The following is a 56,351-nucleotide window of genomic DNA, read 5'->3' as shown; positions in this document are numbered from 1 at the left end:
CGGTGGCGCCGCCGCGGCGACGCGGTGGTACCTCGAGGGGGACGAGACGATGGCAGCCCAGCAGCAGTCCGCCGCGGCGTCGTGCACCGGCGCGAACGCCCCGACCTTCCAGGTGCCGACTCCGTGACCGACCAGTGCTACGCCTCGGGCATCAACCCGTACGCCATCCCCGGCGACGACCTCGACCCTGACGGCGTCATCGCCGCCGCGGACGCGCTCGCGGGCCAGGGTGCGTCCGTGCGCGACCACGGCGCCGACGCCGTGAACAAGTGGCGCGGGCTGTCCGGGCACTACGAGGCGCCCGAGGCGAGCACGCTGTTCGTCGTCATGGACCCGGTCGAGGCCAAGTCGCGTCAGTTCGGCGACGACGTCGAGAAGGTCGCGGCGGCGCTCAAGACGTACGCGGAGGCCATCCGGCCCATCAAGGCGTCGCTCGCGGCGGTCAAGCGCGACGCCTACGCGTTCCGCAGCAAGATCGCGTCCAACGCCGAGTGGGAGTACGACCAGGACCTGGTCGACGAGAACACCGGGCTCGTGTCGCGCGTCAACGCGGAGCAGGTCAAGCTCTGGGAGGCCGAGCGGACCTGCGCCAACGCGATCCGTGCGCTCTACGGCGCCGAGCCGTGGCACGCGATGACGGGCGAGGACGACCCCCTCGGCTACGGTCTCGACGCCCTGCCGACCGACGCGGCCATGCCGTGGGGGTCGGAGGTCGAGCGCAAGGACCACTGCCCCAAGTCCGCGGCCGTGCAGGTCAAGCGGTTCGTGTGGGACGGCGTCGTCGTCGACGGCCTGTGGGGCACCGTCGTGGGCCTCGGGCAGCTCGTCGGCATCAAGGACTGGTCCTGGTCCTGGGACACGATGAAGAACACCTGGATCGGCATGGGCGGCCTCATCGGCTACGCCGACGGCGAGTGGTCCTGGGGCAACGCGGGCGACGCGTGGCTCGGGCTCGGCAAGGGCCTCATCGCGTGGGACACCTGGGAGGACGACCCCGGGCGCGCCGCTGGCGGCGCGATCTTCAACGTCGCCACGATCTTCATCCCCGCCGGCGCGGCCGTCTCCGGCTCGAAGGGCGCGGCCACGGCCGCCGGTGCCGCGGGCAAGGCCGCACGCGTCTCGTCGTGGCTCGGCAAGGGCGCGCGCGTCCTCGAGTTCGTCGACCCCATCTCGCTGGGCCTCAAGGGCGTCGGCGCGCTGCCCAAGCTGGGCGACCTGCTGACCAACATGAAGATGGTCGACGACCTCGGCAAGGCGATCGACATCGACGTCACCGACGTCGGCACCACGCTCGACGACGTCCCGACCAACCTCGGCGACGACCTCGGCTCGAACATCCCGGTGCGCGACCCGGACCGCGTCGACCTGGGCGACACCACGGGGGCCGACGTGCCCGAGCCCGTCAAGGTCCCCGAGCACCAGCTCGTCGGGACCGACGGCAACCCCGTCCGCGACACGCCGGGCGGCACCGGCTCGGGTGCCGACGACCTGCTCGACGGCGGGACCACACGTCCCCCGGGCAGCACCACGGGCGGCACCGACGCGCCCACCGGCGGCTCGCACGACCCGGCGACGCCGGGCGGCTCGGGCACCGGGACCGGCGGCGCCGGCCACGGCGGCTCGGGCTCCGGCACGGGCCACGGCGGCTCGGGCTCCGGTGGCTCCGGCTCGCCGGTCGACCCGCCGACGAACCCCGTCGACCCGCCGAAGACGCCTGTGGACCCGCCGACGGGTGGCACGCCGGGACACGTCGACCCGCCGACGAACCCCGTCGACCCGCCCACGACGCCGGTCGACCCGCCCACGGGCAGCACGCCGCACGACCCGGCCACGGGTGGCGCACCACACGCTCCGTCGACGCCCGTCGACCCGGCGACCGGCGGTGCTCCGCACGACCCGGCGACCCCCGTCGACCCGGCGACCGGCGGCGGCTCGACGCCGCCACCCGCGTCGGGTCCGACCGGCCCGGGCAGCTCGCCGCACGGTCCCGAGCTCAAGTTCACGGACGTCCTCGACGACGTCCTGTACGACCACGGGCTCAACCGGACCGCGTTCCGCGAGCTCATGCAGACGCGCGTCGAGGACCTCACGCGCACGCAGGTCGACACGCTGCTCGACATCCGCTCGCGCATGCCCGCGGTGTACGAGGACACGCTGCTCCAGAAGGTCATCACGCCGAACCAGGCGCTCGGCGTCCTGGGTGCCGACGCGGGCCGGTTCTTCGACCCGGACCACCTGGCGCACATCGACTCGCTCGGCGCGGCACCGCTCGACAACCTCGGTGGCTTCGTGTCGCGCTTGCTGGACGTCGACGGTGCGACGACCGCGCAGCTCTACCACCAGCTCGGGCTCAACTACCCGGGCAGCCCGTTCACGCTGCCGGACCCGGCGCCGTACTCGCTCGCGAACGACTCCGCGTTCACGGTGCGGTACATGGCGGGCGACGGCATCGCGCCCGGCGGCAGCGCTGCGATGCCGTCCTACGTCTACCCGGGTATCCCTGAGGGTCCGCTCCAGGCGATGGCGTCCATGCCGGACTCGCTCTACCAGATCACCGACGACGTGGCCCGTCGCGAGGCGATGTTCGACTGGGTCAGGACGCACCACCCGAGCGCCGCCTACGACGCGTCGAACGCGTTCGACGTGGACCCGGCGACCGGGACGGCCCGCGTCGGCGGTGACCGCAACCCGTTCCGCGGGAGCGGCTGGAGCGGTGCGTCGACGGCGTACAGCCCCGAGCTGGCGTACGGCCCGAACAAGATCTCGATCCCGAAGGGCGCCGAGATGTGGCGGACCGACGCGACGGGTGCCCAGGAGCTCGTCGCCGTGTACGACGGGGCCTCGTGGAACATCGTGCCGTGAGGGCCGGGCTGTACGCCGAGCTCGACGGCGTGACCTACCCGGCCGAGGGCTCGGACACGCTCCCGGTCAACCTGCTGGCGCCGGCCGACCAGCCGCCGCCCGCGGGGTTCTCGGAGGACCGCCGCGGGCGGTGGATCAAGCGCGTCGAGGACCCGTCCGAGATCGACCGGCTCTACCGCGTCCGCACGACCGCACGCTGGTCGCAGTGGACCGTCGACGTGGACCGCGTCGAGGGTGACATGGCGTGGTGGTCGTACTACGGCGACGGCCTCCCGCTCGACGACCGCAGGATCCACCGCAACGGCTGGAGCGAGTGGCAGGGCCACGTCCCCGTCGCCGAGCTCGAGGACCCCGTCGAGGTCGTCCACGAGCTGCTGGGGTGACGTCGGCTCGCCACCCCCACCGGTCGTAGCATCTCCAGCGCGGCGAGGGTGGAGGTGGGTGCGATGAGCGCGCGTGACGGCGGCCGGGTCGCGGTCCTGGCGAGCGGCCACGCGGAGCTCGACGGCGTCGTGTACTCGACGACCAGCCTCCGGGACTCCTGGTCGGCGACCGTGCCGGTCGACGAGCTGAGCGACGTCGTGTCGACGACCGAGGACCTGCCGGTGACGTGGCCCGCGCGGCCGGAGGGTCTGGCCTGGTGACCGGTGACGTGCGGGTCGGGTACTACGTCGTGGTCGAGGGCGCCCAGTTCGCGTGCGAGGCGCCCTTCTCGGCGCAGGTCCGTGCGCTGTCGACCCGGTTCGACGACGACCCCGAGCGGACGGCCACGCGCTACGACCGGCTCGCGGTGGACCGGGTGTTCCACGTCGAGGCGTGGGGCCGGTGGCGGGGGGCGGACGCGACGCTGCAGACCGTCCGGACGGACGGCGTGGTCGTCGCCGGCGTGGGCCCGGCGCCCGAGGGCGACGGGGTGCGCCACCTGTCCGGCGGCCAGTGGCAGGCCGTGGTCGACCCGGCTGAGCTCGACGACGTGCGCGAACGCGAACGGGACGTCCTGCGGTGCCGCCCGGGCTGGGTGGCCGGGACCGGGCCGGACGCGACGCGCGTCGGGACGTACGCGCTGATCGGCGACGAGGTGCTGCCGTGCGGGGAGCCGCTCGAAGGGCTGCTGCCCGTCGGCTACGGGCTCACGGGTGACCCCGGTGACGGGCCGGCGACGGGGCTGAGCGGCGACCGGCTCGTCGCGCTCGCGGACGTGCGCGCGATGGAGACGGTCACGACGACCGCGTCGTGGCAGGGCCGGCGGGTCGGCGTCGCGGTCGTCGAGCGGGACACCGCGCTCGTGTCGCTCGACGACGGGTCGACGGAGGTCGTGGCGCTCGACGAGCTGACCCTCGTCGCCGAGGAGGTGCGGCCGGCGCGCGTCCCGACGGCCCCGGTCCGCGCGGCTCCGTCGTCGGGACGGTCGCCCCGGCTGCCTCCGGGCTCCCGGCCCGCCGAGCTGGCCGCCTGGGTGAGCGACGGCGGTCCCGCGCACCGCGAGCTCCGCGACCTCGTGGCGGCGGTCTACGCGAGCGCGGACGCCGACGGTGTCGCGGCCCTGGTCCGGGCACTGCCGCGCCTGCGCGTGGCGGACCCGGCCGCGGATGCGGCGTGCGGGTACCGGAGGCTCGACTGGACCCTGCGCGTCGCGACCGCCACGTGGGTCGCCGCGGCCGGGCTGCGCGAGCTGGCGGCGTCGATCGCCGATGCCGCGCCGGTGGTCGACGACGAGACCGCGGTCGCGCTGCTGGAGCCGGTGAAGCGCGCGCTGGCGGCGATGCAGGGACGGGTCGTGGAGACCACGAACGGTCCCGCCGACGAGTGGCAGGAGGTCGAGTGGCGGGCCGCGCGCAAGGGTGGGCGCGCCGACGCGCTCGTCGCCGTGTCGAAGACCGTCTGCCTCGTGCGCGCCGTCGGGCGTGGTGACGGGCGCCTGGCGGGCGCGGTGGCGTCGGTGTGCGTCCGGGCGTCGGAGGTGCGAGCCGCGGCGGCCCGGGTCGTCGCCCGCCGCGGCGTCGATCCCGGTCTCGACCTCGCGCGGTACCCCCTCGGTGACGCGTTCCGCCGGTCGGCGCTGGACCTCGTGCGGGCCGCGACGCGCCCGGGCGCCTGAGCCGGCGGTCACGCCCCCGGGCGGGTGGCCCTGTGGAGGGCGCGCGGGCCGGAGGCCACCGGTGGGACATACTCGCCGGAGCGTTCTGAAGCCGAGTCGAAGGAGCAGCCCCTCGTGACCCTCATGCAGAAGGCCGTCACGCCGCAGATGAGTGCGGCGTACCTCGAGTCCGGGTACGACCGGGTCGCGGGGTTCGTCGTGCGGGCGGCGGACGTGGCGTGGGCGACGACGCCGGCGGCGGTCTTCGAGGCGCACGGTCTCGGCTTCCCGGGTGCGCCGTTCTCGCCCGACATCGAGCACGTCGATGTGCTGCGGTTCCCGGCCGGCCCGACGATGCGGTTCCTCAACGCGACGGGCGGCACGGACCAGCGGACCCGCCAGCTCACGGGCGGGCCGTTCGTCGACCGTCCGCCGTTCACGGGCCTGGGGTTCGTCGCCGTGACGGACCACGTCGTACCGCTGTCGTGGCTCGAGCACACGCGCGTGCCCGCCGGCTCGGAGCTCGTGCGGATCGGGCGCGACGGCTCGTCGACCGTGATCGGGCGGTACGTGGACGTCGGCCACGGGTGGACGTCGGACGTCGTCACCGTCGGGTCGCCCCGCGACCCGCGGATCTCGCGGTTCGTCGGGCACCTGGTCGAGTGGAACGGCGGGCACCTGTCCGCCGACGTGCTCGACGACCGGGCCGTGCTCGCGCTCGACGGCCAGCCGCGTGCCGAGCTCGGGTTCACGCAGACCGCGATCGGCCGCTGGCGGCGCGAGGTGCCGCTCTCCGAGCTCGGGGAGCGGTTCGAGCTGCACGTGAGCGGGCGGTGGAACGGGCTGGAGGTGCGGCTCGTCGACCAGTGGCCTGCCGAGAACGGCGGCACGGTGTCGCGCGCGTTCTACACGGGGCACGACGCGGACCTCGCCGAGGGGCTGCGGCTCGTGAAGGTCGACGCCGCCGCGTACGAGGTCGTCGTCCCGACCGAGAACGTGGTCGACGTCGTCGCCACGCAGCTCATCCCGCAGGCCTGGTCCTGACCATCGCGTCCGGCGTCGTCGCACATCGATGACCGAGTCACGCAACGCTCCTGACCTGGGCCGACAGGGTGGCGGTCGGCGGGCGGGGCGCTCCGCTGGTCGCTGGACCGCGCGAAACGTGCCAGGATCGGCGCTCGCAGAGCGGTTGCGGCACCTGGCTGTGACCCAGGTCCGACCGAGGGGGTGACGCGGGCCGTGGGCGACCCCCTCGTGGCCTGGTGCGGCGTCTGCGCGGCATCGCTTCCCGCCGGTGCGGCGACGTGCCCCCGGTGCGGTTCGGCGGTCCTGCGCGGACGTCGGGAGCCGCTCGCGGTGCTGGAGGGCGCGCGTCGCGCCCCGGCCGCCTCGGTCGTCGTCGGCCTCGTGATCGACGTCCTCCTCGTGCTCGCCGCGCTCGTTCCCGCCGTCGTCGGTGCGGTCGGCTCCTCGCCCGCGGGCCGGGCGCTGGTCGCGCTCGGTGTCGTGCTCGCGGCGGCCGTCGTCGTGGTGCTGCTCGTGGTGCTGGGGCGGACCGGGCGGACGCCGGGTCTCGCTGCGCTCGGTCTGCGACTCGTGGACGGCGCGTCCGGGATGGCTCCGGGGCGTGGGACGGGCGTCGGGACGTGGGCGCGCGACGGTGTCGTGCTCGACGTGCGTGGCGGCGTCGACACCGCGCGCCGGGCGAGCGTGGGCACGCGTGAGGCGATCGGTCGCCTGCGCGCCACGAGCGGTGTGAGCGGCGAGGCGACCGGCGCGCACGCCGGGGCGACCTCGCGTGCGGCGGCGGGCGCTCGCGGTGCCGGGGTCGCGGCGTCCCCCGGCGGGACGGGCTCGGCCGGCACGCGCGACGGCGTCGTGCCGCGCGCTGCCGACGCCCGGTACGGAACGGCCGCCGGGTACGGCACTGCCGCGGGCGAGGGCGTCGCGCCGGGCTCGGGCGACGCATGGTCCGGCGCTCCCGCCGCTCACGGCACGACGTCCGCCGGTGCTGTGACGACCGGTGCGGCGAACCCCTGGGCGTCGACCGGAGGTCCCGTGCCGGCCGGCACCGGCGAGACGGGCGGCCAGGCTGCTCCCGCCGCCGGCGGTCGGCGGGCCGCGCGGCTGGCAGCCGCGTCCGGCGAGCATTCGTCGCCGACTCCGCGCGTCGCGCCCCCGCCGTCGGGCGCGTTCCCGACCGTGTCGACCGGCACGCCCGGTCGCGGTGCCCCGACAGCAGGCGGTGCTGCGGCGGGTGTCGCCCTCCCGCCCGTGCGTCCGCTCGACGACGCCGCCGCCGGGTCCGCGGCTGCCGGGTCCGCCGCGGGCTGGACTCCGTCGCGCGTGCACGAAGGTGCGGTCACGGGCCAGCACGCCGCAGCCGGCCAGCACGCCACCGCCGGTGAGGCCCGTGCCGCGGGCACCTCCGGCTCGACGGCGCCCCTCTCGGGAGCCGTGCCGGTGGTCGGTGCCGGTGGCGCGACGGGGCGGCCGACGGGTGGCGCGCACGGGATCGTGCTCGTCGCGGACGACGGCGAGCGGCTGATCGTCACCGGGCTGACGCTGATCGGCCGCAACCCCGAGCCGCGACCCGGCGAGGTCGTGGCCGGGCTGATCCCGATGATCGACATGACCCGGTCGGTGTCGAAGACGCACGCGTCGGTCCGCTGGGACGGTGCGACGCTGTGGGTCGCCGACCGCGGGTCCACGAACGGCACGGCGCTGGTGCGCCCGGGCGCGCAGCCGCTGCGGCTCGGCACGGCGTCGGAGGAAGAGGCCCCGGTGGGCTCCCAGCTGCGGCTCGGGGAGCGCGTGTTCCGCGTGGAGGCGACGGCATGACGGTTCCGCACCCGGCGCTGGACGCGCGCGCGGGCGAGGTCCTGGTGACGGAGACGCGCGCCGAGGTCGCGTACCTCAGCGAGACGCGCGCCGACCTGCTGGTGCGTGCGCGCGCCGACGGGCGGCGGGTCGCGCTCGTGAGCGACGAGGTGACGCGGCTGTCGTACCCGATGCGCGAGGCGCTGCGGGACTCGGGCGGCGCGTGGGTCGTCCGCGGGATCGACGGCACGCTGCGCGACGGGTCGGACGGGCGACGGCTGTCGTCGGTCGGCGAGATCGCGACGCGCGGGCCGATCACGGCCGCCGAGGACGTCGCCGTGCGGTTCCTGCGCCCGGTCGCACCGCAGTCGGTGCAGCTCGTCGTGTCGCAGGCCGTGCGGCACCGCGCGACGGTCGACACGCAGCTCGGCGGGACGGCCGAGCTGTTCGCGGAGGACCTGATGGGGGCGGCGCCGAGCGGCTGGGGCGCGCACGAGCCGGCGGTCGTCGCGTGGGACCGCGCGCGGCTGACCGAGCTCGCCCGGAACCGGATGCCGGAGGAGACGACGGTCGTCGTCGCGGGCACGCCCGAGCGGCCGCTGGTCGGCACGATCCGCACGGCCCGCACCGAGCACGGCCTGGAGGAGACGACGCAGCTCGTCGTCGGCGTCGGCGCACCGGGGAGCCCGCAGGCGCGCGCCGCGATCGACGCGCTCCCGGGCACGTTCGACCGGCTCGCGACCCGCAGCATGCCGCTGTTCGGCCTCGTGATGGGCCGGCAGGGCCGCCGCGACCTCACGTTCCCGTCGGTCCTCGAGGCGCCGCCCGTGCCGCTCGCGATGCTCGTCGGCCCGCCCGGCGTCCGTGACCTCGGCCTGCCGGTCGACGAGCTCGTCCGGACGCTCGGCGCGCGTGTGGTCGGCCGCCCGCGCGTCCCGGGCCTGTACTTCCCGCTCGGCACGCTCGAGCGCGACGGCTGGCAGGCCTTCGACGAGGTCCTGCGCGCGATCGGTCACGACCGGGTCCGCGAGGCGCTCGGTGCGCCGCGCGGACCGTGGGAGGGGGTGCTCGATGGCCCGCGACCCTGACGCCGTCCTCCTGGAGTCCGTGCGCGTCCACCGTGCCCGGCTGCGTGCCGCGTTCCTGCACGGCGACCTGCGCGACCGGCGGACCACCAACGACAACGTGCGGCGGTTCGTCGGGAGCGTCGTCGTGGCGGCCCTCGCGTGCGCGGGCTGCGCCGGGTACTCGTTCGTCCAGGCGAACAGCGGGTCGTTGCGCGGTGGAACGTCGAGCCCGCAGACGACGATCGGGGCGACACCGTGAGCACCTTCACCCGGTTGACGCTGGTCGGCGCGGAGCGCCGCGCCGAGGTCGTCGTGCCGTCCGACGAGGGCGTCGCCGCGATGCTCCCCCAGCTCCTCGAGCTGCTCGGGGAGTCACCGCGGCTCGCGCCGCAGGCCGTCGCGCTGGTCCGGGTCACGGGCGACCAGGTCGACCTCGCGCTCGACCCGGCGTCGCAGGGGCTGCTGGACGGCGAGGTGCTGCGGGTCGTCCGCGCCGCAGCGGCTCCGCCGCCCGCGGAGGTCGCCGACGTGACCGACGCCGCCGCGGAGGAGCTGCGCGCGCGGACCGACCGGTGGTCGCCGTCGTCGCGGCGCGTGCTGGCGGCGGTCGTCGTCGGGCTCGCGACCGCGGCCACGATCGTCGCGGTGCCGCTCGTCGAGCAGCCGTTCGCGGGTGCCGCGGGCGTCGGGGTCCTCGCGCTGGTGCTGGCGGCGATCGCCGCCGGGCTGGGCCGCGCGGGCCGTCGGTACGCCGGTCTGGTCCTCACCGCGGCGGTCGTGGGCGCGGGGGTGCCGTTCGCGGCGCTGCTCCTCGCGACCGGTGACGTCCCGCTCGCGGAGGCCGCGACCGCGGGCTCGTTGCTCGCGTGGGTCGCGCTCGGCGCGGGCGCCGGGATCGGGCGGTCCGACCGCGGCGCTGCCGTCGGGGCCGTCGCGGGCATCGTCCTGACGACCCTGCAGCTCGTGCTCGGCGCGCTGCTGCCGGAGGTGCGCGCCGACGCCGTCGTGGCCGTCGTGGCCGTGATCGCGTGCGGGCTGCTGCCGTGGTGGGCGATGACGGCGTCGGGACTCACCGGCCTGGACGACGCCGCGCTCGACGGGACACCCCCGCGCCGGCCCGCCGTGCGGCTCGCGCTCGGGGACGCGTACGCGGGGCTGACGTGGAGCACGGTCGCGGTCGCCGTCGCGGCGGCGACGTCCTGCGCGGGCCTGATCGCCTCACGCGACACCGGCGCGACCGTCCTCGCCGTCCTCGCGCTCGTCGTGCTCGCGCTCCGCACGCGCAGCCTCCCGCTGCGGCCCCAGGTCGCGCTGCTGTGGGCGGCGGTCGTCGTGCCGCTGCTCGTCGGCGTGCTCGGCCCGTGGGGCGACGGCGAGCCCGTGGCGGCGGCCGGTGGGGCGCTCGCGCTCGCCGTGGTCGGCGCCGCGGTCGCCGGGTTCGACGCGTCGGGACAGCAGCGCGCCCGCTGGCGGCGGATCGGCGACCTCGCCGAGCTGCTCGGCGTGCTCGCGATGCTGCCCACGCTGCTCGGGGTGCTCGGCCTCTACGCCGACCTGCTCGGGACGTTCTGATGGCCGGTGCACGGCTGCGGGAGGTCGCCCGGCTGACCTTCGCGGGGTCGACGGGCCTCGCCCGCACGCTCGAGGAGGCCGACCAAGGCCTGCGTCGCGCGGTGTCGACCAGCCGGCGCATCGCCGTCGTTCAGGCCGACGGCGGCGCCGGGGCGACGACGACGCTCGCGGGTGCCGCGACCGCGCTCGCTCAGCGCCGGCCGGCCGCCGTGCTCACGGTCGACGCCGCCGCCGGTGCCGCCGCTCTCGTGTCCCGCACCCGCGTGCCCCAGCCGTTGCCCTGGACGGTCGCGCGGGACGCGACCGCAGGTCTCGCGCGCGGCGCCGACGCGCGTGCCGCGCTGCCCGTCGGCCGGGGCGGGCTCCGGGTCCTCGGGGACGGGACCGCGTCGTCGCCGTGGCCGCCCGGTCCGCGAGCGTGGCGCGAGGCCGTCGACCCGGTCGGGCGGTTCTTCGACGTCGTCCTCACGGACTGGGGCGTGCGCTCGGCGACGGACCTGTCCGTCGTGGCCGGGGACCACCACGTCGTCACCGTCGTCGCGCGCGCCGACCGCGGACCGGCCGAGCGTGGTGCCGTCCTCGCGGCGCGCCTCGTGACCGGCGCCCACGACGGCGTCAGGCCGGGTGAGCGGGGCGGAACCGCGGCTGCGGACGGCGGTGGCGCGGCCGCCGGCGGTGTGGCCGCCGGTGGTGCTCCGCAGCGACTGCACGCCGGCGTCGAGTCCGCGGACGTCTCTGCCGACCGGTGGCGGGCGCCGGCCGTCGTGCTGGTGCTCGTCGACGTCGGCGGCACCGGTGGCCGGACGGACGCGGTCGCACGGGACGCGCTCGACGGGCTGCCGGTCAGCGTCGTCGCGGTGCCGCACGACGCGATGCTCGGTCGCGGCGCTCTCACGGCCGGCACCGCCGTGAAGGCCGCGTGGTCGGGGCTCGCGGCGCACCTGCTGGCCCGCGCGTGCGACCCGTCGTCCGCTCTCGCCGACGGGCAGGTCGCATGACGCGCGTCCTCGTCCACCGGCCCGCGCGCATGGTCCGGCCGCTCGAGCAGCCGCCGGACGTGCCGGTCGCCGCGCCGCCGCAGACGAACGACGCGACCGGCGGTGCGGGCCTGCAGTCGCTGCTGCCGGTGGTCGGCGCGGTCGGGTCGATGACGATGATGCTGGTGCTGCGCGGCAACCCGCTGTTCGTGCTCGTCGGCATCATGGTGCTGGTCGTGGCGCTCGTCGGCGGCGTCGGCATGGCGCTGAGCAGCCGCGGGACCGCGGCCCGCACCCGGCGGCTCCAGCGCGAGCGGTACCTCGACTACCTCGAGGAGCTGCGCGCCGACCTCGCCGACGCCGAGGACGACGCGCGCAGCACGGCGCTCACGGTGCACCCCGACCCGGTCGCGCTGGTCGACGTCGTGCGTGACCCCGAGCGGCGCTGGGAGCGGCGGCGCACGGACCCCGACTTCCTGGACCTGCGCGTCGGCGTCGGCGACCGGCCGTGGTTCTCGCTCGTCGTCCCGGAGGACCCGAACCCGACGCAGCCGTTCGACCCGGCGATGGCGGCCGAGGCGCGGACCGTCGCGACCCGGCACGCGCGCGTGCCGCAGATGCCCGTGACCGTGCGGCTGGACCGTGCGGGCGAGGTCGCGGTCGTCGGGCCGCGCGACGCGGGGCTCGCCGTCGTCCGGGCGCTCGTCACGCAGGCCGTCGCGCTGCACGCACCGGACGACCTGCAGGTCGCGGCGGCGTTCCCGGCCGCACGGGCCGGCGACTGGGCCTGGCTGGGCGCGGTGCCGCACGTCGTCGACGACACGCTCTTCGACGGTCCCGTCGCGGCGCGCCGGGTCGCGGGCGACCTCGCCGGGCTCGTCCGCGTCGTCGGGCCGACTCTCGTGGACCGCGCGCAGGCGGCGGCGCGGGCGCGACGCGGCGGGGGGATGGGCGACGGCGCCGCGTTCGCCGCGCGGCTGCTCGTGCTGTCCGACGACCACGGCGACGTCGCCCAGGTGCTGCCCGCGGTCGACGCGGCGCTGCGGCCCGCCGACCTCGGGGTCACGGTCGTGCACCTCGTCGAGGACCGCCGGCACGAGCCGTCGGACACCGCCGTGCGGCTGACGGTCGACACCGACGGCTCGGTCGTCGTCGAGGACCTGCGCGACCCCGACGCCGTCCCGGTGCGCGCGACCGTCGACGACGTCCCCGTGCCGCTCGCGTCGGGCCTGACCCGTGCGCTGACGCCGCTGCGCCTGTCCTGGGAGGACAGCGCCGAGGCCGGCGAGGCCGCCGCGATCGGCACGGACGCGCTGCTGGGCGTCGAGGACGTCCGCCGGATCGACCTGCACCGCACGTGGGCACCGCGCTCGCCGCGCGACTTCCTGCGCGTCCCGGTCGGGGTCGACGACACGGGCACGCCGCTGCTGCTGGACCTCAAGGAGTCGGCGCAGCTCGGCATGGGCCCGCACGGGCTGTGCGTCGGCGCGACCGGGTCCGGCAAGTCCGAGATGCTGCGGACGCTGGTCGCCGCGCTCGCGATCACGCACCCGCCCGACGACCTCGCGATGATCCTCGTCGACTACAAGGGCGGTGCCGCGTTCGCGCCGTTCGCGGACCTGCCGCACGTCGCGGGCATCATCGACAACCTCGCCGACGACGCGGGCCTCACCGAGCGGGCGCGCGCCAGCATCGCCGGGGAGGTCGTCCGCCGCCAGCAGGTGCTGCGCGACGCGGGCTCGTCGCCGTCGATCACGCACTACCGCGAGATGCGCGCGACGACCCGCCCGGACCTGCCGCCGCTGCCGCACCTGCTGCTCGTCATCGACGAGTTCGGCGAGCTGCTGACGGCCGACCCCGACTTCGTCGACCTGCTGCTGACCATCGGCCGCATCGGCCGGTCGATCGGCATGCACCTCCTGCTGTCGAGCCAGCGCATCGAGTCGGGCCGCCTGCGCGGGCTCGAGACGTACCTGTCGTACCGGATCGGCCTGCGCACGTTCTCGGAGGCCGAGAGCTCGGTCGTGCTCGACACCCCCGACGCGTTCCACCTGCCGGCGGTGCCCGGGTATGGGTACCTCAAGGTCGACACGACCGTCTACCAGCGGTTCCGCGCCGGGTACGTGTCCGGCCCGCTGCCGACCGACGACGTCCCCGAGCCCGAGGTCACCGACGAGACGCGCCGTCCGCTGCTCGTGCCGGTGCACCACGGCCTGCTCGCGGCCAACGGGCTCGGCGGCGGCGCGCCCGGCGAGGTCGAGCTCGTGCGGCCGTCCGTCGGCGCGTCGATGGTCGACGTCGTCGTCGAGCAGCTCGCGTCCGCGGCCGATCCCACGACACCCGTCTGGCTGCCGCCGCTGCCCGCACGCGTCGCGCTCGGCGGGCTGGTCGGCGAGCAGCGGCCGCCGCACCTCACCGTCCCGGTCGGCGTCCGCGACGACCCCGCCAAGCAGCGGCAGGAGACGTGGCGCCTCGACCTCACGCGCGCCGGCGGGCACGTCGCGATCATCGGCGCCCCGCAGTCCGGTCGGACGACCGTGCTCTGGACGATCGCCGCCGGGCTCGCGCTCACGCACGACCCGCGTCAGGTCGCCGTCTACGGCATGGACCTCGCGGGCGGCGGTCTCAGCCGGCTCGAGGCGTTCCCGCACGTCGGCGGCGTCGCGACGCGGTCCAGCCGGGACCGGCTCCGGCGGCTCCTCGAGGAGCTGCACGGCATGCTCGCGCACCGCGAGAAGGTGTTCGCCGAGCACGGCATCGACTCGCTCGCGCTGCTGCGCGCCCGGCACGCCGCCGGGCAGGTGCCCGAGCTCGCGACCGCCGACGTCGTCCTGCTCGTCGACGGTGTGGGCGCGGTGCGCGGCGACTTCGAGGAGCTCGACGAGACGTTCACCGCGCTGCTGTCGCGCGGCAGCGGCTTCGGCATCCACGTCGTCATGACCATGGCGCGCTGGAACGAGGTGCGCATGCAGAGCCAGCCGCTCATCGGCACGCGCGTCGAGCTGCGGCTCAACGACCCCGGCGACTCGACCGTCGGGCGCAAGCTCGCCGCGACGCTGCGCGCCGACCAGCCGGGCCGCGCGCTCACCGACGACAGCCTGTTCGCGCAGGTCGCGCTGCCGCTCCCCGACAACGCCGCGCTCGACGGTGACGTCGCGACCGTCGGTGCGGGGCTCGACGCGCTCGCCGACGAGGCCCGTCGCCGCTGGGGCGGCGCGGCGGCCGCGCCGAAGATCCGCGAGCTGCCCGAGGTCCTCGACCTCGCGACGCTGCCCGACCCGCTCGACGAGCCCGATCTCGTCCCGTTCGGCCTGCGGCAGGACACGATGTCGCCCGCGCTGCTCGACCTCGTCGCGCGCGACCAGCACCTGCTGGTCCTCGGCGACCCGCGCTGTGGCAAGACGACGCTGCTGCGGACGGTCGTCGAGGGGCTCGTCGACCGGTCCACGCCCGACGAGCTCGTCGTGGCCGTGTTCGACCCGCGCGGCGGGCTCGCCGACGTCTGCCCGGAGGACTACCTCGGTGGCCGCGCGACGAGCGCGCCGCTCGCGCTGCAGCTGTCGACCGCCGTCGCCGCCGAGCTCGCGAAGCGCACCGGCGACGGCCCGTCCGCCGGTCCGCGGATCGTCGTCGTGGTCGACGACTACGACATCCTCGCGTCCGGCGGCACCGACCCGCTGCGCCCGCTGCTCGAGCACCTGCCCGCCGCGCGCGACCTGCGGCTGCACGTGCTCCTCACCCGGCCCGTCGCCGGCGCGTCGCGTGCGCTCTACGACCCGGTCCTGCAGGCCGTGCGCGACACCGGCGGCAGCGGGTTCCTCATGGCCGGCGAACGGTCCGAGGGTCAGGTCTTCCCCGGCCAGTACGCGGAGCTGCTCCCGCCCGGACGCGGCAAGTGGCTGCGCCGCGGCGAGCGGCCCACGCTCGTCCAGGTCGCCACGTCCCAGGAGGTGCCCGGTGCCCCGTGAGCTCGTCGTCCTCAGCCCCACCGCGCCCGACGCGCGCGTCCTCGTCGAGGCCGGTGCCGCCGTCGACCCCGACCTCGGGCTGCGCACCCTGCACGACGGCGCCGTGCACCAGGTCGTGCGCGTCGACCCCGCCGACCCGTCGCAGGGTGCGGGCGTCGTGAGCATCATGCAGCCGCTCCAGGTCGACAACGTCGCCGAGGTCCGTCGGCTCCTGCCGACCCTCACCGCGCTGCCGCCGTGGCTCGGTGCCGGTCAGCCGGTCTGGTGGGTCGAGGCCGTCGCGCCCTGGGGCGACCTGGGCCGGACCGGGATCGCCGTCGTGCAGGAGATGGCCGCGCGCCTCGGCGGCGTGTGCGTCGTGCAGGACGGCGAGTAGCCCGTGTCGTTCGTCGCGCCTCCGCCGCCCGCGCTCGCCGGCCTGCCCGACACCGTGCTGACTGCGCTCGGCCGGCCGCTGCCCGCGACCGGTGCGGTGCACGTCGCGGGCGTCGGGGGCGGCGTCGGGGCGTCGACCGTCGCAGGGCTGGTGTGGTCGGTCCTCGCGCTCTCCCATCAGGGGGCCGTCGGGCTCGCGTCGCACGCGGCCGTGCTCGGCGGCGGTGGTCTCGGCGGCAGCCATGTCGTCGCGCGGGTCGACGGTGACGTGCCCGCGACCGCGCCCGTCGTCGTGCACGACCGGGGGCCGCACGCGGCGGTCGTCGCCGAGTCGGAGCCCGGGCCGTCCCGCGTCCTCGTCGTCGTGTGCCGTGCGCACGCCGGAGGGATCGTCGACGCCGCCCGTGTCGTCGAGCGGGTCGGCGTGCGTGGGCCCGGCGACCTCGCGCGTGTCGTCGTCGCCGCCGTCGCGACCACCGGCGCCGCACCTGGGACCCGGGCCGTCGCCGGTGTAGCCGAGCGCGTCGGGCTCGCCGTGCCGCTCGTCGTCGTCCCGTTCTCCCGGTACCTCGCCGCCGGTGGCGCCCTGCCCGGCCCGGACCCGCGCCCGCTCGCCGCGGCGGGCGTCCTCTCGGCCCACGTCCTGGCGGCCCTCGGCTCCTGACGCGCGTGGTCGCCACCACCGCCGGGGTCGCCGCTACCGCGGGGGTCGCCGCTACCGCGGAGGGTCACCGCTCACACGCCCGCGACCCCGTCATGGGGACCGGAACGGGGTGCTCTCGGGGCTCCGTGACGGGGTGGCGGGCGGAAGATCGGTCCGTGCCGTCGCGCTCCGGCTCGACCGTGCGGACCGCGACCCCGTCACGGGGACCGTGCCGACGCGCGCGGCGGGTTTCCATGACGGGGTCGTGGGCTCGGCGGACCGCGAGACGCAGCTCCCCGGCCGCTGGGTCAGAGGGAGCGCTGGTACGTGCGCATCGCCGCGACCGACCAGGCCGCCACGAGGACGGCGAGCACCGCGAGCAGAGCGGAGCGCGTGCCGACCAGGGTCCAGTCGACGTCGGTCGACATCGCGGTCCGCGCGACCTCGGTCGCCCACGTGAGCGGGTTGAACCGCGCCGCCGACTCGACCCACGCGGGCAGCAGGGCGGGCGGCATGAGGGCGGTCGAGACGAACGTCGCGGGCAGGACGATCGTCGTCGAGATGCCGATGAGCGCCGTCTGGTCCCGGGCCAGCAGCGCGACGGCCGCGGACAGCGAGCAGAACGACGCCGCGAGCAGCAGCGACGCGCCGAGCGCGACCGCCAGCCCGACGACGCCGCCGTCGAACCGCGCGCCGGCCGCGAAGGCGATCGCGAGCACGATCACGCCCTGCACGGCCGTGAGCAGCAGCTGCTGCACGAGCTGCCCGACCACGAGCGCGGACCGGTGCACGGGCGACGTGAGCAGACGGTCCATGACACCGCTGCGGATGTCGTCGATGAAGCCGGTCCCCGCCCAGGCGCCCGAGTAGAGGACGGTCATCATGAGGATGCCGGGCACGAGGAACGTCAGGTAGTCGTCGGCGCCGAACCCCGGGACGGTCGCGACCGACTCGAAGACGTTGCCGAACAGCACGATCCACACGAGCGGCTGCAGCACGGAGACCCCGAGCCCCCAGGGCTGCCGCGCGGTGTCGACGACCCAGCGCCGGCAGACCTCGCCGGTCTGCGCCCACCAGGACGCGGGCCGGGCGGCGGGGGTGACGACACGGGTCGGGGTGAGCGTGGCGGTCATCGGGCCACCTCCTGGGCGTCGCGTCGGGTGGTGGAGCGGTCGTCGTGCACGGTGCCGTCCGTCGCCGGTCCCGCGGGCGAGCCAAGCGAGCGGTCCGTCGAGGAGTCCGACCACGAGCGGCCCGCGTAGCGCAGGTACACGTCGTCGAGCGTCGGGCGCGAGACCGCGACGGCCCCGTGCCGGACGCCCGCCGCCTGGAGCGCGGCGATGGTCGCGCCGACGACGGCCGGGCCGTCGGGCGTGCGCGCGACGAGGCGGCCGGTCGGCCCCTCGACGTGCACGACGACGTCCGTCAGCACGCGCGCGACGGCGGCACGCACCGCGTCGGCGTCGGGCTCGACGAGGTCCACCGTGAGGGTGTCGCCGACGAGCGTCGCCTTGAGCTCGTCCGGCGTCCCGGCGACGACGACGCGTCCCCGGTCGACGATGCTCAGCCCGTCGGCGAGCCGGTCGGCCTCTTCGAGGTAGTGCGTCGTGAGCAGGACGGTGAGCGCGTCCTCGCCGGCCAGGCGGCGGATCTCGTCCCACATCGACGCGCGCGCCTCGGGGTCCAGGCCTGTCGTCGGCTCGTCGAGGAACAGCACGCGCGGTGCGTCGACCAGCCCGAGCGCGACGTCGAGCTTGCGTCGCGTCCCGCCCGACAGGCCGCCCGTGCGGCGGTCGCCCGCGTCGCCGAGACCGAACCGGTCGACCAGCGCCGCGGCCCGGTCGGAGGCGTCGGACCGCGTCGCGCCGCGCAGCCGTGCGGCCATGACGAGGTTCTCGCGCGGGGTCAGCAGCGGGTCGGCGCCCGTGCCCTGCGAGACGTAGCCGATGCTGCGGCGCACCGCGTCGGCGTCGACCACGACGTCCTGCCCGACGACGCGGGCCGTCCCGCTCGTGGCGCGCGACAGCGTCGTGAGGATCTTCGTGGTGGTGGACTTGCCGGCGCCGTTCGGGCCGAGCAGCCCGTGGACGGTCCCGGCGGGGACGGTGAGCGTGAGGCCGTCGAGGGCGCGGACGTCCCGGCGGCCGCGGCCGCCGGGGTACGTCTTGACCAGGTCGACCGCCTCCACCGCCGGAGGGCGGATGGGCATGGTGATGCTCCTTCTCGGTCGGACCGAGGCGCCACCTATGCTGGTCGTGCAGCGGATCGCACAGGTGTCCCGCCTCGCGGCAGGGCTCGGTCGGTTCGTCGTCGGTCGGCCCGGGTGTGCCAGCACCTGGGCCGACCTCGTTCCCGGGGACGGTTCCCCGGGGGTCGTGGGTGGCGACGACGGCGCGACGGCCGCCCCCGCCCGTCAGCGGTCCGGAACGCCCTCCTGTCCCGACAGGAACGGGGAGAGCGCGTCGGCGACCGCCTCCGCGAGCTCGTCGTGGTCGATGCGGCCGGCCGCGTTCGTCCGCGCGTGCAGCGAGCGCCACAGGTCGACGTGCTCGAGCGTGCCGTCGGAGATCGACGCCTCGAGCCCGACGACGAAGTCGAGCTCCGCGCGCAGCAGCCCGATCTCGTACTCCGCCTCGAGCGCGAAGATCCGGGGGAGCCCCTGCCGGCGCGCCTCGTCGACCGTCGTCTCGAGCGAGGTGAGCGTGGTCCGCACGGACGCGGCGCGCATGCGCAGCAGGCGGGCGACGTCGTCCGGCGCGAGCAGCGGCAGGAACGAGAGCGCCGCCTCGAACTGCGGGAACTCCTTGACGGGCGTGCGCACGAGGTCGCTCAGCCAGTCGACGGCCTCCGTCGCGCCGGCGTCGGTGATCCGGTAGACGGTGCGCGTCGGGCGGTTGCCCTCCCGCTCGGTCGACGCGGCCTCGATGAGGCCACGCTTCTCCAAGCCCTCGACGACCGAGTACAGCGAGCCGAAGTTGAGGCGGACCGTCTCGTCCTTGCGGCGCTCGCGGAGGGTCATCGACATCTCGTACGGGTGCATGGGCCGCTCCCAGAGCAGCGTGAGCACGGCCAGCGCCAACGGGTTGCTCCGCCCTCGCCCTGCCATCTCGCTCACCTCCGTCGGTGCGTCCGCACACCTACTCGTCGTCGAATGCTCGTCCCAGAGTATATCGCGTCTATATCGCGTCTCAACCCTCGCGGCATCCCGCTCGCCCCCACGCCGCACGCGCACGCGCGGCGCGTTCGTCGTCGGATCGTCGTAGGCCGTTCACCTGCGGGTTCACCACGCGACACGGGGTGTCGGCACCCTCGCGCCGACACACCGATCGAAGGAGCACCGATGCTGCGTCCGCAGCCACCCGCCGAGCCCGTCGGCCGCCTCGCACACCCGTCCGCCGCACGTCGCGCCGTCGCCGGCGCCGCCGTCCTCAGCGTCGCGGGCACCGGCCTCCTGGGCCTCGCCGGCCTCGTCGGCACCGCGACCGGCAGCACGGCCACCGCTCCGCCGTGGGTCAGCCCGCCCGCAGTCTCGTCGTTCCACCGGCTCGCGACGTACCCCGTGTACCTCAACCGCCCGGAGGGGACGCCCGCCGCCGACGAGACCGTCGCGGAGATCTCGGCGGTGAGTCAGGACGGCCGCACGTTCGTCCACACGGACGCGCTCGCGCGCAGGATCGGGTTCGTCGACATCACGGACCCGTCGGCGCCCTCCGGCCTGGGCACGCTCGACCTGCACGCCGGCCTCGGGGTCGGGGAGCACGCGGAGCCGACGTCGGTCGCGGTCGTGGGGGACCACGTGCTCGTCGTCGTCGACACCTCCGAGTCGTCCACCGACCCGTCGGGCGTGCTCGCGGTCGTCGACCTGACGACGCACGCACTGGTCCGCACGCTCGACCTGGGCGGTCAGCCCGACTCGATCACGCTGTCCCCGGACCGCCACCGCGCGGCGATCGCGATCGAGAACCAGCGCGACGAGGACGCGACGCCGACGGGCGGCACGAAGGGTGACCTGCCGCAGCTCCCGGCCGGGTTCGTGCAGCTCGTCGACCTGACCGACCCGGCGACGCCGTCGACGTGGAGCACGCGTGCCGTGCCGCTCACCGCGGAGGACGGGTCGGCGCTCCCGTCGTTCGTCGCTGCGGGCCTCGACACCCCGCAGGACCCCGAGCCCGAGTACGTGGCGTTCGACCCGACGGGCACGACGGTCGCCGTGACGCTCCAGGAGAACAACGGCGTGGTGCTCGTGGACGCCGCGTCGGGCACGGTGAGCCGCGTGTTCAGCGCGGGCACGGCGTCGGTCAGCGGCATCGACGTGAAGAAGGACGGCCGGATCGACCAGACGGGCGCGATCCCCGCGACGCCGCGCGAGCCCGACGCGGTCGCGTGGCTCGACGCCAACCACCTCGCGACGGCCGACGAGGGGGACTGGAAGGGCGGAACACGCGGCTGGACCGTCTTCGACACCGAGGGGCGCGTCGTGTGGGCCGCCGGTGCCGAGCTCGAGCGGCTCGCGGTCCGGGTCGGCCTGCACACCGAGGACCGCGCCGCGAAGAAGGGCGTCGAGCCCGAGGGGCTGGCGGTCGCGACGTTCGGCGGCACGCCGTACGCGTTCGTCGGCTCGGAGCGGTCGAACGTCGTCGCGGTCTACGACGTGAGCGACCCGACCGCGCCGCGGTTCGTCCAGGTCCTCGCGACGACCAACGGCCCGGAGGGTCTGCTGCCCGTGCCGTCGCGCGGGCTGCTGCTCGTGTCCAGCGAGGAGGACGACGCGTCGGTGCTGGTCCGCTCGTCGGTCACGGTGTTCGGGTTCGGTGCCGCCCACGCGTCGGGGGCCGGGACGCCGCAGTTCCCGTCGGTGGTCTCCGCCGACGACGCCGGGGGCCGCCCGATCGGCTGGGGCGCGCTCGGTGCCCTCACGGCCGACCCGACCGACGACCACCGCCTGTGGTCGGCCACGGACGCCGCGTACAGCCCGACGCGTCTGCTCTCGCTCGACGTCGCGTCGACGCCGGCCGTGATCGACCGCGAGGTGACCGTCACGCAGGGCGGCGCGCCCGTGGGCCTGGACGTCGAGGGCGTCGCCGCACGACCGGGAGGCGGCTTCTGGCTCGGCGTCGAGGGCGCGACGGGGACGGGCAACCAGCTCGTCCGCGTCGACGCGTCGGGTGCGGTCGTCGAGACCGTCGCGCTGCCCGCCGACGTGACCGCGGGGCTCACCAAGTGGGGCGTCGAGGGCGTCGCGGTCGTGGCGGACGACGAGGGCGAGCACGTGGTCGTCGCGCTGCAGCGAGGCCTCACCACGGACCCCGGCGGCCTCGGCGGAACGGCGCGGATCGGCCGCTACGACGTCGCGACGACGTCGTGGACGTGGTTCGCCTACCCGCTCGAGACCACCACGACGTCCGGTGACTGGATCGGGCTGTCCGAGGTGACGGTCGTCGACCACGACACCCTCGCCGTGGTCGAGCGCGACAAGCTCAACGGGCCCACCGCCCGGGTCAAGCGCGTCTACGCCGTGGACCTGCCCGCCGACCCGGCACCCGGCACCGTCGCGACGCTGACCAAGCACCTCGCGCACGACGTGCTGCCCGACCTGCGCGCCACGCACGGCTGGACGCAGGAGAAGCTCGAGGGCCTCACGGTCGGCGGCGACGGCACCGTCTGGGCGATCACGGACAACGACGGCGTGGTCGACGCGACCGGCGAGACGGTCCTGCTCGACCTGGGCCGCGCGTCCGACGTCTTCGCGGGCCACCTCGACCCCGCGCCGACCGCGTCCCCGACGCCCACTGCGTCGCCGTCGGCCTCGCCATCGGTCACCCCGACGCCGGGTGACGTCCCCGGTGCAGGCCCGGTCCGGCCCGACACCCCTCGGTTCACGCCGACGGCCGACGACCTGACCCCGGCGAACCGTGGCGGCCTCAGCGTCAGCGGCACGCCGCGGCCCGGCGGCACGGTGACCGTCGCCGCGTCCGGGTTCGCGCCCGGCGAGTGGGTGCAGGCGTGGCTGTTCTCGACGCCCGCGTCGCTCGGCTGGGCACGGGCCGACGCGTCGGGTGCGGTGCGTGCGACCGTCACGATCCCCGCGGACGTCCGGCCCGGCACGCACCGGCTCGCGCTCGTCGGGCAGGTCGACGGGCGGACGGTGTGGGTCGACGTCCAGGTGCTCGCCGCGTCGCGCGGCGCGTCCGGGGCGCTCGCCACGACGGGGGCCGACGGTGCCCTGACGCTCGCGCTCCTCGGCGCGGGTCTGCTGGTCGCCGGGGCCGGTGCGACCGTCGTCGCGCGCCGCCACCCGGCGCTCGCGACGGCACGGGCCGCCCGGTTCGTCCTCCGGCGCCGCTGACGCGTCCGCCCCGCCCGAGACCGGCACGGCGGCCGCTCCGACACCTCGGACGGCCGCCATGCCGGTCTCAGCACGGACCGCGGTCGCCGGCGGGACCGGGGCGGAGTGATCCCGACCGGCTCCAGCGTCGCGTGCCGCGCCGGCCGGTCGGGTGGCCCGGACGGCGGACGTCGGCAGGATGGGCGCGTGGAGCTCGAGTTCGACGGCGAGGTGTTCTGGTGGAAGGGCCCGGCGCCCTTCCACTTCGTCACGGTGCCGGAGCCGGAGGCGGCCGAGCTGCGGGCCGCGTCGTCGCTGGTCAGCTACGGCTGGGGCGTCATCCCGGTCGCGGTGCAGATCGGCCGCACACGCTGGACCACGTCGCTCTTCCCGAAGAAGGGCGCCTACCTGGTCCCGCTGCGCGACGCCGTCCGGGCGGCCGAGGGCATCGCGCTGGGTGACGTGGTGTCCATCCGTCTGACGGTCGACGTCGAGCGCGCCGGTCGGCGCTGACGTGCGTCGCGCGTGCGGGAGGATGGGCCGGTGACCGAGCCGTACCGCGTGATGACCGTCTGCACCGGCAACATCTGCCGTTCCCCGATGGCGGAGATCGTGCTCCGGGACCGCCTGGACGCCGCCGGCCTGGGCGACCAGGTCGTCGTCGACTCGTCCGGGATCAGCGACGAGGAGCACGGCCGGCCCGTCGACCGTCGCGCGCGCGACATCCTCGCCGCGCACGGCTACCCGGTCGGCGACGGGCACCGTGCACGGCAGGTCCGCGCGACCGACCTGCCCGCCCGCGACCTCGTCCTCGCGATGACGGCGCAGCACGCGCGGGCGCTGCGCCGCCTCGCGGGGTCCGGCGACGTCGCGGACCGCGTCGTCATGTACCGCTCGTTCGACCCGGCCGCGCCCGTCGTCGCCCCGGGCCAGCCCGAGCACGTGCTCGACGTCGACGACCCCTGGTACGGCGGGCCGGAGAACTTCGAGACGTGCCTCGCCGAGGTCGAGGCGGCCGCGGACGGGGTCGTCGCGCACGTCCGTGCCGCGCTCGCGGCCCGCGACGGGGCGCCGACGGCCTGACCCGCCGAGCGGGCCCGTCGGCGAGCCCGGGGGCTACAGCCAGCGGTTGCGGCGGAACGCGCGGTGCAGCAGGACGCACGACGCGCCGATGACGACGAGCACCGCCCAGAACCCGAACGCGGTGTCGGCGATCGGCAGGTTCCGCACGTTCATGCCGTAGATGCCCGCGATCGCCGTCGGCACGAGCCCGATGGCCGCCCACGCGGAGATCTTCCGCATGTCGGCGTTCTGCTGGACGCTCACGCGCGACTGCGCGACGGTCACCTGCGCGAGGTCCGCCTGCAGCACGCCGGTCAGCAGGTTGTCGGCGGCCTCGATCGAGTCGGCGACGCGCAGCGTGTGGTCCTCGACGTCGCGGAAGTACTCCTGCAGGTCGCCGGGGATGCCGGGCACCTGGCCCGACGCGAGCCGGTGCACGGGCCCGACGAGCGGCACGACGGCCCGCCGGAACTGCTGCACCTCGGACTTGAGCCGGTAGATGCGCTCGGCGTGGTCCTCGCCGGGCAGCGACCCGAACACCTGGTCCTCGATCTCGTCGAGGTCGACGTCGACGGACCGCGCGACCTCGAGGTACTCGTCGACGGTGAGGTCGAGCAGCCGGTGCAGGACGGCCCACGGCCCGTGCGCCATCGTCTCGGGGTCGCCCTCGAGCGTCTGCCGGGCGCGCGACGGGATGCGCGAGTCGCCGTGCCGCACGACGACGACGAACCGGTGCCCGACGAACACGGCGAGCTCGCTGACGTCGACGACCTCCGCGTGGTCGACGTACCGGACGGGCTTGACGATCGCGAACGTCAGGTCGCCGTAGCGCTCGAGCTTGGGCCGTTGGTGCGCACGGATGGCGTCCTCGATCGCGAGCTCCGGGAGCGAGAACCCCTCGGCGAGCGCGTCGAACTCGTCCGCCGACGGGTCGACGAGGCCGATCCACACGAAGCCGTCCTCGTGCTCGGCCTCCTGCGCGGCGGCGAACACGTCGTCGAGCCGGTGCTGCCGGACCCCGCGGGTGTAGAGCGCGCAGTCGACGATCACCTTCTGATGCTCCTCTCGTCGACCGGGCCCGTCGACCCGGTGCCGACGGCCACGCCGCGGCCGGGAGGGCCGCACGGCAGGATAGGGCGGGTGAAGGTCGCTACCCGTGCGCACGTGCCGCCGTTCGCCGTCATGGAGATCCTCGCCGCCGCGAACGCGCGCCGCGCGGCGGGGGCCGACGTGCTCAACCTGTGCGCGGGCGAGCCGTCGACGGGTGCGTCGGAGGTCGTGCGCCAGCGGGCCGTCGAGCTCCTGACCAGCGGCGACCTCGGCTACACCGAGGCGCTCGGCGCCCCGGGGCTGCGCGCGGCGATCGCGGCGCACTACCGCACCTGGTACGACGTCGACGTCGACCCCGCCCGCATCGCCGTGACCACCGGCTCGTCGGGCGGCTTCATGCTCGCGTTCCTCGCGGCGTTCGACGTCGGCGACCGCGTCGCGCTGGCCCGGCCCGGCTACCCGGCGTATGCGAACATCCTGCGCGCGCTGGGCTGTGAGGTCGTCGAGCTGCCGTGCGGGCCCGAGTCGCGGTTCCAGCCGACGGTCGCGCACCTGGACGCGGCCGGCCCGCTCGACGGGCTCGTCGTCGCGAGCCCCGCGAACCCGACGGGGACCATGATCGGGGCGAGCGCGCTCGCCGACCTCGCGGCGTGGTGCGCGGATCGCGGCGTGCGACTGGTGAGCGACGAGATCTACCACGGCATCACCTACGACGACGACGCGCAGGTCGCGACCGCCGCGCAGTACCTCGACACGGGCGCGGTCGTCGTGAACTCGTTCTCGAAGTACTGGGCGATGACGGGCTGGCGCCTCGGCTGGCTCGTCCTGCCCGACGACCTGGTCGCACCCGTCGACGCGCTCGCGGGGAACGTCGCGCTGTGCCCGCCCGCGCTCGCGCAGCACGCCGGCGTCGCGGCGTTCAGCCCCGACGGGTACGCGGCCGCGCGGGCCAACGTCGAGCGGTACGCCGCGTCGCGCGCGCTCCTGCTCGAGCGCCTGCCGGAGCTCGGCTGGACGCACGTCGCTCCCGCCGACGGCGCGTTCTACCTGTACGCCGACGTGTCGTCGACCGGCCTCGACTCGGTGACGTGGTGCGCGCGGCTGCTCGACGAGGCCGGCGTCGCGCTCACGCCCGGGACCGACTTCGACCCCGTCGACGGGCACCGGTTCGTGCGGCTGTCGTTCGCGTCGTCGCCGGCGGTCGTGCGCGAGGCCGTCGACCGCATCGTGCGCTGGCAGGGCACGCTCGCCGTCTGACGCCGGACCGGGCACGATCGGGACGGGCCGCACGTTGACCCGTCGACCGCCGACCCCGGGAGGACCGACCATGCGCTGCCCCGTCGACCAGGCCGAGCTCGTGATGTCCGAGCGGCAGGGGGTGGAGATCGACTACTGCCCCACGTGCCGCGGCATCTGGCTGGACCGCGGCGAGCTCGACAAGATCCTCGAGCGCGCCACCGCACCCGACCCGGGCCTCGGCGTCGGGGGTGCCCGCCCCGCCGACCCGCGCCCGCCCGCCGACCCGCGCGCGCCGTACGACGAGCGGCGCTACGACGACCGCGGCGGCTACGACGACCGTCGGGGGTACGACGACCGGCGTGGCTACGACGACGACCGGCGCGGCTACGACCCGCGCTACGGCGGCGACTCGCGCTACGGGGGCGACCCGCGGTACCGCAAGAAGAAGAAGGACTCGTGGCTCGAGGACCTCTTCGACTTCTGACGCGCGGGAGGCGCTGTCGGCGGCCCGGTCGGGCGCGCGCGGACCGGCCACAGGGTCCCGGACTCCGACGGCGTCCGACCGTGCCGGCCGACCCGGCCGCGACGTAGGTTGGGCGACGTGCCGCTGCCCCCGCTCGTCGAACCCGGCCCGCCGCTCACCGCCGCCCAGGTCGCCCGCGGCTCCCGGCACCTGCTGCTGCCGGGGCTCGGCGTCGACGGTCAGCGGCGGCTGCGGAACGCGCGCGTCCTCGTCGTCGGCGCGGGCGGACTCGGGGCGCCCGTCCTGCAGTACCTCGCGGCGGCGGGCGTCGGGACGATCGGCGTGGTCGACGACGACGTCGTCGACGTCACCAACCTGCAGCGGCAGGTGATCCACGGCACGGCCGACGTCGGCCGCCCGAAGGTCGAGAGCGCGCGCGACGCGATCAGCGCACTCGACCCCGACGTCCGCGTCGTGGTCCACGCGCTGCGGCTGACCGAGGAGAACGTCGACGACGTGCTGCGCGGCTACGACCTCGTCGTCGACGGCACCGACAACTTCCCGACCCGCTACCTCGTCAACGACGCGTGCGTGCGGCTCGGCCTGCCGGAGGTGTGGGGCTCGGTCCTGCGCTACGACGCCCAGACGACGGTCTTCTGGGGTCGCCCGCCCGCCGGTTCCGGGATTCCCGCGGTGCAGCTGCGCGACCTCTTCCCGTCCCCGCCGCCGCCCGACTCGGTCCCGTCGTGCGCGGAGGCCGGCGTCCTCGGGGCGCTGTGCGGGCAGGTCGGGTCCGTCATGGCGACCGAGGTGGTCAAGCTCCTCACCGGACTCGGCGAGCCGATGCTCGGCCGGGTCCTCGTCGTCGACGCCCTCCGCGGCCGCTGGTCCGAGGTCCCGCTCGTCCCGTCCCCACGCGGTGCGGTCGACGACCGGACCCCCGCGAGCGCCGCGGTCGGGCCGCCCGGGCCGGTCCTCACGGCGACGCCGACGACGCCCCGCCCTGCCGCGCCGCGTCCGTCCGCCGCGCCGGTCGGTGCGCCGGTCCGTGCGCCGGGCCCGTCGTCCCTGTCGGCACGGCCGTCGCGGGTGCTCGACGACGACGTGCCGAGCGTGACGGCCGCCGAGCTGGCCGCGCGTCTCGCCGCGGACCCCACCACCGTGCTCGTCGACGTGCGTGAGGCCGCCGAGCTCGCGGTCGTCGCCGTGCCCGGCGCGAGGCACGTCCCGCTCGGCCAGGTTCTCGACGGGTCCGGGGCCGGGGACCTCCCGCGCGACCGGCCCGTCCTCGTCCTGTGCCAGGTCGGCGCGCGCTCGCTCCTCGCCGCACGCGCGTTGCGGGCGTCGGGGATCGACGCGGTCAACGTCGAGGGCGGCGTCCTCGCGTGGCTCGCCACCCGGGACTGACCAGGACCGTGGTCCCGACGGGCGGCGAGGTCCTTGGGCCGGCGCCCGCGCCCGTCGTCGCCGACACCGGCGACCGCGGCCGGACCACCGTCGCGGGCGGTGCCGTGCCGCCGGTGTTTGTCCCGGTGGTCGAGGCCGACGGCACCTGACCCGCGGGTGGCAGGATCGGGGGGTGCCGACGACCACCGCGATGCGCACCCTCGACGAGCACCGGGCGGCGGCTCTCGCGCTCGGCACGCCGCTGCCGACGGTCGCCGTCGGGCTCGCGGACGCGCTCGGCCTGGTGCTCGCGCAGGACGTGCGGACCGACGAGCCGCTGCCGCGATGGGACAACTCCGCGATGGACGGGTACGCGGTGCGTGCCGACGACGTGCGCGACGCCACCGACGCGTCGCCCGTGACGCTGCGGGTCGTCGCGGACCTGCCCGCGGGCTCGGCGGGGCGGCCGGTCGTCGAGCCGGGGACGGCGGCCCGCATCATGACCGGTGCTCCCGTCCCGCCGGGTGCGGACGCGGTCGTTCCGGTCGAGGACACCGACGCGGGGACGGTGAACGTCCAGGTCACGGCGTCGAAGGCCGTCGGTCAGCACGTGCGGCGTGCGGGCGAGGACGCCGTGCCGGGAGACCTCGTCGTCGCCGCGGGCACGCTGCTCGGGCCCGCGCACGTGGCCGCGGTCGCGTCGGTGGGCGTCGCGCAGGTCGCGGTGCACCGGCGGCCGCGCGTCGCGGTCGTCAGCACGGGCGACGAGCTCGTCGCGCCCGGCACGGCGCTCGCGCACGGGCAGATCCCCGACTCGAACTCGTGGCTGCTCGCCGCCGCGGTCCGCGAGGCCGGCGGCGAGGCGATGCGCCTCGGGCCGGTCGGCGACGACCCCGACGCCCTGCGTGACCTGCTGCACGGGCTCGACGGCGGCGTCGACGCGATCGTCACGTCGGGCGGGGTGAGCGTCGGCGCGTTCGACGTGGTCAAGGCCGCGCTGCTCGACGACCCCGACGTCATCTTCGTGCCCGTCGCCGTGCAGCCCGGCAAGCCGCAAGGGCTCGGGCGTCTCCCCGGCGGCACCCCGGTGTTCGCGCTCCCCGGCAACCCCGTCAGCTCGTTCGTGTCGTTCGAGCTGTTCGTGCGTCCCGCGCTGCTGCGCATGCGGGGTCTGGTCGACGTGCAGCGCCCGACGACGACGGCTGTGGTCGACGACGGCTGGCGCACCCCGCCGGGCCGCGCGCAGGTCATGCCCGTCCGCTTCGTGAACCCGGCGGCGAGCACCGCCGACGTGCACACTCCCGCCCACCCGCACGTCCACACTCCCGCCCGCCCGCACGTCGTCCGCGCCACCGCGGGCGGCTCCGGGTCGCACCTCGTCGCCCGCCTCGCCCTCGCCGAGGGCCTCGCGGTCGTCCCGCCCGACACGCAGGTCGCGCCGGGCGACCTCGTCACCGTCCTGAGAGTCGCCCCATGACGCAGCCGTTCACCCACCTCGACGCCGCCGGCCACGCCCGCATGGTCGACGTCACGCAGAAGCAGCCGACCGTCCGTGCCGCGACCGCGACGGGCCGCGTCGTCTGCGGGCCGGACGTCGTCGCCGCGCTGCGCGACGGCACCGTCCCGAAGGGCGACGTGCTCGCGGTCGCGCGGGTCGCCGGGATCGCCGCGGCCAAGCGCACCGCCGAGCTGCTGCCGCTCGCGCACGTCATCGGCGTGCACGGCGTCGTCGTCGACCTGCGCGTGGAGGACGACGGGGTCGCGATCGAGGCGACCGTCCGCACCGCGGACCGCACAGGCGTCGAGATGGAGGCGCTGACAGCCGTCTCCGTCACGGCGCTCGCGGTCGTCGACATGGTCAAGGGACTCGACAAGTCCGTGTCGATCGCCGACGTGCGGCTCGAGGCCAAGACCGGCGGCAAGTCCGGCGACTGGCGGCGCGAGCCGTGACGTTCGACGCGGTCGTCCTCGCGGGCGGGCGCGCGCGACGGCTCGGCGGCACCGACAAGGGGGCGGTCGTCGTCGCTGGTCAGGCGCTGCTCGACCACGCGCTCGCGGCGGTCGCCGGTGCCCGCGCGATCGTCGTCGTCGGACCGCCCTCGGTCGCCCGCCCGGGCGTCCCGACCGTCCAGGAGTCGCCCGCGTTCGGCGGTCCGGTCGCCGGCCTCGCCGCTGGCCTCGCGGCCTTGTCCGCACGCACGACCGCGCACCCTCGGCACCCGGTCGCCGGGGACGCCTCCACCGACGACGACGCGCCCCCGATCGCGCTCGCCCCCGTCGTCGAGGACGCCGTGCCGGTCGACGAGGAGTCGGCGCGTGACGGAGCCGTGCCGCGGGTGCCTCCCCACGACGAGGACCCGCTCGTCGTGGTGCTCGCGTGCGACGTCCCCGGTGCCGCGCGCGTCGTGCCCGCGCTCGTCGCCGCGGCGCTCGCCGCACCCGATGCGGACGGCGCCCGGCTGGTCGCCGCGGACGGGTCGCCGCAGCACCTCGTCGCCGCCTACCGCCGGTCCGCGCTCGACGCCGCGCTCGCGGCGCTCCCGGACGGCCCGCGCGACGCGTCGGTGCGGAGCCTGGTCGCCGGGCTGCGGCTCGTCGACGTCCCCGACCCCGACGACGCCGGCGCGGACGCGGACACGTGGGACGACGTGCGGCGCCTCGACGCCCGCCTGTCCGGTGGCACCATCGACCCTGACGACGATCGGAGGACACCGTGAGCACAGACCCCCGCAGGGCGCCCGGCGCGGACCTGCCCGCCTGGGTGGAGCACGTCGCCGCCGAGCTCGGCGTCGACCCGACGCTCGTCGACGTCGAGCAGATCCTCGACGTCGCGGCGGACGTCGCGCACTCGGTCGCGCGGCCGGCCGTCCCGGTGACGATGCTGGTCGCGGGTCTCGCGATCGCCTCCGGCCGCTCGGGCGAGGACGTCCTGGCGACCGCGCGCCGCGCCGCGCTGGCGTGGGCGTCGGACGAGAACGTGCTGCCGTGACGACGCCCGCGAGCGCGCGGGCCGCTGCGCGGACGGACGCCGGGGCCGGAGTGGGCCAGGCGGCGGGAACGGTGTCCGTGCGCTACTTCGCCGCAGCGGCGGAGGTGGCCGGCGTCGACACCGAGACCGTCCCGGCGGGTACCGCGGCCCAGGTCGTCGCCGAGATGACGCGCCGCCACCCCGACCTGGCCGCGGTGCTGACCCGCTGCGCGCTGCTCGCCGACGGTTCGCGGGTCGAGGGCGACGACGAGGTCCGCGCGGGCGTGACGCTCGACGTCCTGCCGCCCTTCGCGGGCGGCTGACCCGTCCGGCGCGTCGCACGCCGGACGGGTCGCCCGATCACCAGGGCAGCGCGCCCGCCCGGTCGTGGAACGTCCCGGACGGCGCGTCCGGGCCGACGGTGGCGGCCGCGACGACGGCCTCGGCACCCTGCTCGACCGTCTGGAAGCCCTGGTACCCGTTGAGGCCGGTCGCGGTGTAGCCGGGGTCGACGGCGAGCACCTGGTACCCGTCGAGCACCTTCGCGTACTGGCTCGTGATCATGTTGAGCGCGGCCTTCGACGACGGGTACGCGAGCCCGGCGATCGTCGACTCGAACCGCCCCGGGTCCGTCGTGACGCCGAACGAGCCGAGCCCGCTCGACACCATGACGACGCGCGGCTGGGCGGACCGGTCGAGCAGCGGCAGGAACGCATGCGTGACGCGGACGGGCCCGAGCACGTTGACGCCGTAGACGGGCAGGAAGTCGGCGGGCGGCGTGTCGCGCGGTCCGACGATCCGGCCGGAGATCCCGGCGTTGTTGACGAGCACGTCGAGGCGCCCGTGGGTGGCGTCGACGACGCGCACGGCGTCGGCGACCGAGGCGTCGTCGGTGACGTCGAGCCGCACGGCCCGCGCGTCGCCGCCGAGCTCGCCGGCGACGCGCTCGCCGGCGGTGAGGTCGCGCGCGCCGACCCAGACGGTCCAGCCGAGCGCGACGAGTCGGTGGGCGGTCTCCCGCCCGATCCCCTGGGTGGCCCCCGTGACGAGGGCGATCGTGGTGTCCATGCCGTCGACCCTCCGCCGCGGCGCGGGCGGGCTCCAGGGCGTGCGGACCCTGGGACCGGCGGTCCCACGCTGCGCGGTCCCGCGCCGGGGGTGCCCGGGTGGATCCTGGGCGTATGGATCGTGGGGAGCTCGCCCAGGTGCTGCGTCGTGCGCGCGGCCGACTGTCGCCGCAGGACGTCGGGCTGCCGGCGGGCGAGCGTCGCCGCGTCGCGGGCCTGCGACGCGAGGAGGTCGCGCAGCTCGCCGGGGTGAGCGTCGACTACGTCGTGCGGCTCGAGCAGGGCCGTGGCCCGCACCCCTCCCCGCAGGTCCTGCGGGCGCTGGCCCGGGCGCTCCGCCTCGACGACGACGAGCGTGCGGAGCTGTTCCACCTGGCCGGCTCGCCGCCGCCGCTCCCGGGGACGGTCGACGACGTCGTGCGCCCGAGCGTCCAGCGGCTCATGGACCGTCTCGTCGACCTGCCCGTCCTGCTGCTCGACGCGCGCGGCGACGTGCTCGCGTGGAACGCGATGGCGTCGGCGCTGCTCGGCGACTGGTCGTCCGTGCCCGTGCGTGAGCGCAACGTCAACCGGATCCGGTTCCTCGGCACGACTCCGTACGGCCCGCGGACCCGCGTCGCGATGTCGCCGGAGGAGCGCGAGGAGACCGCCGCCCAGGCCGTCGCGGCGCTGCGGACCGCGGCCGCGCGCTACCCGAAGGACGCACGCCTCAACGAGCTCGTCGCCGAGCTGCGCCGGGAGAGCCCCGACTTCGAGCGCATGTGGCAGGAGGGCGGCGCGAGCCTGTGGCGCAGCCACCGCAAGTCGGTGGACCACCCGACCGTCGGGCGGGTCACGCTCGACTGCGACGCGCTGCACGTGCCCGACAGCGACCAGGCGATCATCGTCTACTCGGCCCCGGCCGGGAGCCCTGCCGCCGACGCGCTCGCGCTGCTCCGCGTCATCGGCACGCAGTCGCTCACCCCGACCGCGCGTGCGTCCGCGACGCGCGAGTGACGTTCCCGGCGTCCCCCGCCAGGACCGCAACCGGCGGCCCAGGGCCCGAAGGGTGCGCCTCGTCGGCCCCCTCCGCACGTCGAGCGGCCGTCCTCCACCGGAACGGGCGACAGGTCCCGCGCTCGCCGCGCGACCTGGTCAGGGCCCACCTAGCGTGGCCCGACAACCCCGTCCCGAGCGAAGGGAGCACGGCATGCCGACGATCGACGAGACCATCGAGGTGGCCGTCCCGATCAGCACCGCCTACGACCAGTGGACGCAGTTCGAGGAGTTCCCGCGGTTCATGGGAGGCGTCGAGGAGGTGCGCCAGGTGACCGACACGCTCACGCACTGGCGGACCTCGATCGGCGGCGTCGAGCGCGAGTTCGACGCGCAGATCACCGACCAGCACCCCGACCAGCGGGTCGCGTGGCGCAGCGTCGACGGCCCGACCCACGAGGGTGTCGTGACCTTCGAGGCGATCGACGCCGCCACGACCCGCGTGCACGTCGAGACCCGGTGGGAGCCGGACTCGCTCGTCGAGAAGGCCGGTGCCGCCGTCGGCGCGGACGACCTGCAGGTCAAGGCCGACCTCAAGCGGTTCAAGGAGTTCATCGAGAACCGCGGCACCGAGACCGGCGCCTGGCGCGGCGACGTCTGACCGCCCGACGCCCGACGACGCCCGGCCGCCAGCTCCTGAGGTGGCCGGGCGTCGTCATGGGCACGGTGCGACGCCGCCGAGCCGCGCGACGTCCACGACGGCGCCGACCAGCGCCGGACCGGCCGCGAGGGCCCGGTCGTTGTGACCACCGCCCGGCACCTCGACCTCGACGACCGGTGACCCGGCCCGCCGCGCCGCATCCGCGACCTGGCGGCTGAGCCGCGCCGGGACCGTCGTGTCCGCGTCGCCGTGGACGACCGCCACGGGCACGGTCACCTGCCCGACGTGCTCGACGACGTCGAACCGGTCGCGCAGCAACCACCCGAGCGGGACGCCCGTGACCGCCCGGGCCGCGTCGGCGAGCGTCGTGAACGGGGACCGCAGGACCAGCGCCGCAGGCGGGTGCTCGGCGGCCAGCCCGCTCGCGACCGCCGCCCCGAGGCTCTCGCCCAGGTACACGGTGGCCGCGGCCGGGACACCGGCGTCGCGCAGGAAGTCGCGAGCCGCCCGCGCGTCGCGCGCGAGGCCCTCCTCCGACGGGGCGCCCGGGTTGCCGCCGTAGCCGCGGTACTCGACCAGGAGCACCCCGAAGCCGGCGTCGTGCAGGGCCGACGCGAGGGCGGCCCGCGAGGCCCGGTTCCCGCCGTTCCCCGGTGCGACGAGGACGGTCGACGCGCATCCCAGGGGAGCGGGGAGGTACCACGCCGTGAGCGCCAGCCCGTCCGACGTCCGCAGCTCGACGTCCCGCGCACCCGGCAGGACCGACCCGACCGGTGGCGGCTGCCGGCGGTCCGGGACGAACACGATCGACCGCTGCATCAGCGCGACCCCCGCGAGCCCGAGGACGAGCGCGACGGCCACCACGACGACCACGGACGTCAGCCGTCGCGAGGCGCGGGGACGAGCGCCCGACCGCTCGCTCACCCTCCGATCGTCGCACCGGCGCGTCATGCCGGCTACGACGACGGGCGACGCGGTGCGCGCTACCGCTCGTCGAGCGGGCGTGCGTGCGCCTCCAGCCAGGCGGCGATCTCCTCGAGCGTCACGTGGTCGTCGCCGCCGACGGATCGGACGAACGCGTCGACGTCGTGCGGCTCCGCGACCAGCCGATGGCCGTGGAGCCGGTAGAGCACGTCCGTCATGGTCCAGGAGAGTCGCTTGTTGCCGTCGAGGAGGGGGCGCGAGCGGTTGAGCGCGTCCAGCAGCGCCGCCGCCTTCGCGTGCGGACCGGTGTAGGCCTCGACGCCCCAGACGACCGCCGCAGGCCGCGCGAGCGCGGACGCCAGGGCTCCCTCGTCGCGGATGTAGAGCCCGAGCAGCTCGCAGAAGTCGAGCCCGTCCTCCATGTCGACATGGACGAACGCGGTCATCGAGAGAGCAGGTCGAGAGCCTCGGCGTTGTCGGCGATCGAGTCGCGGATCGCCCGCGCGGCGGCCGAGCGCCGGGCAGACCGGGCGGCGAGCGACGCGTCCTCGTCGGCCGCGTCGAGCCGGGCCGCGTGCTCACGGACGGCGATCGCCACGACGTCGGTCATCGTGCGCTTCTCTCGCTCCGCGACCTTGCGCAGCAGGTCCTCGTCGGCCGGGTCGAGCCGCAGGGTCATCGCCACGGCGCGCCTCCAGATCAGGTATCAGCCAGACACCGACCTACCCAGCGACCTCGCATCCGACCGGCGCTTCTCGGCCGCGGGGGCACGGCGTCCGAAGAGCCCGGGCTCGCGGTCAGCCGCCGATCGCGCTCATGGGCCGGTCGGGCTGCCGGAAGGTCGGCTCCCCGATGCCGTGACCGGCCTTCTTGCCGGCGAGGCAGCGCCGGAACGCGTCGGCCACGGCGGCGTCGTCGAGCGCCTCGTCCCGCACGGCGGCCCGCACGTCGACCTCGTCCTGCGCGAAGAGGCACGCGCGCAGCTGCCCGTCGGCGGTGAGCCGCAGCCGGTCGCACGCCGCGCAGAAGGGTGCGGTGACGGAGGCGATGACGCCGACCGTCTGCGGCCCGCCGTCGACGTACCAGAGCTCGGCGGGCGCGGCGCCCCGCCCTGGCACCTCGGTGAGCGTGAAGGCCGAGGTCAGCCGGTCGAGGATCTCCGCCTGCGTGACCATCTGCGTGCGGTCCCACGTGTGCCCGCCGTCGAGCGGCATCTGCTCGATGAACCGCATCTGGTACCCGCGGTCCACGGCGAACCGCGTGAGCGCGACGACCTCGTCGTCGTTGACCCCGCGCATCGCGACGGCGTTGATCTTCACGGGGTGCAGCCCGGCGGCGTCGGCGGCGGCGAGGCCGGCCAGCGTCTCGACGAGCTTGTCGCGCCGGGTCAGCTCGATGAACTTGCCGCGGTCGAGCGTGTCGAGGCTGACGTTCACGCGCGACAGCCCGGCGTCGCGCAGCGGCGACGCGAGCGCGGGCAGGCGCAGCGCGTTGGTCGTGAGGGACACCTCGGGGCTGCCGTGCGGTCCGGTGAGCGCGGTCAGGCGCCGGACGACGTCGACGACGTCGACGCGCAGCAGCGGCTCGCCGCCGGTCAGGCGGATCTCCGTGATCCCGAGCTCGACGCCCACGCGCGCGACCCGCACGATCTCGTCGGTGCTGAGCATCGTCGAGCGGGCGAGCCACGGGACGCCCTCGGCGGGCATGCAGTACGTGCACCGCAGCGAGCACCGGTCGGTCAGCGAGATGCGCAGGTCGTGGTGCGCCCGCCCGAACCGGTCGACGAGCGGGCCCTCGACAGGGGTGCCGGCCTGCGGCGCGCGCTCCTGGAGCGCGTGATCCTGAGGCGCGTCGGCCCGCGACGGGACGCGGACGTGACTCTCGGACGACGCGTCCCGCACCGTCGGCATCGGGAGGTCCGTCATGTCATCCCCACCCACACGTGCGACCCGTCCGCGAGGACCTCGCGCTTCCAGACGGGCAGCTCGGCCTTGACGGTCTCGACGAGCGCCCGGCACACCTCGAACGCCTCGGCGCGGTGCGCGGTCGCGACGGCGCACACGATCGCCGCCTCCCCGACCTCCAGCCGCCCGACGCGGTGGCTCACCGCGAGCCCGATCACGTCGTCGTCCGCCGCCGCGTCTTCGGCGAGCCGTGTCAGCACCGCAGCCGCGTCGGGGTGCGCGCTGTACTCCAGCGCGACGACCTTGCCGTCCACCGACGGGTCGTGGTCGCGGACCAGCCCGACGAACGTCGCGACCGCGCCCGCGCGCGCGTCGCTCACATGTTCCACGTGAAACAGCAGGTCAAGCGGCCGGTCGTCGATCCGCGCCAGCACGGTCATGCGTGGTCACCCCCGGCGACCTGGTCGAGCAGGTGGTCGAGCAGCGGCAGCAGCGTGGCCAGGTTGTCCCGGACGCCCCCGGGGGAGCCCGGCAGGTTGACGACGACGACTCCGTCGGCGGTCACGCCCGCGAGCCCGCGGGACAGGACGGCCGTCGGCACGGTCCGCGCCGACTCGCGCCGCAGCAGCTCCGCGATCCCGGGGAGCTCGCGGTCGAGCACCGCACGCGTGCCCTCGGGCGTCCGGTCGCGCGGGCCGACACCGGTCCCGCCGGACGTGACGACGAGCCGGACACCGTCGCGCGCCGCCGCGTCGATCGCGTGCTGCACCGGGAGCGCGCCGTCGGGCACCACGACGACCTCGCCGACAGCGAAACCGGCCCCGGCCAGCAGGTCGCGCGCCACGGGCCCGGACCGGTCCTCGCGCGTCCCGGCGGACGACCGGTCGGACACGACGACGACCGCCGCGCGCCGCTCGCCCCGGTGTCCCGTGCTCATCGCGTCAGCCTAACGACGCACCCCGGGACCGCGTCCGCTGCCCGCACCGTGGAGAACCCGCCCGTCATCGCACCGTGCCAGCATGGGCGCGACACCCGGACCGGACCACGAAGAGCGGCGATGCGCAGACCTGTCCCGACGAGCGAGGCCCAGCGATGGCTCGACGCATACGCGCGGGTCAGCACCGCAGCCTCGCGAACCGCCCGGACCCGGTGCCCGAGCTGCGGGCGGAAGGACCTCCACCTCGTGCACCTCTCGATCGGGAGCGTGGCCGACGCCGTGCTGCCGGCGTTCTGGTGCGGTGCGTGCCTGCGCGGCATGCCACCGGCCCGCGCTTCGCTTCCGGCGTGGGCGACCGCGGTGCCGTACGACCGAGCGGCGCTGCCCGACGACGTGATTCCGCGATGAAGGGTGCGACGACGCGGCGACGCGTGGGCGGTCGGGAGCACGGGCGGACGCCCGCGGGCGGAGCCGCGCCGATGTCATGGCGGCGCAAGCGGCGGCTGCTCCTCAACGCTGGCGTCGTGCTCGTGATCGGGCTCGCGGTGCTGCGCGCGGCGACGCGTGGGTCGACGGTGCTCGCCGTCGCCGGCCTGCTCGCGGTCGGCGGCGTCGTCTGGCTGGTGGTCGACATGCTGCGCCGACGCCGGCGCGCAGTGGCCCCCCTCGCCCGCGGGGACGCCGACCGTCCACGCTGACCGCACCGACCGACGTACGGTGCCCGGATGGGACTCGAGCGGCGGACCGAGCGACTCGTCATGCGGCAGTGGACGGAGGCGGACCTCGAGCCGTTCGCGCAGATGAACGCCGACCCGGAGGTCATGGAGCACTTCCCGGCGCCGCTGACCCGCGACCAGAGCGACGCGCTCGCGGCCCGCGCGCAGGCGGGCCTGGAGGAGAACGGCTGGGGCCTGTGGGCGCTCGAGGTCGACGGCCGGTTCGCGGGCTTCACCGGGCTGAACCGCCCGTCGTGGAACCCGGCGCTCGTCGAGGTCGGCTGGCGGCTGCCGCGCTGGGCGTGGGGGCACGGGTACGCGTCGGAGGCCGCGCGTGAGGCGCTGCGCGTCGGGTTCGAGGAGGCGGGTCTCGACGAGATCGTCTCGTTCACGGCGGTCCCGAACGTCCGCTCGCAGGCCGTGATGCGGCGCATCGGCATGACGCGCGACCCGGCCGACGACTTCGACCACCCGTCGGTCCCGCACGGGCACCGGCTCGAGCGGCACGTGCTGTACCGGATCGCCCGACCGGCGGTCAGCGGCGGCGACCCGGCGGCGGGTAGGCTGGCCCGGCAACGCGACAACTGAACACGCTGCTCGAACCGACGCGGGAGAGCTCCGGACACCACGAGCCGGACGCCGAAGGAGCAACCCTCCCCGGGAATCTCTCAGGCCCCTGTACCGCGACGGCGAGGCAACTCTGGAAAGCGGTCGAGCCCTCGCGGGACCGACCCACCGACGGTGCAAGTCGGCGCGCCCCGGGCCCCTCGCGGCCATGGCGGACCGGCAAAACTCTCAGGTCGCACGCCCCGGCGCGCGGATGACAGAGCGGGGAGCCCACACGCCCGTCCCGGCGCGCCTGCCGGACGACCCCCGGAGCAGCCCGTGACCGACCTCAGCTCGTTGCACGACGTCGTCGCCCGTGCCGGCACCCTCGCCGTCCCGCCCGTGTCGCCCGACGCCGACACCCCGCACGCCGGCCCCGCCGCCGAGAGCCACACCGCCGCGGTGAGCCTGACGGCCGTCGAGCACACCCCGGCCGCCGAGGGCTTCGCCGACCGGCACATCGGTCCGCGCGGCGAGGAGACGCTGCGCATGCTGTCGGCGGTCGGCTTCCCGACGGTCGACGCGCTCGTCGACGCCGCCGTCCCCGCGTCGATCCGGACGGGCCGTGAGCTGGACCTGCCGGCGGCCCGCAGCGAGGAGGAGGTCCTCGACGCCCTGCGCGGCATCGCGGGCCGCAACCGCGTCCTGACGTCGATGATCGGCCAGGGCTACTACGACACGGTGACGCCGCCGGTGATCCGCCGGAACGTCCTGGAGTCGCCCGCCTGGTACACGGCGTACACGCCGTACCAGCCGGAGATCTCGCAGGGCCGGCTGGAGGCGCTGCTCAACTTCCAGACGATGGTCACCGACCTCACGGGGCTGGACATCGCGAACGCGTCGCTGCTCGACGAGGCGACCGCGGTCGCGGAGGCCGTCGCGCTCATGTGGCGTGGCCAGCGCAACAAGCCCGGCACGGTCGTGCTCGACGCGGACCTGTTCGGGCAGTCGCTGGCCGTGACGGTCGGGCGCGCGGAGGCGATCGGCCTGCCGGTCGTCGTCGCGGACCTGTCCGACGGGCTGCCGGAGGTCGAGGGGACGCTGCTGGGTGTCGTCGTGCAGCAGGTCGGCGCGTCGGGTGCGGTGCGCGACCTGCGGCCCGTGATCGCGCAGGCGAAGGAGCGCGGCGCGCTCGTGACGGTCGCGTCCGACCTGCTGGCGCTCACGCTCGTGACGACGCCCGGCGAGCTCGGTGCGGACATCGCGGTCGGGTCGGCGCAGCGGTTCGGCGTCCCGCTGTTCGGCGGCGGCCCGCACGCCGCGTTCATGGCGGTCCGCAACGGCCTCGAGCGCTCGCTGCCGGGCCGCCTCGTCGGCGTGAGCATCGACGCGGACGGCGCGCGCGCCTACCGCCTCGCGCTGCAGACGCGCGAGCAGCACATCCGCCGCGAGAAGGCGACGAGCAACATCTGCACCGCGCAGGCCCTGCTCGCGATCGTCGCGTCGATGTACGCGGTCTACCACGGCCCCGACGGCCTGCGGGCGATCGCCCAGCGCGTGCACGGCCACGCCCGGTCGGTCGCGACGGTCCTCACCGAGGTCGGCGTGACCGTCGAGCACGCGACGTTCTTCGACACGGTGCGCGCGGTCGTCCCGGGTCGCGCGGCGGACGTCGTCGCGGCGGCGGCGGACCTGGGCGTCAACCTGTGGGCGGCCGACGCCGACCACGTGCAGGTCACGTGCGACGAGCGGACCCGCCCCGAGCACGTGCTCGCGGTCGTCCTCGCGTTCGCGCAGGCCGGCACGACGCGCCTCGAGGCCGACGAGGACGGCACCTTCGCGTTCGGCTTCGTGGGCGCGGGTGACCTCGACGGCCCGTCCGAGGCGCTCCCGGAGGAGCTGCGCCGCACGACGCCGTACCTGCAGCACCCCGTCTTCCACCTGCACCGCTCCGAGACCGCGATGCTGCGCTACCTGCGCCGCCTGTCCGACAAGGACCTCGCGCTCGACCGGACGATGATCCCGCTGGGCTCCTGCACGATGAAGCTCAACGCGACCGTCGAGATGGAGGCGATCTCCTGGCCGGAGTTCGCGTCGATCCACCCCTTCGCCCCCGCCGGCCAGACGCAGGGCTACGCGGAGCTCGTCACCGAGCTGCAGGACTGGCTCGCGGAGATCACCGGCTACGCGGCCGTGTCGGTCCAGCCGAACGGCGGCTCGCAGGGCGAGTTCGCGGGCCTGCTCGCGATCCACGCGTACCACCGCAGCCGCGGCGAGGAGCGCGACATCTGCCTCATCCCGGCCTCGGCGCACGGCACGAACGCGGCGTCGGCGGCGCTCGCAGGCCTGCGTGTCGTGGTCGTCGCGACGGCGCCCGACGGGTCGATCGACCTCGACGACCTGCGCGCGAAGCTCGACCAGCACGGCCCCCAGGTCGCCGCGATCATGATCACCTACCCGTCGACGCACGGCGTCTACGAGGAGGGCGTCCGGACGGTGTGCGACCTCGTGCACGACGCGGGCGGCCAGGTGTACATCGACGGGGCCAACCTCAACGCGCTCGTCGGGCTCGCGCGGCCGGGCGAGATCGGCGGCGACGTGAGCCACCTCAACCTGCACAAGACGTTCTGCATCCCGCACGGCGGCGGCGGTCCCGGCGTCGGCCCGGTCGCGGTCGCGGCGCACCTCGCGCCGTTCCTGCCGGGCGACCCGACCCCGTCGCGCGCCGCCGACGGCCTCGACGCGGCGACGGCCGGCGCGGTCGCACCCGTGTCCGCGGCGCCCTGGGGCTCGGCGGGCATCCTGCCGATCTCGTGGGCGTACGTCGCGCTCATGGGCCCCGACGGCCTGCGCGCCGCGACCGAGACCGCGGTGCTGGCCGCGAACTACCTGGCCACGCGCCTGGCCCCGCACTTCCCGGTGCTCTACACGGGCCCGAACGGGCTGGTCGCGCACGAGTGCATCCTCGACCTGCGCGACATCACCAAGCAGACGGGCGTGACCGCGGAGGACGTCGCGAAGCGGCTCATGGACTACGGCTTCCACGCGCCGACGCTGTCCTTCCCCGTCGCCGGGACGCTCATGGTCGAGCCGACGGAGAGCGAGGACCTCGCGGAGCTCGACCGGTTCGTCGACGCGCTCGTCGCGATCCGTGCCGAGATCGACCAGGTCGCCGACGGGCGCTGGGCCGTCGAGGAGTCGCCGCTCCGCAACGCCCCGCACACGGCCGCGGCCGTCACGTCGGACGACTGGGACAAGCCGTACCCGCGCCGCCTCGCCGCCTACCCGGTCGCGTCGCTCGGGGAGAACAAGTACTGGCCGCCGGTCCGCCGCATCGACGGCGCGCACGGGGACCGCAACCTCATCTGCTCGTGCCCGCCGGTCGAGGCGTTCGCCGAGTGAGCACGCCCGAGCCCACCCCGACGACGCCGGCGGACGCGACGACCGCGACCGGCGGGTCGGACCCGACGAACGGAGCGACCGTGAGCGACCCGACCGCGGACACCCTGTCCCCGCTGCACGACGAGCACGTCGCCCTCGGTGCCGCGCTCACGTCCTTCGCCGGCTGGCAGATGCCGCTGCGGTACACCTCGGACATCGCCGAGCACACCGCGGTCCGCACGGCCGCGGGGCTGTTCGACCTGTCCCACATGGGCGAGCTCGAGGTCACCGGTCCGCAGGCGGGCGCCGCGCTCGACGCGGCGCTCGTCGGTCACCTGTCGGCGCTCGCCGACGGTCGCGCGCGGTACACGATGATCGTCGACGAGCACGGCGCGGTCCTCGACGACCTCGTCGTCTACCGGCTCGCGGCGGACCGGTTCGTCGTCGTGGCGAACGCGTCGAACGTCGCCGTCGTGCGCGAGGCGCTGCTCGAGCGGATCGCCGCGTTCGACGCGACCCTCGACGACGCCTCCCTGCGCACGGCGCTCGTCGCGGTGCAGGGCCCGCGCGCGGAGGAGATCGTCGCGTCCGTGACCGAGGCCGCCGACGTCGACGCGGTGCGGGCGCTCAAGTACTACGCCGCGGTGCCTGCGACCGTCGCGGGCCTGTCCGCGCTCGTCGCGCGCACCGGCTACACGGGCGAGGACGGCTTCGAGCTGTTCGTCGACGCCGCCGACGCCCCGGCCCTGTGGCGTGCGCTCCTCGCCGCGGGTGAGCCGCACGGTCTGGTGCCCGCGGGTCTGTCCGCGCGCGACAGCCTCCGCCTCGAGGCCGGCATGCCGCTCTACGGCAACGAGCTCGACCACACGACGACGCCCTACGACGCGGGCCTGGGCCGCGTCGTGCGGCTCGACAAGACCGACGCCGACGGCAAGCCGCTCGACTTCGTCGGCCGCGCCGCCCTGGCCGCGAGGCACGACTCCCAGCCCGCGCGCGTGCTCGTCGGGCTCCAGGGGCTCGGTCGCCGCGCGGCGCGGCACGGGTACCCGGTCCTGCGGTCGGCCGCCGCCGACGCCCCGCACGTCGGGACCGTCACGTCGGGTGCGCCGTCGCCGACCCTGGGCCACCCCGTCGCCATGGCGTACGTGACCCCGGAGGTCAGCGCCCCCGGCACGGAGCTCGCCGTCGACGTGCGCGGGCGTGCCGAACCCGTGCGCGTGGTGGCCCTCCCCTTCTACCGTCGTCCTCGATGACGCCGTCGGGTCGAGGCACGTCCTCGACGCGACCCGTCACGACGACGACGTGCACCACGAGCCCGGCCCGGACCCACCTGGAGACGCCATGACCGACCTGCCCACGCACCTGCACTACACGCTCGAGCACGAGTGGCTCCAGGACGGCGCCCCCGCGACCGTCGGCATCACCTCGACCGCCGCCGAGGCGCTCGGCGACATCGTCTACCTCGAGCTCCCGGCCGTCGGCGAGACCATCACGGCCGGCGCAGTCGTCGGCGAGATCGAGTCGACCAAGTCGGTGTCCGAGCTCTTCTCGCCGGTCTCCGGAACCGTCGCCGAGATCAACCAGGAGGCGATCGACGACCCGTCGCTCGTCAACTCCGACCCCTTCGGCCGTGGCTGGCTGCTCAAGGTCGACGTGACCGAGACGGGCCCGCTGCTCACCGCCGAGGAGTACGAGGCGCACGCAGCGGGCTGACGTCGGATCTTCCTCTGGACCAGCGTCGTCGCGGCGCGTATATCGGACCTTACGGACCTCGGGCCATCGGCCGAACGGGTGAACCGAGGGGTCTGTGGTGACCCGGGTGTATCAGCATCGGGCCTTGCCGTTCATTGTGGGTGGCAGCGAGACCGGTACGCAGCGCTTCGCGAAAACGAGTTGGTGAAAGTGGCGTCATGACGCCCTGGTTGTCGCCTCTCATCCGGTACGCCGCCTCAGGCGGAGCCGGAGAAGTCGGCATCCATGCAGCACAACCGGAGGACACGATGAGCATGTTGGAGACGAGCGAGACGGTCGGGACCGTCACCGAGGCCCTGACCCGCCGGGAGCGGGTGGTGCTCGGCGAGCTCGGCGAGGACGTGACGCTCGAGGAGATCGCCACCCGTCTGTTCGTGACGCGCAACACCGTCAAGTCCCAGGTCCGCAGCGTCTACCGCAAGATCGGCGTCTCCACGCGCGCCGAGGCGGTCGCGTGGGCCGTGGCGCACGGCATCCGCTGACCTGACGACGCCGACTTCCCGGCGGCCCGGGCGACCGGGCCGCCGCGCGGCGCCTCACCGTCACGCCCGAGTCGCCACCGGGACTGGCAGACTCGCCGCATGACACCTCCCGTGCTCGTCGTCGCCGCCGCCGTGGTCGACGACCTGGACGAGCCCCGGGTCCTGCTCTCCGCGCGTCGCGCGACGCCGGCGAGCCTCGCAGGTCGATGGGAGTTCCCCGGCGGCAAGGTCGACGCCGGGGAGACCCCCGAGGCTGCGCTCCACCGTGAGCTCCGCGAAGAGCTCGGCATCCGCGTCGCGCTCGGCGACGAGGTCGTGGGACCCGACGACGGCGTCTGGCACCTCACCGACCGGTACGTGATGCGGCTCTGGCTCGCGGAGGTCGTCGACGGCGTCCCCGAGCCGCTCGTCGAGCACGACGAGCTGCGCTGGCTGCCCGCCGGTCAGTGGCACGACGTCCCGTGGCTCGACGCGGACGTCCCCATCGTCGACGCCCTCGTCGCGCTGGTCAGCGACCGCGTCTGAGCCCAGGGGACCACCGAACCCGCGCCTCCCCCGAACCCACGCCTCCACCGACCGCGCGCCGGGCATGAGACGGCCCGCGGAGGGCCGGCATCGACGGCGGCGGGACCGTGCGCCGGCCCGCTCCGCGGGCCGTCAGCTCACCAGCGGTGGTTGCTGTTCCCCGAGCACACCATGCCGGTGCCACGGCAGAACGTGCACTCGCCCTTCCACCGCTTGCGACCCTGACCCTCGCAGTGGTTGCACTCCGCCACCGGGGACGTGCACTCGTCGCACCTCTTCATGTCCGCCTCCTCGCCAGGCTCGTCGTCGTGCCCGGACCGCCTGCCGTCTGGATCGGCACGGGGTCTTCAGTCGTCAGCATCGGCAGGACGGGCGTCCACTTGAGCGACGCGACCGGACCGTGACCTGGACAGCGGTCCACGGGGCGCGCCGGACGGGACCTATGTCGCGATTCGTGCGCTGTGTCCGTGCAGGTCGGCGAAGATTCGCCCGTTCGGCGCAGCGGTCCTCGGCGCGTCGGGTAGCGGTCCGTGCCGGGGCCCGACCGTCAGGCCAGGGCGGACGCCAGGCGTCCTACGCCTTCGTGGAGGGTGGCCGTCGACGCCGCCAGGTTGAGCCGGGCGAAGCCGACGCCCTCGGGCGTGCCGAACGTCGGCCCGGGGTTGAGCGCGACGCGACCACGCTCGAGCGCGAGACGGGCGGGGTCGGCGCCGTCGCGGACCGCGGGGACGTCGCGCAGGTCGAGCCAGGCGAAGTACGTCGCGTCGGGCGGCGACCAGCGGGCCGCGGGCAGGTGCGTCGCGAGGAGCTCGGCGAGCAGCCGCTGGTTGTGTCGCAGACCGTCGAGGACCGCGTCGAGCCAGTCGCCGCAGTCCCGGAGTGCCGTCGTGTGGGCGACCGCGCCGAGGTGGCTGACGCCGTGCAGCACGATCTCCGGAAGGCGCGCGAGGTCGGCGCGGGCGTCTGGTCCCGGGACCGCGACGGCCGCCTTGAGCGCGGCGAGGTTGAACGCCTTCGACGCCGAGTGCAGCGCGATCGCCGACGGGATCACCGTCGTCGTCGGGACGAACCTCGGCCGCGCCTCGTCCTGGCCGCCGCCGTCGTCCCCCACGGGACCGCTGCTGCCGGCACCGAGGGTGCCGGTGCTCCCGGCGCCGTCGCGCGGGGAGGGCGCGGTGTCGCCGCCGTCGGTCGACCACGCGCTCCCGCCCGTGACGAGCGGTGCGTGGATCTCGTCCGCCACCACCCGGACGCCGTGCTGCCCGGCGAGCTCGCCGACGGCCGCGAGCTCGGCCGCCGTGTGCAAGGTCCCCGTCGGGTTGTGCGGGTGGCAGAGCAGGTACGCGGCGCGACGGCCCCCCGACGTCGCGCTCGCGAACGCGGTGTCGAGCGCGTCGAGGTCGAGGCGGCCGTCAGGTCCGAGCGGGGCCGGCAGCGGGCGGCGGTCGGCGTGCGCGACGAACTGCACGAACGGCGGGTACACCGGCGGGTTGATGACGACCGCGTCGCCGGGGTCGGTGACGAGCCGCAGCACCTCGACGATCCCGAGCATGACGTCGGGCACGAGCCGGCAGTCCGCGACGGGCACGTCCCAGCCGTAGCGGGTCGCGGCGAACCCGGCGAGCGCCTCGGCGTAGTCGGGCCCGTGCACGTACCCGGTGTCGCCGGCGCGCATCGCGTCCGACACGGCCCGGATCACCGCCTCAGGCTGTGGCACGTCCATCTCCGCGACGTACATCGGCAGCACGTCCGGCGGGTAGCGGCGCCACTTCTGGCTCGTCCGTCGACGCAGCGCGTCGAGCGGCACGGAGTCGAAGATCGTCGTCCCGCCGCGCGCTTCCACGTCCACGTCCACGACCCTACGTCGGGCCCTCCGCGTCGACCCCGGCCGACGCACCGCAGCGGAAGCGGCCGACTCACCGGCCGACGCACCGTGGCGGGAGCGGCCGACTCACCGGCTGACGCACCGCGGCGGGAGCGGTCGACGCACTGCCGCCCCATCGGCCGGCGCGCGGAGCGGACCCGCCGCCCGGCTGACTCGTTCCCCCGACGGGACGGCAGAGGGCCGGGTCCGTGGTGGACCCGGCCCTCCGGTCGCGCGGTACCCCGTCGGGGCGTGTGCGGCGTCAGAGCGTCGCGCGGACCGCCCGCGTCGCCTGCAGGATGTGCTCGAGCGACGGGGTGACCTCCTCGTAACGGCGGGTCTTGAGGCCGCAGTCGGGGTTCACCCAGAGCTGGTCGAGCGCGATGGCCTTGACGGCCTCGGTCAGGAGCTCCTCGACCTCGGCCTCGCTCGGCACGCGCGGCGAGTGGATGTCGTAGACGCCCGGGCCGACCGCACGCGGGTAGCCCGCGGCCGCGATGTCGCCGAGGATCTCCATCTTCGAGCGGGCCGCCTCGATCGACGTGACGTCGGCGTCGAGGCCGTCGATCGCGCCCATGATCTGGCCGAACTCGGAGTAGCAGAGGTGCGTGTGGATCTGCGTGTCCTCGCGCACGCCCGCCGTGGAGAGCCGGAACGAGCGGACCGACCAGTCGAGGTACGCCGCGTGGTCCTCCCGGCGCAGCGGCAGGAGCTCGCGCAGCGCGGGCTCGTCGACCTGGATGATGCCGATGCCGGCGGCCTCGAGGTCGGCGATCTCGTCGCGCAGGGCGAGCCCGACCTGGTTGGCGGTGTCGCCGAGCGGCTGGTCGTCGCGGACGAACGACCACGCGAGGATCGTCACCGGGCCGGTGAGCATGCCCTTGACGGGCTTCTCGGTGAGGGACTGCGTGTACGAGGTCCAGGCGACCGTGATCGGCGCCGGACGGGACACGTCGCCCCAGAGGATCGACGGGCGCGTGCAGCGCGAGCCGTAGGACTGGACCCAGCCGTTCTGCGTCACGGCGAACCCGTCGAGATTCTCCGCGAAGTACTGGACCATGTCGTTGCGCTCGGGCTCGCCGTGCACGAGGACGTCGAGGCCGATCTTCTCCTGCAGCTCGACGACGCGGCGGATCTCCGCCTTCATCTCGTCCTCGTACTGCTCGGCGGTCAGCTCGCCCTTGCCGAACGCGGCGCGGGCCTTGCGGATCTCGGGCGTCTGCGGGAACGAGCCGATGGTCGTCGTCGGCAGCGGGGGCAGGTCGAAGCGCGCGGCCTGCGCGGCCTTCCGGCTCTCGAAGTCGCCGCGGTTGAACGCGTCCTCGCCGAGGGCGGCGACGCGCTCGCGCACCTCGGGACGCACGACGCCCGGAGCCGTCTTGCGCGACGCGACGGCGTCGGACGCGGCGAGCAGCTGCTCGTGGATCGCCTCGCGGCCCTCGGTCAGGCCCTCGGCGAGCGTGACGACCTCGACGACCTTCTGGTCGGCGAACGCGAGCCACGACTTCAGCGTCGGGTCGAGCGTCGGCTCGTCCTGCACGTCGTGGGGGACGTGGAACAGCGACGTCGACGTGCCGACCGTGACGGCCGCGGCGCCGAGGTTCTCGAGCTGCTCGAGCACCTGGAGCTTGGCGTCGAGGTCCGCGCGCCAGATGTTGTGGCCGTCGATCACGCCGGCGACCAGCGTCTTCGACTCGAGGCCGGGGACGGCCTGCGTCGGGGCCGGGCCGCGGACCAGGTCGACGCCGATGGCCTCGACGTCGGTCGCGGCGAGCACGCCGAGCGCGTCGCGCAGGTCACCGTAGGGCGCGGCGACGAACAGCGCCGGGCGGCCCTCGACCGCGGTGAGCGCGCCGTACGCCTCGGTGACCGACGCGAGCAGACGCTCGACGGGGACCTCGACGGAGTCGGACACGAGCGCGGGCTCGTCGAGCTGGACCCACGTGGCGCCCGCGGCGGCGAGGTCGCGCAGCAGCGCCGCGTAGACCGGGAGCACGTCGGCCAGGCGGTCGATCGGCGCGAAGCCCTCGGGGGAGCCCTCGGCGGCCTTGGCCAGCGCGAGGAACGTCACCGGGCCGACGATGACCGGGCGGGTCAGCACGCCCTCGGCGAGCGCCTCGGCGAACTCGCGGACCGGGCGGTCGCTCGCGTAGCGGAACTCGGTGTCCGGGCCGATCTCGGGGACCAGGTAGTGGTAGTTCGAGTCGAACCACTTGGTCATCTCGAGCGGCAGGTCGTCGCCACGGCCGCGGGCGACCGTCGAGTAGCCCGCGAGGTCCAGGCGGCCGTCGGCGTCGACGAGGTCGGCGAAGCGCGGCGGGATCGCGCCGAGCACGGTCGCGGCGTCGAGCACGTGGTCGTAGAAGGAGAACGCGCTGGGGATCGCCGGCACGTCGGTGCGCAGGCCGAGCTCGGCGAGGCGCGTGCGGGTCCGGCGGCGCAGGTCGGCGGCGACGGCCTCGACCTCGTCGGCCGAGGAGCGCCCGGCCCAGAACGCCTCGATGGCCTTCTTGAGCTCACGACGCGGACCGATCCGGGGGTAGCCCAGGACGGAGCCGGCGGGGAACGTGGGGGTGGTGGTCATCGCGGTGTCTGTCCCTCGTGGGTCGGGTCGGGTGCCGTCGTGGTGGGTCCGGGCGAGCCGGGGGTCGTCGCGGTGGGGGCCGTGACGGGTACGGCGCTGCGGCCGGTGCGGGCCCCGCCGTCCAGACCCGCTCCTTCGAGCAGGTCGAGCGCGGCGTGGTGCTGGTTGAACGTGTAGAGGTGGACGCCCGGCGCGCCGCCGTCGAGCACGCCCTGGACGAGGTCGACACCCGCGCGGATGCCGCGCCGGTGCCGCTCGACGTCGTCGTCCGCGGACCCCAGGAGGTCGAGCAGGTCACGCGGGACGGGGACACCCGTGAGGTCCTGCACGCGCAGCAGCCGTGCGGGGTCCGTGCTCGGGATGATGCCCGGGATGATCGGGATCGTGACGCCCGCGTCGCGCGCCTCGGCGACGAGCCCGAGGTACGACTCGGCGTCGAAGAACACCTGCGTGATCGCGAAGTCGGCGCCGGCCTCCTGCTTCGCCAGCAGGGACGCGACGTCCTGCGCACGCGTGCCGCCGGTCGCGGCGTTGCCGCGAGGGAACGCGGCGACGGCGACCGAGAGCGGCCGGACACGCGCACGGACCGCCTGCGACGGGCTGCCCGCGCAGCGGCGCGACTCGATCTCACGCAGCAGCTCGACGAGCTCGCTCGCGGTGTGCACGCCGGCGGGGTGCGGCTGCCAGTCGGCCTGGCCGGCGGGCGGGTCGCCGCGCAGCGCGAGGAAGGAGCGTGCGCCCTCGTCGAGGAACTCCTCGACGATCGTGGTGATCTCGTCGCGCGAGGTGCCGACGCACGTGAGGTGGGCGATCGGGTTGAGCGACGTCTCCCGCAGGAGCCGGCTGACGAGCGCACGGGTCGTGACGCGGGTCCGGCCCGACGCGCCGTACGTCACCGACACGAAGTCGGGGTGCGCCTCGCCGAGCCGCTGGATCGTCTCCCACAGCCGCGGTGCGGCGTCGGGGTTGCGCGGCGGGAAGAGCTCGAACGAGACGGTCGGCCGGTCGATCGCGGCGAGCGGGCGGCCGGGCGCGACGTGCGGACCGGTCGTCCGACGCGAGGTGGTGTCGGTGACGGTGCCGGCCTCGTCAACCGTGCCCGGCACGGCGTCCACGGCGGGGGCGCTCACCGGTCGGCCGGCGTCGGTCGCCCGGCGCGGGGGTCGCGGGGGCACGCGGGGTGCTGCGGCATCGTTCACTCCATCGACCCTGGCGGAAGCACCCACACCCTCGCCAGGAGGGGGGTTGCTGCGGCGTCGTCGAGCCAGGTCTCTCGGCCGCTCTGGATGGTTGTCGAGATGCTAGACCGCCGACCACATGGTGGGCAACGTTGCTCGACGGGTGAGACGGTCGCGTCCGCGCGCGACGCTTCAGGCCGGGCGGGTGCCGTCCGGCGATCGGGTCCGGCGAACGGGAGAGGGACAGGCGGTACGCGCGGCGCCGGCGCAGACGCTGCGGTCAGCGACGACGGCGCGGGGTGAGGTGACCGGGCCGGAGCCGGCTGCGCTGCGTCGGGACGTCGAACCAGGACGTCGGCGAGCCGGCGACGACACCGAGCAGACCGTCCTGCACCGCGGCGAGCACCTCGGCGTCGACCGTCGACGGCGTCGACATGGCCGCAGCCGCCCCACGCACGGCGTCGAGCCGTCCGCCGTCGGGGTCGGTCGTGTCGGTCACGCCGGGAATCCTAACCTCCTCCCGAAAGGGGGTCAGGGGTCGGCGCGAGGGCGTCACTCGACGGGAGCAGCAGGGCCTCGAGTGCGTCCGGCGGCACCGGTCTGCGGACATCGCCGCGACCCGACGTCACGACCCCCGCACGGACGGGCAGGTCGCGAGATGGTCGTCGACGAGCCCGCACGCCTGCATCGCCGCGTACGCGGTCGTCGGTCCGACGAAGCGGAAGCGCAGCGTCTTCAGCTCGCGGGCGAGCGCGCGGGACTCCGGCGTGACGGCGGGGACGTCCACCCAGGTGGCCGGGCGGACGTGGTCGGACCGGTCGGGCGCGTGCGACCACAGGACCTCGTCGAGCGTGCGTCCCTGCGCGTGCAGGTCGCGCAGCGCCCGGGCGTTGGCGATCGTCGCCTCGATCTTCGCGCGGTTCCGCACGATGCCGGCGTCGGCCATGAGCCGTGCGACGTCGTCGTCGCCGAACTCCGCCACGACCTCCGGGTCGAAGCCGGCGAAGGCCTCGCGGAAGGCGGGTCGCTTGCGCAGGATCGTGATCCAGGCGAGCCCCGACTGGAACCCCTCGAGCGCCAGCCGCTCGAACAGCGCGTGCTCGCCGTGCACCGGGCGGCCCCACTCCTCGTCGTGGTACCGCTCGTACAGCGGGTCCCCGTCACCGAAGCACCGTCCCGTCAGCGGCGTCGGCCCCGCGGGCGTCGCGAGCGGGTCGTCGTCCGCAGACGCGCCGCGGTCGACGGCCGGAGAGGGCGCAGGCGTCGCCGTGGTGGGCGACTCGCCGGCCTGCTCGGCGGAGGCCCCCGCCTGCTCGGAGGAGGCGCCGGCCGGGTCGGCGGTGGGGGTCATCGGGTCCGCGCTCGGCGGCGGCTGTGCGGTCACGTCGTCAGTCTGGCGTCGTCCGCCGACACGTCCAGGTGCTCGCCGTCACGGCCGGGACGACGACGCCGTCGACGCGGGCTGTGGACGGTTCGACGAACGCTCGGTCGCGGCGCGCTCCCGTCGGTTCGACGGACACCCGGCGGCCGCGCGCTCGTGCCGACGCTTCCACGCTGACCCGGCGGCAGCGCGCTCGTGTCGACGCTTCCGCGCTCAACCGGCGGCGGCGCGCGCGATCAGCGCCGCGATGCCGTCGAGCACCAGCCGCGAGCCGAACGAGATGCCGTCGTCGTCCATCGCCGCACCGAACGCCCCAGCGGCAGCCGCGCGCAGCAGTGCCGGGTGCTGGTCCGGCGAGGCGACCGCCGCGAGCATCCGGTCCATGTCGTAGGGCGCCGCCGTCATGTCCTCGACCGCGCGCTCGCGGGCCTCCCACGACGCGAACAGCCGCAGCTCCTCGAGCTGGTGGCTCGCGAGCATGCCGACGGCCGCGACCTTCGACGCCTCGTCCAGCGGCGTGTCCTCGAGCGCGGCCACCATCGCCTCCATCCACGCGAGCCGGTTCGGGCCGACCGCGTGCAGGACCGTGCCGGTGTGCGCGAGCCACGGGTGCGCGTGGAGGATCGGCTGCTGCAGCGCGACGAGCAGCTCGAGCCGCGCGCGCCAGTCGCCCACCTCGGGTCCGACCGCGGGCGGCCGACCGCTCGCGCGGTCGGACATCAGGCTGACGACCTCGTCCTTCGACGACACGTACCGGTAGAGCGACATCGTCGTGAAGCCGAGGGACTCCGCGAGCCGGGCCATGGACACGGCAGCGATCCCCTCGGCGTCGGCGAGCGCGATCGCGGCGTCGGCGATCTGGTCGAGCGTGAGGCTGGGGCGGGGCCCGCGTCGGGGCGGCTCGGGTGCGCGCCAGAGGACGGCGAGGTCCGGCGGGAGCGCGGACGCGTCGACGGTCGCGACCGGTGCGGGCGTGCTCTCGGCGCGGGCCGCCTCACGGCGGGCACGCTCCGCCTCACGGGCGGCGCGCTGCTGGGCGAGGGCGGCGTCGCGCGCGGCCTTCTCGGCCTCGCGCAGCGCGCGGCCGGCCTCACGGGCGGCGTCGCGTGCGGCCCGCTCGCGCTCGGCCTGGGCGCGCTCGGCCTCCTTGCGGGCCTCGGTCTCGCGCCGCTGACGCTCCTTCTCGACGGCCGCGAGCGCGCGCGACCGTGCGTCCTCCGCCTGCTGGAGCGCCTTGGCGCGGTCGCGCTCGGCCTTCTCCTCGTCGCGACGGCGACGGTCGGCGTCGCGACGCGCACGCTCGGCGTCCTTGGCGGCCGCCTGCTGGGCCTTGTCCCGGTCGCGCCGGGCACGATCGGCCTCCTTGGCGGCGGCGCGGTCGGCCCTCTCGCGGTCGCGCCGCAACGCCTCGGCCTCGCGACGGGCGTCCTCGGCCTCCCGCTGCATGCGCGCCTCGTCGGCTGCCTGGTCGATCGCCTCGTCCACGTCCACCTCCTTGACGTCCGATCCTATAAGTGTGTATGACATACACACACAGTTTACGACGTACACAGAAGGAGGCCACGCGATGACCGCACCGATCGTGGTCGCCCGCGGACTGCGCAAGTCCTACGGCGACCTCACCGTCCTTGACGGCGTCGACCTCGACGTCCACCGCGGCGAGGTCCTCGCCCTGCTCGGCCCGAACGGCGCGGGCAAGACGACGACCGTCCGCATCCTGTCGACGCTCCTGCGACCCGACGCCGGCACCGCGACGGTCGCCGGTGCCGACGTCGTCCGCGACCCCGCCGCGGTGCGCGCGGCCATCAGCCTCACCGGGCAGTACGCCGCGGTCGACGAGCTGCTCACGGGCGCCGAGAACCTCCACCTCATGGCCCGCCTCGCGCACCTGGGTGGCCGGGAGGCCCGCGCGCGGTCGCGCGACATGCTCGAGCTGTTCGACCTCACCGACGCCGCCGGACGCCTGGTCAAGACCTACTCGGGCGGCATGCGACGGCGGCTCGACCTCGCCGTGAGCCTGCTGAGCCGTCCCCAGGTCCTGTTCCTCGACGAGCCGACCACCGGCCTCGACCCGCGCAGCCGCGGCGACCTGTGGGACGTCATCCGGGACGTCGTCGACGCCGGCGCGACGCTCCTGCTCACCACGCAGTACCTCGAGGAGGCCGATCGGCTCGCCGACCGGATCGTCGTCATCGACCACGGCCGCGTCATCGCGCAGGGCACCGCGACCGAGCTCAAGCGCACGGTCGGGTCCGCGCACGTCGAGCTGGTCCTGCGCGACGGCACCGTCCAGCGCGTCCCCACCGACGGGTCCGTCGCCGACGTGCACCGGATCCTCGGCGACGTGTCCGCCCGTTCGCTCGACGTCGCCGCGTGGCAGGTCCGCGAGCCCACGCTCGACGACGTGTTCCTCAGCCTCACCGGCAAGCCCGCCGAGCCGACCGACGCCGCGGCCAGCGGTGGCCCGGGCAGCACCGCCGACCGCACCAGCCCGTCCGCCGACGCGCTCGCCGCCGCCGGCCCGCACCCCCGGGAGACCCGATGACCGCCCTGCTCGCCCCCGCGCCCACGACGGCCCGCCCCGGCGCGGGCCAGACCGTCCGCGACACGACCGCCCTGATCGGCCGGACGCTGCGCCGGACCACCCGGCAGCTCGACACCCTCCTGATCTCGGTGATGCTGCCCGTGATGCTCCTGCTGATGTTCACGTACGTGTTCGGCGGGGCGATCGACCCGACGGGCCGCTACGTCGACTTCGTCGTGCCCGGCATCATCCTGCTGACCGCGGGCTACGGCGCCGCGAACACCGCCGTCGACATGGCCTCCGACATGACGAACGGCATCATCGACCGCTTCCGGTCCATGCCGATCCGCGCGACGGGCGTGGTGACCGGGCACGTGGTCGCCAGCATGGTGCGCAACGCCGTGTCGACCGCGCTCGTCATCGTCGCCGCGTTCCTCGTCGGGTTCACGCCCGACGCGACGCTGCTCGACTGGCTCGGCGCGCTCGGGATGGTCGCACTGTTCGTCCTCGCGCTGACGTGGGTCGGCGTCGCCGTGGGGATCGTGGCGTCGGGGCCGGAGGCGGCCAGCGGCTTCACGTTCTTCATCCTGTTCCTGCCGTACGTGTCGAGCGCGTTCGTGCCGCCGGAGTCGATGCCGTCGGTGCTCGAGGCGATCGCCGCGTGGAACCCGGTCACCCCGGTGACGGACACCATGCGCGGCCTGCTCCTCGGCCTCCCGCTGGAGACCTCGACATGGGTGTCCGCGGTCGGGTGGTGCGTCGGCATCTTCCTGGTCGCCCGCACGGCCGCGGGCCTCCTCTTCGCCCGCCGCCGCTGACGACGGGACGTCGTCGGACGGTCCCCGTCCCCGCGAGCACAACACGGCGCGCGTCCTCGACCCCGTCGACGCGCGCAGTGTTGTGCTCGGCGGCCGGATCGGTGGGGCGGACCTGGGCCGCCGGGAGGCCGCCGGGATCGGCAGATGGCACGGCCCCTCGGGTTTCAGAGGGCGGCGAGGGCCTTGCGGATGCGGGTCGGGGAGACCGGGACCGGGGTACCGAGCTGCTGTGCGAACAGGCTGACGCGGAGCTCCTGGAGCAGCCAGCGGACCTCGTCGAGCGCGGCGTCCCGGGCCGCGTCGGGGGAGGCCGCGCGCGCCTTCGTCACGGCCGCGTCGTACAGGTCCTCGACGTCGTGCACCTGCCACGCGAGGTCGCCGTCGCGCTGGGGGTTGTCGCCGGCCTTCGCGAGCCGGTGCTTCGCGGCGCGCAGGTAGCGGGTCAGCTGCGGCAGCCGGACGGCCCCGACCTCGGAGACGAACCCGTCGTGCACCAGGTCGGCGGACTGCTCGCGCACGTCCTGTACGGTCCCCAGCAGGGCGAGGCTGGCCGACGCGCGCAGGTCGCCCTCGAGCTCGCGCCACGCGCCGAGCACGGCGACGAGGTCGGTGACGACCGCGTGCACAACGTCCTCCAGCCGGTCCCGGACGGCGGCCCGCAGGGCGGCGTACGCGTCGGCGTCACGCACGTCGACGGCCGTCCGGCTCCCGAGGTGCTCCGTCATGAGCCGGTCGACCGCCGCGAGCTGCACGTCGGTGACCAGCGTGTCCGTGCTCGGGTACGGGCTCGCGGCGAGCGTGAGCGCCTGCGTCCCGGTCCAGCGCGACGTGATCCGGCCCGTCGCGAGGCCGACGTCGAGCAGCAGCAGGCGCCGCAGGCCGCGCCGGGCAGCCGACGGGACCGCGCCCGCGTCGGCGAGCGTCCGCACCGCGACGGACGTCGTCTCGTCGACGAGCGTCGGGTACGCACGCACGACGACACCCGCCGCCCGCGCCTCCAGGACCTCGGGCAGCGCGCCGCCGGGCAGGTCGTCCGGCCATGTCCGCAGACCCGTGCGCTCGAGCGACGGCGGGGGTGCCGACACGGCTCCTCCCGGTCCGGGGACCGCGTGAGCGCCGGACGACGGCCCGCCGGCCGATCCCGGTGCTCCCGTGACCGTGCACATCCCGATCACCGCCCTGGCCCGGCTGACCCCCGACGGGTTCGACTGGATGGTGCCCGGCCTGCGCGAGGAGCTCGTCACCGCGACCATCCGCTCGCTGCCCAAGCCCGTGCGC

55 protein-coding genes, 1 pseudogene and 2 riboswitches (1 of these 58 running past the window's edge) are annotated in these 56,351 nt (G+C 75.5%); of the genes and pseudogenes, 37 read left to right on the top strand and 19 right to left on the bottom strand.

What is annotated here, in order from left to right; genetic code table 11:
• The 14 genes from OMK64_RS09265 to OMK64_RS09200 form a co-directional block, all read left to right on the top strand.
• On the top strand, positions 1–127 hold the 3' end of the coding sequence (locus OMK64_RS09265) for a DUF6507 family protein (RefSeq protein ID WP_272727788.1). The gene continues 221 nt to the left of window position 1, outside the view; only the last 127 of its 348 coding nucleotides appear in the window; its start codon lies beyond the left edge, outside the window; it ends in the stop codon at positions 125–127.
• Positions 124–2,862: a hypothetical protein gene (locus OMK64_RS09260; RefSeq protein WP_272727787.1), complete on the top strand. Its 2,739-nt coding sequence runs from the start codon at positions 124–126 to the stop codon at positions 2,860–2,862. Before OMK64_RS09265 ends, OMK64_RS09260 begins: the two co-directional genes overlap by 4 nt.
• Positions 2,859–3,245, top strand: coding sequence for a hypothetical protein (locus OMK64_RS09255; RefSeq protein WP_272727786.1), 387 nt, complete (start codon positions 2,859–2,861; stop codon positions 3,243–3,245). The genes OMK64_RS09260 and OMK64_RS09255 overlap by 4 nt, the downstream gene beginning before the upstream one ends.
• A gap of 63 nt (positions 3,246–3,308) precedes the next feature.
• Entirely contained in the window at positions 3,309–3,506 is a 198-nt protein-coding gene (locus tag OMK64_RS09250; protein WP_272727785.1) for a hypothetical protein, read from the top strand.
• Complete coding sequence (locus tag OMK64_RS09245; protein WP_272727784.1) at positions 3,503–4,960, top strand: hypothetical protein; 1,458 nt, start codon at positions 3,503–3,505, stop codon at positions 4,958–4,960. The genes OMK64_RS09250 and OMK64_RS09245 overlap by 4 nt, the downstream gene beginning before the upstream one ends.
• A 123-nt stretch (positions 4,961–5,083) precedes the next feature.
• Positions 5,084–5,983: a hypothetical protein gene (locus OMK64_RS09240; RefSeq protein WP_272727818.1), complete on the top strand. Its 900-nt coding sequence runs from the start codon at positions 5,084–5,086 to the stop codon at positions 5,981–5,983.
• A 312-nt stretch (positions 5,984–6,295) separates the two neighbouring features.
• Positions 6,296–7,780 carry an FHA domain-containing protein gene (locus OMK64_RS09235; protein WP_272727783.1) on the top strand — a complete coding sequence of 495 codons (1,485 nt, stop codon included), beginning with the start codon at positions 6,296–6,298 and terminating at the stop codon, positions 7,778–7,780.
• Positions 7,777–8,847 (top strand): DUF6177 family protein, encoded by a 1,071-nt coding sequence (locus OMK64_RS09230; RefSeq protein WP_272727782.1) that lies wholly within the window; start codon positions 7,777–7,779, stop codon positions 8,845–8,847. Before OMK64_RS09235 ends, OMK64_RS09230 begins: the two co-directional genes overlap by 4 nt.
• Complete coding sequence (locus OMK64_RS09225) at positions 8,831–9,085, top strand: hypothetical protein (RefSeq protein WP_272727781.1); 255 nt, start codon at positions 8,831–8,833, stop codon at positions 9,083–9,085. The genes OMK64_RS09230 and OMK64_RS09225 overlap by 17 nt, the downstream gene beginning before the upstream one ends.
• Positions 9,082–10,398 carry an EsaB/YukD family protein gene (locus OMK64_RS09220; RefSeq protein WP_272727780.1) on the top strand — a complete coding sequence of 439 codons (1,317 nt, stop codon included), beginning with the start codon at positions 9,082–9,084 and terminating at the stop codon, positions 10,396–10,398. Before OMK64_RS09225 ends, OMK64_RS09220 begins: the two co-directional genes overlap by 4 nt.
• On the top strand, positions 10,398–11,396 hold the full coding sequence (locus OMK64_RS09215; protein WP_272727779.1) for a hypothetical protein: 999 nt from the start codon (positions 10,398–10,400) through the stop codon (positions 11,394–11,396). Before OMK64_RS09220 ends, OMK64_RS09215 begins: the two co-directional genes overlap by 1 nt.
• Positions 11,393–15,343 carry a type VII secretion protein EccCa gene (gene eccCa, locus OMK64_RS09210; RefSeq protein ID WP_272727778.1) on the top strand — a complete coding sequence of 1,317 codons (3,951 nt, stop codon included), beginning with the start codon at positions 11,393–11,395 and terminating at the stop codon, positions 15,341–15,343. Before OMK64_RS09215 ends, eccCa begins: the two co-directional genes overlap by 4 nt.
• Positions 15,333–15,719, top strand: a complete 387-nt coding sequence (locus tag OMK64_RS09205; protein WP_272727777.1) for a hypothetical protein — start codon at positions 15,333–15,335, stop codon at positions 15,717–15,719. The genes eccCa and OMK64_RS09205 overlap by 11 nt, the downstream gene beginning before the upstream one ends.
• Before the next feature lie 3 nt (positions 15,720–15,722).
• Positions 15,723–16,382: a hypothetical protein gene (locus OMK64_RS09200; protein ID WP_272727776.1), complete on the top strand. Its 660-nt coding sequence runs from the start codon at positions 15,723–15,725 to the stop codon at positions 16,380–16,382.
• Between the two features lie 287 nt (positions 16,383–16,669).
• Here OMK64_RS09200 and OMK64_RS09195 read toward each other — a convergent pair whose 3' ends face one another.
• The 3 genes from OMK64_RS09195 to OMK64_RS09185 all read right to left on the bottom strand — a co-directional run bounded on the left by OMK64_RS09195 (position 16,670) and on the right by OMK64_RS09185 (position 19,467).
• The gene (locus OMK64_RS09195) at positions 16,670–17,494 is read right to left on the bottom strand and encodes an ABC transporter permease (protein WP_272727775.1); all 825 of its coding nucleotides are present in this window, start codon (positions 17,492–17,494) and stop codon (positions 16,670–16,672) included.
• Positions 17,491–18,570: an ABC transporter ATP-binding protein gene (locus OMK64_RS09190; protein WP_272727774.1), complete on the bottom strand. Its 1,080-nt coding sequence runs from the start codon at positions 18,568–18,570 to the stop codon at positions 17,491–17,493. The genes OMK64_RS09195 and OMK64_RS09190 overlap by 4 nt, the downstream gene beginning before the upstream one ends.
• A 204-nt stretch (positions 18,571–18,774) precedes the next feature.
• Positions 18,775–19,467 (bottom strand): PadR family transcriptional regulator, encoded by a 693-nt coding sequence (locus tag OMK64_RS09185; RefSeq protein ID WP_272727773.1) that lies wholly within the window; start codon positions 19,465–19,467, stop codon positions 18,775–18,777.
• A 234-nt stretch (positions 19,468–19,701) separates the two neighbouring features.
• On the opposite strand from OMK64_RS09185, the gene OMK64_RS09180 reads away from it, so the two are divergent.
• The 3 genes from OMK64_RS09180 to OMK64_RS09170 all read left to right on the top strand — a co-directional run bounded on the left by OMK64_RS09180 (position 19,702) and on the right by OMK64_RS09170 (position 23,769).
• On the top strand, positions 19,702–22,707 hold the full coding sequence (locus OMK64_RS09180) for an esterase-like activity of phytase family protein (protein ID WP_272727772.1): 3,006 nt from the start codon (positions 19,702–19,704) through the stop codon (positions 22,705–22,707).
• 186 nt (positions 22,708–22,893) lie between these two features.
• On the top strand, positions 22,894–23,199 hold the full coding sequence (locus OMK64_RS09175; protein WP_272727771.1) for a DUF1905 domain-containing protein: 306 nt from the start codon (positions 22,894–22,896) through the stop codon (positions 23,197–23,199).
• A gap of 51 nt (positions 23,200–23,250) precedes the next feature.
• The gene (locus OMK64_RS09170) at positions 23,251–23,769 is read left to right on the top strand and encodes a low molecular weight protein-tyrosine-phosphatase (protein ID WP_276595823.1); all 519 of its coding nucleotides are present in this window, start codon (positions 23,251–23,253) and stop codon (positions 23,767–23,769) included.
• Positions 23,770–23,802: 33 nt separating this feature from the next.
• Here the strand turns inward: OMK64_RS09170 and OMK64_RS09165 are convergent, their stop codons facing one another.
• Positions 23,803–24,798 (bottom strand): magnesium and cobalt transport protein CorA, encoded by a 996-nt coding sequence (locus tag OMK64_RS09165; RefSeq protein WP_272727769.1) that lies wholly within the window; start codon positions 24,796–24,798, stop codon positions 23,803–23,805.
• A gap of 90 nt (positions 24,799–24,888) precedes the next feature.
• Here OMK64_RS09165 and OMK64_RS09160 point away from each other — a divergent pair, with 90 nt between their 5' ends.
• From OMK64_RS09160 to OMK64_RS09125, 8 genes are all read left to right on the top strand, one after another.
• Entirely contained in the window at positions 24,889–26,055 is a 1,167-nt protein-coding gene (locus OMK64_RS09160) for a pyridoxal phosphate-dependent aminotransferase (RefSeq protein WP_272727768.1), read from the top strand.
• 70 nt (positions 26,056–26,125) lie between these two features.
• Entirely contained in the window at positions 26,126–26,521 is a 396-nt protein-coding gene (locus OMK64_RS09155; protein ID WP_272727767.1) for a TFIIB-type zinc ribbon-containing protein, read from the top strand.
• Between the two features lie 117 nt (positions 26,522–26,638).
• On the top strand, positions 26,639–27,907 hold the full coding sequence (locus OMK64_RS09150) for a ThiF family adenylyltransferase (protein WP_272727766.1): 1,269 nt from the start codon (positions 26,639–26,641) through the stop codon (positions 27,905–27,907).
• Between the two features lie 172 nt (positions 27,908–28,079).
• Complete coding sequence (locus OMK64_RS09145; protein ID WP_272727765.1) at positions 28,080–29,363, top strand: molybdopterin molybdotransferase MoeA; 1,284 nt, start codon at positions 28,080–28,082, stop codon at positions 29,361–29,363.
• A complete protein-coding gene (moaC, locus tag OMK64_RS09140) occupies positions 29,360–29,836 on the top strand; it encodes a cyclic pyranopterin monophosphate synthase MoaC (protein ID WP_272727764.1) in 477 nt (158 codons plus the stop codon). Before OMK64_RS09145 ends, moaC begins: the two co-directional genes overlap by 4 nt.
• The gene (locus OMK64_RS09135) at positions 29,833–30,603 is read left to right on the top strand and encodes an NTP transferase domain-containing protein (RefSeq protein ID WP_272727763.1); all 771 of its coding nucleotides are present in this window, start codon (positions 29,833–29,835) and stop codon (positions 30,601–30,603) included. Before moaC ends, OMK64_RS09135 begins: the two co-directional genes overlap by 4 nt.
• Entirely contained in the window at positions 30,600–30,875 is a 276-nt protein-coding gene (locus OMK64_RS09130) for a DUF6457 domain-containing protein (RefSeq protein WP_272727762.1), read from the top strand. Before OMK64_RS09135 ends, OMK64_RS09130 begins: the two co-directional genes overlap by 4 nt.
• Positions 30,872–31,177 (top strand): MoaD/ThiS family protein, encoded by a 306-nt coding sequence (locus OMK64_RS09125; protein WP_308201780.1) that lies wholly within the window; start codon positions 30,872–30,874, stop codon positions 31,175–31,177. The genes OMK64_RS09130 and OMK64_RS09125 overlap by 4 nt, the downstream gene beginning before the upstream one ends.
• Positions 31,178–31,214: 37 nt before the next feature.
• On the opposite strand, the gene OMK64_RS09120 is transcribed toward OMK64_RS09125, so the two are convergent.
• A complete protein-coding gene (locus tag OMK64_RS09120; protein WP_272727761.1) occupies positions 31,215–31,922 on the bottom strand; it encodes an SDR family NAD(P)-dependent oxidoreductase in 708 nt (235 codons plus the stop codon).
• 113 nt (positions 31,923–32,035) lie between these two features.
• Between OMK64_RS09120 and OMK64_RS09115 the strand changes: the two genes are divergently transcribed.
• Positions 32,036–32,917: a helix-turn-helix transcriptional regulator gene (locus tag OMK64_RS09115; RefSeq protein WP_272727760.1), complete on the top strand. Its 882-nt coding sequence runs from the start codon at positions 32,036–32,038 to the stop codon at positions 32,915–32,917.
• A gap of 193 nt (positions 32,918–33,110) precedes the next feature.
• Positions 33,111–33,557 carry an SRPBCC family protein gene (locus OMK64_RS09110; RefSeq protein ID WP_272727759.1) on the top strand — a complete coding sequence of 149 codons (447 nt, stop codon included), beginning with the start codon at positions 33,111–33,113 and terminating at the stop codon, positions 33,555–33,557.
• A gap of 54 nt (positions 33,558–33,611) precedes the next feature.
• Here OMK64_RS09110 and OMK64_RS09105 read toward each other — a convergent pair whose 3' ends face one another.
• The 6 genes from OMK64_RS09105 to OMK64_RS09080 all read right to left on the bottom strand — a co-directional run bounded on the left by OMK64_RS09105 (position 33,612) and on the right by OMK64_RS09080 (position 37,322).
• Entirely contained in the window at positions 33,612–34,481 is an 870-nt protein-coding gene (locus tag OMK64_RS09105; RefSeq protein ID WP_272727758.1) for an alpha/beta hydrolase, read from the bottom strand.
• Positions 34,482–34,540: 59 nt separating this feature from the next.
• Positions 34,541–34,927 carry a type II toxin-antitoxin system death-on-curing family toxin gene (locus OMK64_RS09100; RefSeq protein ID WP_272727757.1) on the bottom strand — a complete coding sequence of 129 codons (387 nt, stop codon included), beginning with the start codon at positions 34,925–34,927 and terminating at the stop codon, positions 34,541–34,543.
• On the bottom strand, positions 34,924–35,166 hold the full coding sequence (locus tag OMK64_RS09095; protein ID WP_272727756.1) for a CopG family transcriptional regulator: 243 nt from the start codon (positions 35,164–35,166) through the stop codon (positions 34,924–34,926). The genes OMK64_RS09100 and OMK64_RS09095 overlap by 4 nt, the downstream gene beginning before the upstream one ends.
• 112 nt (positions 35,167–35,278) lie before the next feature.
• A complete protein-coding gene (gene moaA, locus OMK64_RS09090; RefSeq protein WP_272727755.1) occupies positions 35,279–36,406 on the bottom strand; it encodes a GTP 3',8-cyclase MoaA in 1,128 nt (375 codons plus the stop codon).
• Positions 36,403–36,825, bottom strand: a complete 423-nt coding sequence (locus OMK64_RS09085) for a molybdenum cofactor biosynthesis protein MoaE (protein ID WP_272727754.1) — start codon at positions 36,823–36,825, stop codon at positions 36,403–36,405. The genes moaA and OMK64_RS09085 overlap by 4 nt, the downstream gene beginning before the upstream one ends.
• Positions 36,822–37,322, bottom strand: coding sequence for a MogA/MoaB family molybdenum cofactor biosynthesis protein (locus OMK64_RS09080; protein ID WP_272727753.1), 501 nt, complete (start codon positions 37,320–37,322; stop codon positions 36,822–36,824). Before OMK64_RS09080 ends, OMK64_RS09085 begins: the two co-directional genes overlap by 4 nt.
• 479 nt (positions 37,323–37,801) lie before the next feature.
• Between OMK64_RS09080 and OMK64_RS09075 the strand changes: the two genes are divergently transcribed.
• The 7 genes from OMK64_RS09075 (at position 37,802) to OMK64_RS09045 (ending at position 44,724) form a co-directional block, all read left to right on the top strand.
• A complete protein-coding gene (locus OMK64_RS09075; protein ID WP_272727752.1) occupies positions 37,802–38,020 on the top strand; it encodes a hypothetical protein in 219 nt (72 codons plus the stop codon).
• A 27-nt stretch (positions 38,021–38,047) separates the two neighbouring features.
• Entirely contained in the window at positions 38,048–38,626 is a 579-nt protein-coding gene (locus OMK64_RS09070; protein WP_272727751.1) for a GNAT family N-acetyltransferase, read from the top strand.
• Positions 38,627–38,636: 10 nt separating this feature from the next.
• Positions 38,637–38,732: riboswitch (glycine riboswitch) on the top strand.
• 191 nt (positions 38,733–38,923) lie between these two features.
• Complete coding sequence (gcvP, locus tag OMK64_RS09065; RefSeq protein WP_374694078.1) at positions 38,924–41,986, top strand: aminomethyl-transferring glycine dehydrogenase; 3,063 nt, start codon at positions 38,924–38,926, stop codon at positions 41,984–41,986.
• 80 nt (positions 41,987–42,066) lie between these two features.
• The gene (gcvT, locus tag OMK64_RS09060) at positions 42,067–43,218 is read left to right on the top strand and encodes a glycine cleavage system aminomethyltransferase GcvT (protein ID WP_272727750.1); all 1,152 of its coding nucleotides are present in this window, start codon (positions 42,067–42,069) and stop codon (positions 43,216–43,218) included.
• Between the two features lie 88 nt (positions 43,219–43,306).
• Positions 43,307–43,678 carry a glycine cleavage system protein GcvH gene (gene gcvH, locus OMK64_RS09055; RefSeq protein ID WP_272727749.1) on the top strand — a complete coding sequence of 124 codons (372 nt, stop codon included), beginning with the start codon at positions 43,307–43,309 and terminating at the stop codon, positions 43,676–43,678.
• Between the two features lie 287 nt (positions 43,679–43,965).
• Entirely contained in the window at positions 43,966–44,199 is a 234-nt protein-coding gene (locus OMK64_RS09050; RefSeq protein ID WP_124342576.1) for a LuxR C-terminal-related transcriptional regulator, read from the top strand.
• Between the two features lie 99 nt (positions 44,200–44,298).
• Positions 44,299–44,724, top strand: coding sequence for a (deoxy)nucleoside triphosphate pyrophosphohydrolase (locus OMK64_RS09045; protein WP_272727748.1), 426 nt, complete (start codon positions 44,299–44,301; stop codon positions 44,722–44,724).
• A gap of 137 nt (positions 44,725–44,861) precedes the next feature.
• Here OMK64_RS09045 and OMK64_RS09040 read toward each other — a convergent pair whose 3' ends face one another.
• The 7 genes from OMK64_RS09040 to OMK64_RS09010 all read right to left on the bottom strand — a co-directional run bounded on the left by OMK64_RS09040 (position 44,862) and on the right by OMK64_RS09010 (position 53,216).
• A complete protein-coding gene (locus OMK64_RS09040) occupies positions 44,862–45,005 on the bottom strand; it encodes a hypothetical protein (protein ID WP_168678160.1) in 144 nt (47 codons plus the stop codon).
• 266 nt (positions 45,006–45,271) lie between these two features.
• Positions 45,272–46,573 carry a MalY/PatB family protein gene (locus OMK64_RS09035; protein WP_374694077.1) on the bottom strand — a complete coding sequence of 434 codons (1,302 nt, stop codon included), beginning with the start codon at positions 46,571–46,573 and terminating at the stop codon, positions 45,272–45,274.
• A gap of 277 nt (positions 46,574–46,850) precedes the next feature.
• Positions 46,851–49,172 carry a 5-methyltetrahydropteroyltriglutamate--homocysteine S-methyltransferase gene (gene metE, locus OMK64_RS09030; RefSeq protein WP_272727747.1) on the bottom strand — a complete coding sequence of 774 codons (2,322 nt, stop codon included), beginning with the start codon at positions 49,170–49,172 and terminating at the stop codon, positions 46,851–46,853.
• Positions 49,169–50,302 (bottom strand): methylenetetrahydrofolate reductase, encoded by a 1,134-nt coding sequence (locus tag OMK64_RS09025; RefSeq protein WP_272727746.1) that lies wholly within the window; start codon positions 50,300–50,302, stop codon positions 49,169–49,171. The genes metE and OMK64_RS09025 overlap by 4 nt, the downstream gene beginning before the upstream one ends.
• Positions 50,303–50,369: 67 nt before the next feature.
• Positions 50,370–50,465: riboswitch (SAM riboswitch) on the bottom strand.
• A 165-nt stretch (positions 50,466–50,630) separates the two neighbouring features.
• Positions 50,631–50,849: a hypothetical protein gene (locus OMK64_RS09020; protein WP_272727745.1), complete on the bottom strand. Its 219-nt coding sequence runs from the start codon at positions 50,847–50,849 to the stop codon at positions 50,631–50,633.
• Between the two features lie 126 nt (positions 50,850–50,975).
• Complete coding sequence (locus OMK64_RS09015) at positions 50,976–51,533, bottom strand: DNA-3-methyladenine glycosylase I (RefSeq protein WP_272727814.1); 558 nt, start codon at positions 51,531–51,533, stop codon at positions 50,976–50,978.
• Positions 51,534–51,944: 411 nt separating this feature from the next.
• Entirely contained in the window at positions 51,945–53,216 is a 1,272-nt protein-coding gene (locus OMK64_RS09010) for a TetR/AcrR family transcriptional regulator C-terminal domain-containing protein (protein ID WP_272727744.1), read from the bottom strand.
• 82 nt (positions 53,217–53,298) lie between these two features.
• On the opposite strand from OMK64_RS09010, the gene OMK64_RS09005 reads away from it, so the two are divergent.
• A complete protein-coding gene (locus OMK64_RS09005; RefSeq protein WP_272727743.1) occupies positions 53,299–54,276 on the top strand; it encodes an efflux ABC transporter ATPase subunit, DrrA-related in 978 nt (325 codons plus the stop codon).
• Positions 54,273–55,073 carry an ABC transporter permease gene (locus tag OMK64_RS09000; protein WP_272727742.1) on the top strand — a complete coding sequence of 267 codons (801 nt, stop codon included), beginning with the start codon at positions 54,273–54,275 and terminating at the stop codon, positions 55,071–55,073. The genes OMK64_RS09005 and OMK64_RS09000 overlap by 4 nt, the downstream gene beginning before the upstream one ends.
• A gap of 164 nt (positions 55,074–55,237) precedes the next feature.
• On the opposite strand, the gene OMK64_RS08995 is transcribed toward OMK64_RS09000, so the two are convergent.
• The gene (locus OMK64_RS08995; protein WP_272727741.1) at positions 55,238–56,158 is read right to left on the bottom strand and encodes a DUF3418 domain-containing protein; all 921 of its coding nucleotides are present in this window, start codon (positions 56,156–56,158) and stop codon (positions 55,238–55,240) included.
• A 64-nt stretch (positions 56,159–56,222) separates the two neighbouring features.
• On the opposite strand from OMK64_RS08995, the pseudogene OMK64_RS21210 reads away from it, so the two are divergent.
• A pseudogene (locus OMK64_RS21210) lies at positions 56,223–56,351 on the top strand (DUF3418 domain-containing protein); the annotation flags it as partial.

The sequence above is a fragment of the Cellulomonas fimi genome (genome assembly GCF_028527925.1).
Classification (GTDB): domain Bacteria; phylum Actinomycetota; class Actinomycetes; order Actinomycetales; family Cellulomonadaceae; genus Cellulomonas; species Cellulomonas fimi_C.
The sequence above is the reverse complement of the archived record's forward strand: the minus strand, read 5'-3'. Positions and strand labels throughout refer to the sequence as shown.

What these genes read in the sequence shown, in the direction of transcription:
- OMK64_RS09250 (WP_272727785.1), top strand. Translation starts at nt 3,309, where the DNA reads ATGAGCGCGCGTGACGGCGGCCGGGTCGCGGTCCTGGCGAGCGGCCAC.
- OMK64_RS09240 (WP_272727818.1), top strand. Translation starts at nt 5,084, where the DNA reads ATGCAGAAGGCCGTCACGCCGCAGATGAGTGCGGCGTACCTCGAGTCC.
- OMK64_RS09230 (WP_272727782.1), top strand. Translation starts at nt 7,777, where the DNA reads ATGACGGTTCCGCACCCGGCGCTGGACGCGCGCGCGGGCGAGGTCCTG.
- OMK64_RS09225 (WP_272727781.1), top strand. Translation starts at nt 8,831, where the DNA reads ATGGCCCGCGACCCTGACGCCGTCCTCCTGGAGTCCGTGCGCGTCCAC.
- OMK64_RS09215 (WP_272727779.1), top strand. Translation starts at nt 10,398, where the DNA reads ATGGCCGGTGCACGGCTGCGGGAGGTCGCCCGGCTGACCTTCGCGGGG.
- eccCa (WP_272727778.1), top strand. Translation starts at nt 11,393, where the DNA reads ATGACGCGCGTCCTCGTCCACCGGCCCGCGCGCATGGTCCGGCCGCTC.
- OMK64_RS09195 (WP_272727775.1), bottom strand. Translation starts at nt 17,494, where the DNA reads ATGACCGCCACGCTCACCCCGACCCGTGTCGTCACCCCCGCCGCCCGG.
- OMK64_RS09190 (WP_272727774.1), bottom strand. Translation starts at nt 18,570, where the DNA reads ATGCCCATCCGCCCTCCGGCGGTGGAGGCGGTCGACCTGGTCAAGACG.
- OMK64_RS09185 (WP_272727773.1), bottom strand. Translation starts at nt 19,467, where the DNA reads ATGGCAGGGCGAGGGCGGAGCAACCCGTTGGCGCTGGCCGTGCTCACG.
- OMK64_RS09180 (WP_272727772.1), top strand. Translation starts at nt 19,702, where the DNA reads ATGCTGCGTCCGCAGCCACCCGCCGAGCCCGTCGGCCGCCTCGCACAC.
- OMK64_RS09170 (WP_276595823.1), top strand. Translation starts at nt 23,251, where the DNA reads ATGACCGTCTGCACCGGCAACATCTGCCGTTCCCCGATGGCGGAGATC.
- OMK64_RS09155 (WP_272727767.1), top strand. Translation starts at nt 26,126, where the DNA reads ATGCGCTGCCCCGTCGACCAGGCCGAGCTCGTGATGTCCGAGCGGCAG.
- moaC (WP_272727764.1), top strand. Translation starts at nt 29,360, where the DNA reads ATGACGCAGCCGTTCACCCACCTCGACGCCGCCGGCCACGCCCGCATG.
- OMK64_RS09120 (WP_272727761.1), bottom strand. Translation starts at nt 31,922, where the DNA reads ATGGACACCACGATCGCCCTCGTCACGGGGGCCACCCAGGGGATCGGG.
- OMK64_RS09115 (WP_272727760.1), top strand. Translation starts at nt 32,036, where the DNA reads ATGGATCGTGGGGAGCTCGCCCAGGTGCTGCGTCGTGCGCGCGGCCGA.
- OMK64_RS09110 (WP_272727759.1), top strand. Translation starts at nt 33,111, where the DNA reads ATGCCGACGATCGACGAGACCATCGAGGTGGCCGTCCCGATCAGCACC.
- OMK64_RS09100 (WP_272727757.1), bottom strand. Translation starts at nt 34,927, where the DNA reads ATGACCGCGTTCGTCCATGTCGACATGGAGGACGGGCTCGACTTCTGC.
- moaA (WP_272727755.1), bottom strand. Translation starts at nt 36,406, where the DNA reads ATGACGGACCTCCCGATGCCGACGGTGCGGGACGCGTCGTCCGAGAGT.
- OMK64_RS09085 (WP_272727754.1), bottom strand. Translation starts at nt 36,825, where the DNA reads ATGACCGTGCTGGCGCGGATCGACGACCGGCCGCTTGACCTGCTGTTT.
- OMK64_RS09080 (WP_272727753.1), bottom strand. Translation starts at nt 37,322, where the DNA reads ATGAGCACGGGACACCGGGGCGAGCGGCGCGCGGCGGTCGTCGTCGTG.
- OMK64_RS09075 (WP_272727752.1), top strand. Translation starts at nt 37,802, where the DNA reads ATGTCATGGCGGCGCAAGCGGCGGCTGCTCCTCAACGCTGGCGTCGTG.
- OMK64_RS09070 (WP_272727751.1), top strand. Translation starts at nt 38,048, where the DNA reads ATGGGACTCGAGCGGCGGACCGAGCGACTCGTCATGCGGCAGTGGACG.
- gcvH (WP_272727749.1), top strand. Translation starts at nt 43,307, where the DNA reads ATGACCGACCTGCCCACGCACCTGCACTACACGCTCGAGCACGAGTGG.
- OMK64_RS09050 (WP_124342576.1), top strand. Translation starts at nt 43,966, where the DNA reads ATGAGCATGTTGGAGACGAGCGAGACGGTCGGGACCGTCACCGAGGCC.
- OMK64_RS09045 (WP_272727748.1), top strand. Translation starts at nt 44,299, where the DNA reads ATGACACCTCCCGTGCTCGTCGTCGCCGCCGCCGTGGTCGACGACCTG.
- OMK64_RS09040 (WP_168678160.1), bottom strand. Translation starts at nt 45,005, where the DNA reads ATGAAGAGGTGCGACGAGTGCACGTCCCCGGTGGCGGAGTGCAACCAC.
- metE (WP_272727747.1), bottom strand. Translation starts at nt 49,172, where the DNA reads ATGACCACCACCCCCACGTTCCCCGCCGGCTCCGTCCTGGGCTACCCC.
- OMK64_RS09005 (WP_272727743.1), top strand. Translation starts at nt 53,299, where the DNA reads ATGACCGCACCGATCGTGGTCGCCCGCGGACTGCGCAAGTCCTACGGC.
- OMK64_RS09000 (WP_272727742.1), top strand. Translation starts at nt 54,273, where the DNA reads ATGACCGCCCTGCTCGCCCCCGCGCCCACGACGGCCCGCCCCGGCGCG.